The organism is Mesorhizobium sp. WSM4833 (assembly GCF_055811095.1).
Genome location: NZ_JBVVQG010000008.1, coordinates 222,598 through 277,026, shown reverse-complemented (window position 1 = coordinate 277,026; position 54,429 = coordinate 222,598). Strand labels below are relative to the sequence as shown.

57 protein-coding genes, 1 tRNA gene and 2 pseudogenes (1 of these 60 only partly in view) are annotated in these 54,429 nt (G+C 62.6%); 32 read left to right on the top strand and 28 right to left on the bottom strand.

Annotated features, from left to right (window positions below; translation table 11 throughout):
- Window positions 1-48: 48 nt before the first annotated feature.
- Window positions 49-651 (bottom strand): DUF2059 domain-containing protein, encoded by a 603-nt coding sequence (locus AC0L2D_RS18470; protein ID WP_013531665.1) that lies wholly within the window; start codon window positions 649-651, stop codon window positions 49-51.
- Complete coding sequence (gene rpiA / locus AC0L2D_RS18465; RefSeq protein WP_473541816.1) at window positions 638-1,369, bottom strand: ribose-5-phosphate isomerase RpiA; 732 nt, start codon at window positions 1,367-1,369, stop codon at window positions 638-640. The genes AC0L2D_RS18470 and rpiA overlap by 14 nt, the downstream gene beginning before the upstream one ends.
- 325 nt (window positions 1,370-1,694) lie before the next feature.
- On the opposite strand from rpiA, the gene AC0L2D_RS18460 reads away from it, so the two are divergent.
- The gene (locus AC0L2D_RS18460; RefSeq protein ID WP_473541814.1) at window positions 1,695-2,378 is read left to right on the top strand and encodes a phosphoglycolate phosphatase; all 684 of its coding nucleotides are present in this window, start codon (window positions 1,695-1,697) and stop codon (window positions 2,376-2,378) included.
- 139 nt (window positions 2,379-2,517) lie between these two features.
- Window positions 2,518-2,592, top strand: a tRNA-Val gene (locus AC0L2D_RS18455).
- Between the two features lie 401 nt (window positions 2,593-2,993).
- Here AC0L2D_RS18455 and AC0L2D_RS18450 read toward each other — a convergent pair.
- A complete protein-coding gene (locus tag AC0L2D_RS18450; protein WP_473541812.1) occupies window positions 2,994-3,347 on the bottom strand; it encodes a hypothetical protein in 354 nt (117 codons plus the stop codon).
- 669 nt (window positions 3,348-4,016) lie between these two features.
- On the opposite strand from AC0L2D_RS18450, the gene AC0L2D_RS18445 reads away from it, so the two are divergent.
- Window positions 4,017-4,274, top strand: a complete 258-nt coding sequence (locus tag AC0L2D_RS18445) for a PepSY domain-containing protein (RefSeq protein ID WP_473541810.1) — start codon at window positions 4,017-4,019, stop codon at window positions 4,272-4,274.
- 146 nt (window positions 4,275-4,420) lie between these two features.
- On the top strand, window positions 4,421-4,903 hold the full coding sequence (locus AC0L2D_RS18440) for a hypothetical protein (protein ID WP_063167997.1): 483 nt from the start codon (window positions 4,421-4,423) through the stop codon (window positions 4,901-4,903).
- Window position 4,904: 1 nt separating this feature from the next.
- Here AC0L2D_RS18440 and AC0L2D_RS18435 read toward each other — a convergent pair whose 3' ends face one another.
- Window positions 4,905-6,794 carry a L,D-transpeptidase family protein gene (locus AC0L2D_RS18435; RefSeq protein ID WP_473541808.1) on the bottom strand — a complete coding sequence of 630 codons (1,890 nt, stop codon included), beginning with the start codon at window positions 6,792-6,794 and terminating at the stop codon, window positions 4,905-4,907.
- A 210-nt stretch (window positions 6,795-7,004) separates the two neighbouring features.
- Window positions 7,005-7,751 carry a 3-oxoacyl-ACP reductase family protein gene (locus AC0L2D_RS18430; protein ID WP_013531692.1) on the bottom strand — a complete coding sequence of 249 codons (747 nt, stop codon included), beginning with the start codon at window positions 7,749-7,751 and terminating at the stop codon, window positions 7,005-7,007.
- Between the two features lie 99 nt (window positions 7,752-7,850).
- Between AC0L2D_RS18430 and AC0L2D_RS18425 the strand changes: the two genes are divergently transcribed.
- Together AC0L2D_RS18425 and AC0L2D_RS18420 are read left to right on the top strand one after the other, a co-directional pair.
- On the top strand, window positions 7,851-8,465 hold the full coding sequence (locus tag AC0L2D_RS18425) for a TetR/AcrR family transcriptional regulator (protein WP_473541806.1): 615 nt from the start codon (window positions 7,851-7,853) through the stop codon (window positions 8,463-8,465).
- Window positions 8,466-8,540: 75 nt separating this feature from the next.
- Window positions 8,541-8,936 (top strand): annotated as a pseudogene (locus AC0L2D_RS18420) (rhodanese-like domain-containing protein).
- Window positions 8,937-8,949: 13 nt separating this feature from the next.
- Here the strand turns inward: AC0L2D_RS18420 and AC0L2D_RS18415 are convergent.
- The gene (locus AC0L2D_RS18415) at window positions 8,950-9,858 is read right to left on the bottom strand and encodes an alpha/beta hydrolase (protein WP_027161593.1); all 909 of its coding nucleotides are present in this window, start codon (window positions 9,856-9,858) and stop codon (window positions 8,950-8,952) included.
- Window positions 9,859-9,905: 47 nt separating this feature from the next.
- Between AC0L2D_RS18415 and AC0L2D_RS18410 the strand changes: the two genes are divergently transcribed.
- Window positions 9,906-10,358 carry a MarR family winged helix-turn-helix transcriptional regulator gene (locus AC0L2D_RS18410; protein ID WP_013531696.1) on the top strand — a complete coding sequence of 151 codons (453 nt, stop codon included), beginning with the start codon at window positions 9,906-9,908 and terminating at the stop codon, window positions 10,356-10,358.
- A gap of 18 nt (window positions 10,359-10,376) precedes the next feature.
- Here AC0L2D_RS18410 and AC0L2D_RS18405 read toward each other — a convergent pair whose 3' ends face one another.
- Window positions 10,377-10,988: a pyridoxamine 5'-phosphate oxidase family protein gene (locus tag AC0L2D_RS18405; protein ID WP_473541804.1), complete on the bottom strand. Its 612-nt coding sequence runs from the start codon at window positions 10,986-10,988 to the stop codon at window positions 10,377-10,379.
- 72 nt (window positions 10,989-11,060) lie between these two features.
- The gene (locus AC0L2D_RS18400) at window positions 11,061-11,414 is read right to left on the bottom strand and encodes a gamma-butyrobetaine hydroxylase family protein (RefSeq protein ID WP_013531698.1); all 354 of its coding nucleotides are present in this window, start codon (window positions 11,412-11,414) and stop codon (window positions 11,061-11,063) included.
- 199 nt (window positions 11,415-11,613) lie between these two features.
- On the opposite strand from AC0L2D_RS18400, the gene moaA reads away from it, so the two are divergent.
- The 12 genes and pseudogenes from moaA to AC0L2D_RS18340 all read left to right on the top strand — a co-directional run bounded on the left by moaA (window position 11,614) and on the right by AC0L2D_RS18340 (window position 20,886).
- A complete protein-coding gene (gene moaA / locus AC0L2D_RS18395; RefSeq protein WP_473541802.1) occupies window positions 11,614-12,609 on the top strand; it encodes a GTP 3',8-cyclase MoaA in 996 nt (331 codons plus the stop codon).
- Window positions 12,610-12,699: 90 nt separating this feature from the next.
- Window positions 12,700-13,134, top strand: a complete 435-nt coding sequence (locus tag AC0L2D_RS18390) for a hypothetical protein (RefSeq protein WP_224620939.1) — start codon at window positions 12,700-12,702, stop codon at window positions 13,132-13,134.
- Between the two features lie 119 nt (window positions 13,135-13,253).
- Window positions 13,254-13,613 (top strand): hypothetical protein, encoded by a 360-nt coding sequence (locus AC0L2D_RS18385; protein WP_013531701.1) that lies wholly within the window; start codon window positions 13,254-13,256, stop codon window positions 13,611-13,613.
- Window positions 13,614-13,834: 221 nt separating this feature from the next.
- Window positions 13,835-14,755, top strand: a complete 921-nt coding sequence (locus AC0L2D_RS18380) for a DMT family transporter (RefSeq protein ID WP_013531702.1) — start codon at window positions 13,835-13,837, stop codon at window positions 14,753-14,755.
- Window positions 14,756-14,803: 48 nt separating this feature from the next.
- The gene (mobA, locus tag AC0L2D_RS18375; protein WP_473541799.1) at window positions 14,804-15,430 is read left to right on the top strand and encodes a molybdenum cofactor guanylyltransferase MobA; all 627 of its coding nucleotides are present in this window, start codon (window positions 14,804-14,806) and stop codon (window positions 15,428-15,430) included.
- Entirely contained in the window at window positions 15,427-15,936 is a 510-nt protein-coding gene (gene mobB, locus AC0L2D_RS18370; RefSeq protein ID WP_064993183.1) for a molybdopterin-guanine dinucleotide biosynthesis protein B, read from the top strand. The genes mobA and mobB overlap by 4 nt, the downstream gene beginning before the upstream one ends.
- A gap of 157 nt (window positions 15,937-16,093) precedes the next feature.
- Entirely contained in the window at window positions 16,094-16,879 is a 786-nt protein-coding gene (locus AC0L2D_RS18365; RefSeq protein ID WP_013531705.1) for an ABC transporter substrate-binding protein, read from the top strand.
- Window positions 16,880-16,959: 80 nt separating this feature from the next.
- Window positions 16,960-17,679, top strand: coding sequence for an ABC transporter permease (locus AC0L2D_RS18360; protein ID WP_024503306.1), 720 nt, complete (start codon window positions 16,960-16,962; stop codon window positions 17,677-17,679).
- Entirely contained in the window at window positions 17,676-18,497 is an 822-nt protein-coding gene (locus tag AC0L2D_RS18355; RefSeq protein ID WP_024503307.1) for an ABC transporter permease, read from the top strand. The genes AC0L2D_RS18360 and AC0L2D_RS18355 overlap by 4 nt, the downstream gene beginning before the upstream one ends.
- A gap of 112 nt (window positions 18,498-18,609) precedes the next feature.
- Entirely contained in the window at window positions 18,610-19,479 is an 870-nt protein-coding gene (locus AC0L2D_RS18350; protein WP_013531708.1) for an NAD(P)-dependent oxidoreductase, read from the top strand.
- Between the two features lie 9 nt (window positions 19,480-19,488).
- Window positions 19,489-20,192, top strand: a pseudogene (locus AC0L2D_RS18345) (DNA alkylation repair protein).
- A 124-nt stretch (window positions 20,193-20,316) separates the two neighbouring features.
- Entirely contained in the window at window positions 20,317-20,886 is a 570-nt protein-coding gene (locus tag AC0L2D_RS18340) for a DUF3299 domain-containing protein (RefSeq protein WP_013531710.1), read from the top strand.
- 27 nt (window positions 20,887-20,913) lie between these two features.
- On the opposite strand, the gene AC0L2D_RS18335 is transcribed toward AC0L2D_RS18340, so the two are convergent.
- From AC0L2D_RS18335 to AC0L2D_RS18320, 4 genes are all read right to left on the bottom strand, one after another.
- Window positions 20,914-21,405, bottom strand: a complete 492-nt coding sequence (locus AC0L2D_RS18335; protein ID WP_006205209.1) for an Lrp/AsnC family transcriptional regulator — start codon at window positions 21,403-21,405, stop codon at window positions 20,914-20,916.
- 108 nt (window positions 21,406-21,513) lie between these two features.
- Window positions 21,514-22,194: a uracil-DNA glycosylase family protein gene (locus tag AC0L2D_RS18330; protein ID WP_473541796.1), complete on the bottom strand. Its 681-nt coding sequence runs from the start codon at window positions 22,192-22,194 to the stop codon at window positions 21,514-21,516.
- Complete coding sequence (locus AC0L2D_RS18325) at window positions 22,134-22,745, bottom strand: glutathione S-transferase (RefSeq protein WP_013531712.1); 612 nt, start codon at window positions 22,743-22,745, stop codon at window positions 22,134-22,136. The genes AC0L2D_RS18330 and AC0L2D_RS18325 overlap by 61 nt, the downstream gene beginning before the upstream one ends.
- A 43-nt stretch (window positions 22,746-22,788) precedes the next feature.
- Window positions 22,789-23,409 (bottom strand): thermonuclease family protein, encoded by a 621-nt coding sequence (locus AC0L2D_RS18320; RefSeq protein ID WP_063167987.1) that lies wholly within the window; start codon window positions 23,407-23,409, stop codon window positions 22,789-22,791.
- 75 nt (window positions 23,410-23,484) lie between these two features.
- Here AC0L2D_RS18320 and AC0L2D_RS18315 point away from each other — a divergent pair, with 75 nt between their 5' ends.
- The gene (locus AC0L2D_RS18315) at window positions 23,485-25,005 is read left to right on the top strand and encodes a sensor histidine kinase (RefSeq protein ID WP_473541793.1); all 1,521 of its coding nucleotides are present in this window, start codon (window positions 23,485-23,487) and stop codon (window positions 25,003-25,005) included.
- Window positions 25,006-25,016: 11 nt separating this feature from the next.
- Here AC0L2D_RS18315 and AC0L2D_RS18310 read toward each other — a convergent pair whose 3' ends face one another.
- A complete protein-coding gene (locus AC0L2D_RS18310; RefSeq protein ID WP_013531715.1) occupies window positions 25,017-26,015 on the bottom strand; it encodes a nicotinate-nucleotide--dimethylbenzimidazole phosphoribosyltransferase in 999 nt (332 codons plus the stop codon).
- 197 nt (window positions 26,016-26,212) lie between these two features.
- On the opposite strand from AC0L2D_RS18310, the gene AC0L2D_RS18305 reads away from it, so the two are divergent.
- The gene (locus AC0L2D_RS18305; RefSeq protein ID WP_024503316.1) at window positions 26,213-26,446 is read left to right on the top strand and encodes a DUF1289 domain-containing protein; all 234 of its coding nucleotides are present in this window, start codon (window positions 26,213-26,215) and stop codon (window positions 26,444-26,446) included.
- Between the two features lie 7 nt (window positions 26,447-26,453).
- The gene (locus tag AC0L2D_RS18300) at window positions 26,454-27,158 is read left to right on the top strand and encodes a TIGR02281 family clan AA aspartic protease (protein WP_473541790.1); all 705 of its coding nucleotides are present in this window, start codon (window positions 26,454-26,456) and stop codon (window positions 27,156-27,158) included.
- Window positions 27,159-27,168: 10 nt separating this feature from the next.
- Here the strand turns inward: AC0L2D_RS18300 and dusA are convergent, their stop codons facing one another.
- Both dusA and AC0L2D_RS18290 read right to left on the bottom strand, forming a co-directional pair.
- The gene (dusA, locus tag AC0L2D_RS18295) at window positions 27,169-28,167 is read right to left on the bottom strand and encodes a tRNA dihydrouridine(20/20a) synthase DusA (RefSeq protein ID WP_473541788.1); all 999 of its coding nucleotides are present in this window, start codon (window positions 28,165-28,167) and stop codon (window positions 27,169-27,171) included.
- Between the two features lie 242 nt (window positions 28,168-28,409).
- Window positions 28,410-30,392, bottom strand: a complete 1,983-nt coding sequence (locus tag AC0L2D_RS18290; RefSeq protein ID WP_473541786.1) for a BTAD domain-containing putative transcriptional regulator — start codon at window positions 30,390-30,392, stop codon at window positions 28,410-28,412.
- Window positions 30,393-30,543: 151 nt separating this feature from the next.
- Between AC0L2D_RS18290 and AC0L2D_RS18285 the strand changes: the two genes are divergently transcribed.
- From AC0L2D_RS18285 to AC0L2D_RS18275, 3 genes are read left to right on the top strand one after another with little or no spacing between them, the layout of a single operon-like run.
- Window positions 30,544-31,542, top strand: a complete 999-nt coding sequence (locus tag AC0L2D_RS18285) for a DMT family transporter (protein ID WP_013531720.1) — start codon at window positions 30,544-30,546, stop codon at window positions 31,540-31,542.
- Window positions 31,543-31,590: 48 nt separating this feature from the next.
- On the top strand, window positions 31,591-32,292 hold the full coding sequence (locus AC0L2D_RS18280) for a hypothetical protein (protein WP_473541784.1): 702 nt from the start codon (window positions 31,591-31,593) through the stop codon (window positions 32,290-32,292).
- 42 nt (window positions 32,293-32,334) lie between these two features.
- Entirely contained in the window at window positions 32,335-33,141 is an 807-nt protein-coding gene (locus AC0L2D_RS18275; RefSeq protein ID WP_473541782.1) for a DUF1194 domain-containing protein, read from the top strand.
- Window positions 33,142-33,251: 110 nt separating this feature from the next.
- On the opposite strand, the gene AC0L2D_RS18270 is transcribed toward AC0L2D_RS18275, so the two are convergent.
- From AC0L2D_RS18270 to AC0L2D_RS18235, 8 genes are all read right to left on the bottom strand, one after another.
- Entirely contained in the window at window positions 33,252-33,554 is a 303-nt protein-coding gene (locus AC0L2D_RS18270) for a DUF982 domain-containing protein (protein ID WP_013531722.1), read from the bottom strand.
- Between the two features lie 139 nt (window positions 33,555-33,693).
- Window positions 33,694-34,680: an ABC transporter ATP-binding protein gene (locus tag AC0L2D_RS18265; protein WP_473541780.1), complete on the bottom strand. Its 987-nt coding sequence runs from the start codon at window positions 34,678-34,680 to the stop codon at window positions 33,694-33,696.
- Window positions 34,681-34,688: 8 nt separating this feature from the next.
- Entirely contained in the window at window positions 34,689-35,648 is a 960-nt protein-coding gene (locus AC0L2D_RS18260) for an ABC transporter ATP-binding protein (RefSeq protein WP_473541778.1), read from the bottom strand.
- Entirely contained in the window at window positions 35,645-36,616 is a 972-nt protein-coding gene (locus AC0L2D_RS18255; protein WP_013531725.1) for an ABC transporter permease, read from the bottom strand. The genes AC0L2D_RS18260 and AC0L2D_RS18255 overlap by 4 nt, the downstream gene beginning before the upstream one ends.
- On the bottom strand, window positions 36,616-37,632 hold the full coding sequence (locus AC0L2D_RS18250; RefSeq protein WP_063167981.1) for an ABC transporter permease: 1,017 nt from the start codon (window positions 37,630-37,632) through the stop codon (window positions 36,616-36,618). Before AC0L2D_RS18250 ends, AC0L2D_RS18255 begins: the two co-directional genes overlap by 1 nt.
- A 39-nt stretch (window positions 37,633-37,671) precedes the next feature.
- Entirely contained in the window at window positions 37,672-39,333 is a 1,662-nt protein-coding gene (locus AC0L2D_RS18245) for an ABC transporter substrate-binding protein (RefSeq protein WP_473541775.1), read from the bottom strand.
- A gap of 18 nt (window positions 39,334-39,351) precedes the next feature.
- Complete coding sequence (locus AC0L2D_RS18240; RefSeq protein ID WP_473541773.1) at window positions 39,352-40,257, bottom strand: proline iminopeptidase-family hydrolase; 906 nt, start codon at window positions 40,255-40,257, stop codon at window positions 39,352-39,354.
- Between the two features lie 52 nt (window positions 40,258-40,309).
- On the bottom strand, window positions 40,310-41,821 hold the full coding sequence (locus AC0L2D_RS18235; RefSeq protein ID WP_473541771.1) for a leucyl aminopeptidase: 1,512 nt from the start codon (window positions 41,819-41,821) through the stop codon (window positions 40,310-40,312).
- Between the two features lie 247 nt (window positions 41,822-42,068).
- Here AC0L2D_RS18235 and AC0L2D_RS18230 point away from each other — a divergent pair, with 247 nt between their 5' ends.
- Complete coding sequence (locus tag AC0L2D_RS18230; protein ID WP_024503328.1) at window positions 42,069-42,971, top strand: LysR substrate-binding domain-containing protein; 903 nt, start codon at window positions 42,069-42,071, stop codon at window positions 42,969-42,971.
- 239 nt (window positions 42,972-43,210) lie between these two features.
- Window positions 43,211-44,668 carry an NCS1 family nucleobase:cation symporter-1 gene (locus tag AC0L2D_RS18225; protein WP_024503329.1) on the top strand — a complete coding sequence of 486 codons (1,458 nt, stop codon included), beginning with the start codon at window positions 43,211-43,213 and terminating at the stop codon, window positions 44,666-44,668.
- Between the two features lie 38 nt (window positions 44,669-44,706).
- Here the strand turns inward: AC0L2D_RS18225 and AC0L2D_RS18220 are convergent, their stop codons facing one another.
- The 5 genes from AC0L2D_RS18220 to tpiA form a co-directional block, all read right to left on the bottom strand.
- Complete coding sequence (locus AC0L2D_RS18220; RefSeq protein ID WP_473541768.1) at window positions 44,707-45,243, bottom strand: DUF1697 domain-containing protein; 537 nt, start codon at window positions 45,241-45,243, stop codon at window positions 44,707-44,709.
- Between the two features lie 10 nt (window positions 45,244-45,253).
- Window positions 45,254-46,891 carry a CTP synthase gene (locus AC0L2D_RS18215; protein ID WP_013531733.1) on the bottom strand — a complete coding sequence of 546 codons (1,638 nt, stop codon included), beginning with the start codon at window positions 46,889-46,891 and terminating at the stop codon, window positions 45,254-45,256.
- Between the two features lie 138 nt (window positions 46,892-47,029).
- The gene (locus AC0L2D_RS18210) at window positions 47,030-48,157 is read right to left on the bottom strand and encodes a L,D-transpeptidase (protein WP_473541767.1); all 1,128 of its coding nucleotides are present in this window, start codon (window positions 48,155-48,157) and stop codon (window positions 47,030-47,032) included.
- 209 nt (window positions 48,158-48,366) lie between these two features.
- Window positions 48,367-48,837, bottom strand: a complete 471-nt coding sequence (gene secG, locus AC0L2D_RS18205) for a preprotein translocase subunit SecG (RefSeq protein ID WP_013531735.1) — start codon at window positions 48,835-48,837, stop codon at window positions 48,367-48,369.
- A gap of 170 nt (window positions 48,838-49,007) precedes the next feature.
- Window positions 49,008-49,775, bottom strand: a complete 768-nt coding sequence (gene tpiA, locus AC0L2D_RS18200) for a triose-phosphate isomerase (protein WP_473541764.1) — start codon at window positions 49,773-49,775, stop codon at window positions 49,008-49,010.
- Between the two features lie 145 nt (window positions 49,776-49,920).
- Between tpiA and AC0L2D_RS18195 the strand changes: the two genes are divergently transcribed.
- The 5 genes in view from AC0L2D_RS18195 to AC0L2D_RS18175 are tightly spaced (at most 3 nt apart) and all read left to right on the top strand, a layout consistent with a single transcriptional unit that may run on beyond the window.
- Window positions 49,921-51,813, top strand: coding sequence for a SurA N-terminal domain-containing protein (locus AC0L2D_RS18195; protein WP_473541762.1), 1,893 nt, complete (start codon window positions 49,921-49,923; stop codon window positions 51,811-51,813).
- On the top strand, window positions 51,810-52,820 hold the full coding sequence (gene trpD / locus AC0L2D_RS18190) for an anthranilate phosphoribosyltransferase (RefSeq protein ID WP_013531738.1): 1,011 nt from the start codon (window positions 51,810-51,812) through the stop codon (window positions 52,818-52,820). Before AC0L2D_RS18195 ends, trpD begins: the two co-directional genes overlap by 4 nt.
- Before the next feature lie 3 nt (window positions 52,821-52,823).
- Window positions 52,824-53,636 (top strand): indole-3-glycerol phosphate synthase TrpC, encoded by an 813-nt coding sequence (trpC, locus tag AC0L2D_RS18185; RefSeq protein ID WP_473541760.1) that lies wholly within the window; start codon window positions 52,824-52,826, stop codon window positions 53,634-53,636.
- A 2-nt stretch (window positions 53,637-53,638) separates the two neighbouring features.
- Window positions 53,639-54,121 carry a cyclic pyranopterin monophosphate synthase MoaC gene (gene moaC, locus AC0L2D_RS18180; protein ID WP_013531740.1) on the top strand — a complete coding sequence of 161 codons (483 nt, stop codon included), beginning with the start codon at window positions 53,639-53,641 and terminating at the stop codon, window positions 54,119-54,121.
- Window positions 54,121-54,429 carry the start of a molybdopterin molybdotransferase MoeA gene (locus tag AC0L2D_RS18175; protein ID WP_473541758.1) on the top strand. The gene runs 897 nt beyond the window's last position, so 309 of the gene's 1,206 nt are visible here — the first part of the coding sequence; it begins with the start codon at window positions 54,121-54,123; its stop codon lies beyond the right edge, outside the window. The genes moaC and AC0L2D_RS18175 overlap by 1 nt, the downstream gene beginning before the upstream one ends.

Sequence of the window (54,429 nt, the reverse complement as noted above, 5' to 3'; positions counted from 1 at the left end):
ACAGGCCGGGCTTTCGCAGTAGGCCGCAAGGCCATTTGAAAATGCGCGTCAGTTGTTGTCCGCGGGGGCCGCGCCATCGGCGGGCGCTGCGCCATCCGCCGGAGCGGCGGCTCCGTCGGCGGGCGCGGCGGGTGCTGCCTGCGCCTTTGCCTTGGCGGCAGCGGCCAGCGTTTCGCCGACCTGCTGGGCGAGATCGCGGCCGAGGCCGTTCTGCCAGATGTCGGCTGCCTTGACCAATTCGCGGGTCACCGTCGGGCCGCTATCGAGCAGCTTCTTGCCCGAATCGGAATTGTAGAAGGCGGCGATGTCGGTCAGTTCCTTTTCGGAGAACACTTTCGCGTAGGCGAGTGCGGCTTCCTTCTCGAGGTCGGCACGGCGCGAGGCCAGCGCCAGAGCCTTCTCGTTGATGGTCTTGCCGATCAGTTCCTGCATGTCCGGGTTCTTCTGGATCAGCTGCGATTCGAGCGCCGCGGCTGCCTGCGGCAGGATGTTGTCGAACGGGTCGGTCGCGTGGATCGCAGCGACCGCCGCGCGGGCGGCCTTCAGGTGCGCTTCCGTGACATCCTGCGAAAACGCCGGCGACGAGAAGGCGAAAACGGCCGAGGCCGCCAGAAGGACGGAAAGGCTGCGAACCCGGTTATGCAACGTCATGATCGGTAGAACTCCCTGGTTTTCGGGCGGCATGGACGGTTTGGATACCGTCGCCGCCGGCGATGATGGCCGCTGAAGCCAGCCCGATGAAAAGACCATGCTCGACCACGCCCGGAATGGCGTGGAGAGCATTCGAAAGCGCTCTTGTATCCGGAATGCGGCCAAAAGATGCATCGAGGATAAAATGGCCGCCGTCTGTAACAAAAGCCTGCCCGCCCGTCATCCTCAATGTGACCGGTCCGGAAAGACCGAGCTTTTCAGCCGCCGCGGCAACCGCCATTTCAGTGGCGCGCAGGCCGAACGGATTGACTTCGATCGGCAGGGGAAAACGGCCGAGCGTCTCGACCATCTTGGAGCGGTCGGCGATGACGATCATGCGCTGGGACGCCGCGGCGACGATCTTCTCGCGCAGCAGCGCGCCGCCGCCGCCCTTGACCAGGGTCAGTTCCGGGTCGACTTCGTCGGCGCCGTCGACGGTGAGATCCAGCTCTGGCGTTTCCTCCAGCGTCGACAGCGGCACGCCAAGCTCGCGGCAGAGCAACGCGGTGCGCTCCGAAGTCGGTACGCCGATGACGGTCATGCCGGTTGCAACCTTTTCGGCAAGCAGCCGCACGAACTCCTCGGCCGTGGTGCCGGTGCCGATGCCAAGCCGCATGCCGTCGCTTACATGGGCGAGTGCTGCCCGCGCGGCTTCGACCTTCAACTGCCTTGCATCCATGTCGGTTATTGCCCCGGAAATTCGCTGCCGGGCTCGTAGCATTTTTGCCGGTCCGGTCAAAGCCCTGGACGGCGCTTCTCCAGGTGATGCTCAGTGTAGGAATTATTTCCTTGACGGGTGAGTGCAGCTATGCTACATTTTTGCCTATAGTGCTGATTTGCGCCAACAACCCGCCGTCGAAGCGGGTTTTTTCATATCGGACGGGCCCGCTGCGAATGCCCGGCCTGATAAGCAGGCCCCGCCTGAACGAGCTGGCCCAGCGCTTGCCTTGACGCGCCGCAGCCTTTATCGCCTGCCCCTGTAGAAACTTGCCCCAGGACAGACCATGACCCGACCGATCATCGTGTTCGACCTCGACGGTACGCTGATCGACACAGCGCCGGACCTGCTCGACAGCCTCAACCACAGCCTGGCCGCCAGCGAGATCGCGGCGGTCGACGAAGCCGGCTTCAGGCGCTTTGTCGGTCACGGCGGCCGGGTGATGATCGAGCGGGCGCACGCCGCCCATCAGCGATCGCTTGCCGTCGAGGAGCACGACCGGCTGCTGAAACTTTTCCTCGACCACTACACGCTCAACATCCCCGGCAAGTCACGCCCCTACCCCGGTGTCGTCGAGGCGATCGCGCGCTTCGAGGAGGCCGGCTATACCCTCGCCATCTGCACCAACAAATACGAAGCCAACTCGCTGGCGCTGATCGAGGCGCTCGGCCTGACCAAACATTTCGCGGCGATCGCCGGCCAGGACACGTTCGCCTTCCGCAAACCCGACCCGCGCCATCTGATCGAGACCATCAAGCTGGCCGGCGGCGACCCGCACTGCGCGCTGATGGTCGGCGATTCGCAAACCGACATCGACACGGCGAAAGCCGCCGGCATTCCGGTGGTGGCGGTCGATTTCGGCTACACCGACCGCCATGTGCGGGAGTTCGAGCCTTCTGCGGTGATCTCGCATTTCGACGCCCTGACGCTCGATCTGGCGCAAAGGCTGATTGCCGCTGCCGGAAACTGACCGGAAGGCGGCCGGCGTCGGTCGGAGACAGGGCGCAAAGCACAGCAAAACCGATCCCTGTCAGAACGCCGGACACCGCCTTGACTTCCCGCACCCGCCTCCCTTATATCGCGGCTCGCTTGGCCTTCGGGCAACGAGCGGGCGATTAGCTCAGCGGGAGAGCACACCCTTCACACGGGTGGGGTCGCAGGTTCAATCCCTGCATCGCCCACCATCGGCCTTCCTGAACGCCGCGCCCCAAAATGCCCAGCAACTACACCCCGCCCCTTGCCCGCCAAAATTCTTCTGGGCGAATTCCACGCGCTGCTGTAGCTCGCATATCTCTGGAACGGGCAGACGTCGGAGCCGTTTCGGACCTTCATCTGTTCGCGATCCCAAAACGACACCTCGATGCGGTCGTCGGCGCAAAAGACCGTATAGCGTTGTTCCGGTTCAGCGCTCGGGCTTGCTCCATGGGCCGGGCTTCATCGAGCGCCACTTGCCCGACAGGTCGCTGACCGCTTCGTCCATTAGCCAAAGATGCGTAGTCGCAGCAATGGAAGGCGGCGAGATAGTCGCCGCGCATGAACTCCTGTCGATGGGGCCAAACTCTGCCCTACGCCGGTCGAGCCGCGATCAGCGCTTCATCGAGTGCAGGATGGCCTGCATGTGCTCTTCCAGGTCGAGTTCGCCCCGAGCCTCGGCGGTCAGCAGGTAATCGGCCTTGGCCCGGCGGTCGCCTCGGCTGATCGCGGGATAGGAGCAGATGGCCAGCAAGGCTTCCTGTTCGATCCGGTCTGCCCTCTTGCGTTCGTGGCTGCTGCTGCCCGCTTGATGAACAACCCTGTGAAGCTCGACATAGCTGGCTTCATGGGCTCCGATCAGCGCCCGCAATTCGGGTGAGGCCCCTTCCGCTTCGGCAAATGTCGGTTCAATGACCGAGGCCACGGCGGTAAACGCAAGAAGTGTACGGCGTGTGATTTCGGGCATGCCTCATATCCCTGCTGTCTGATCATGCAGGCACACCATAGCACCGGCGCAACGGTTCGAAGAGATGCTCCGGGACGCGACCGCACTGTCTGCTGACAAAATGTACTCGCTCCCGCAGCCCGCCCTCCCAGCAGCCAGTGTGGCCTTAAGTCGCAATGATTGGCTTGCGAAAGCAGGGTTTCGGGCTTCATTGACGCTGCGATCGACACCATATGGTGATCCACAGCCCTCCAAAACGAGAGAAGCTCGCTTTGACGCGGTCGCATAGCGGCCGTCAGCCGGCAATGGCTATGAACCAGGAAGCTAAAAAACCATGCCTGAAAATGTCAGACCAATTTCGAAAGACGTCCCCCTCATTCAGCTAGGCGTCTATCAGTGCCGCTTCCCGGTAAGCGAAGACCGGTCGGTACCCGGCGGTTATCGTTTTTGTGCCGGGCCGACTTCGGCGGATCGCGTCTATTGCGATCACCACCACAGCATCGTGACCGCCGTCGACCCTCGCCGAACCCGTTCAGGTCTCCACCCCGCTCAACGACGCGCCGCTTAAGTCAAGCGGGCGGCCGCCCCTCGGGCAGCTGCAAATCGGCAGACCAAATCGTCATCTGTTCCAGCTGCGGAACAAACCGGCGCGCCAGCGAGTTTCTGTCCGACGAAACTTGAGGGAAAGCCATGTCCAGATTTCTGCTGGCGACCAGCGTCGCCGTTCTCCTCGCCGGCGGGCCGGCCTTGGCTGGGGACGACAAGCCGCTGCCGCCGCCCAATGCCAAGAAGCTGTCGGAGATCATTGCCAAGGTCGAGCAGCGCGACGGCTTTCGCTATGTGGACGAGGTCGACTGGGACAGCGGCGCCTACACCGTCACCTATTACACGGCGGACAAGGCGAAGGTCGAAATCACCTATGATCCCGTAACGGCGGAGCCGAAATAGGGACGTTCCGACACGAATTCGTTCTCGGCTGCGTCACGGGCTCCCGGCGCCAACTTCGGCGGACGCCCTGGCGCGGGCCTTGCGTCAGTCGTGCTTTGATGGCTGACTGTCGTTCCCTGGAATAGCTCCGGGCGCCGCATTGGGGGATGGGGATGGCGACGGCAAAGCACGTGATGAAGCGCATATTGATGATGTTGGCCGGCTACTTCGTATCGGTGCTGGTCGGCCTGATCGCCGTGGCGGTGATCTATGGCGTGCTCAGTTCCTTGCCCAATGCGCCCAACTATTTCGACGTCATGGGCGTTTCGCCGATCGCGGTGCTGCTGGTGCCGCCGCTCGGCATGTTCGTCTATTTCCTGACGATCGTGGTGACCGCGTTGCAGACGCTGATCTTCGCGCTGATCGCCGAGTTCTTCTCGTTGCGCAATGTCCTGCTGCACATGGTTTTCGGCGCTGGCGCCGCAGTCGGCGGCTTCGCCCTGATCTGGCCGAGCGCACCGGAGGACATGGACCCGGAGCGTTGGGTCGACATCGGCATCATTGCCGCTGCCGGCCTTGTCGCCGGGTTGCTCTATTGGCTGATCGCTGGGCGCGACGCCGGCTTCCGACGGCCACTGTTCGAGCGCTAAATCAACTCGAAGGCGAGCGAACCGCCTCCGTGGCATCCAGGGCCTGCTTCAGCCGCGAGTCGCGGTCGTAGACGTCGCCGAAATATTCGACCTTGCCGGACAAATCGGGCCAGGCGGTGAAATAGGCGACATAGACCGGGATCGTGCGGGTCACGTTCTCGGTCGCGTGGCCGTGCTTCAGCTTCTCGGCGATATAGTCCACGGAGGTGCCAAGCACCGCCGCCGCCATGCCGCGCGGGTCCTGCAGCCGCACGCAGCCATGGCTGAGCGCGCGCATATCGCGCTGGAAGAACGATTTCTGCGGCGTGTCGTGCATGTAGATCGCATGCTTGTTGGGGAACAGGATCTTCAACTCGCCCAGCGCGTTGGCCTCGCTCGGCTGCTGGCGCACGCTGTAGGGGATGTTCGAGCCATAGGCGCCCCAGTTGACCGCCGACGAAGGAATGCGCTTGCCGCGCGAATCCGTCACCTCATAGCCGGCCCGGTCGAGATAGCCCGGATCGTTGCGCAATCTCGGCAGCATCTCGTTGACGATGATCGACTGGGGCACGCCCCAATAGGGATGGAAATCGACCTGCTTGATCTGGTCGTAGAAGAAGGAGGTCTGGTTGGTGGTCCGGCCAATGACGGCACGCGTCTTGAGCTTTTCCTCGCCATTGTCGATGTAGCTCGCGGTGAAGGCCGGCTGGTTGATGAAGACGCGCGGGCTGCCGAGATCGGAGGGCAGCCAGCGCAGTTCCTCCAGCGCCACTTCCACCTTCAGCAGCTTGTCGGCCTTGGATGTTCCGGCCAGCGTCGCGACGGTGCGCGGGCCGATGACGCCGTCGCCCTTCATGCCTGCCTTCTGCTGCACGGCCTTGATGACCGGGACCAGTTCCGGATCATAGACGTCGCTGGTGGCCAGCCTGGACAGGACCTCGCCATAGGCGCCGCCCATCTCGTCATCGAGATTGCGCGCGATCAGGGTCAGCAGCTTCGGCAGTTCGGGGCTGGTTTCGCCCGGCTTCAGCAGCAGTTTGGGGTCGACGACGATTTCGTTTTCCGCACTGGCCTGCAGCGCTTCCAGTTCGACGCGCAGCGCCTGGTATTCCGCATTCTGCGGGTGCCGCGATTCGAGATAGGTGCGCACCTGCTGGGTATGAGCCAGCGTTTTCAGCACGCCTTGCAGATCGAGCGGCTTGGCCGGGAAATCATAATAGCCGGTCATGCGGTTGGGATCGACGCGGCCGTTCTGGGCGTCGTGGGCATAGCGCAGCACACGCGCCGAAAGCGCCATCTCGAAACGGACGAGTTCTTTCAGTTGCGCATTGGCATCGGTCGACGATGCGCCGGCAGCGGGCACTTCGACCGTATAGTCGGCGGGCGTGAGGCCATAGCTTGAAGCCTCGCCAAGCACCCGCACCGCATCCTGCGCACGGCTGTTGAGGCTGGTTCCGCTTATCCAGATGAAATCCGGATTGGCCGAGTAGTACGCGATCAGCGCCTTGGCGATGTCGGGCTCGGCTAAGAGTTCGTAGTCGCCCAAGCTGGCAACCGCATCACGAAACGCGGCACCCGTAGCCGACGGGACGAAGGCGGCGTCCTGCGGTGTCGCCGGCGCCGGCGTCGCGGCCAATGCCGAGAAGTCGACGCGAACCAGCCGGTCGGCCTTGTAGGTGTAGTAGGACGGGCTGCTGATCTTCACATTGCCGCCGCCGCCACCGGACACTTTCGGCTTTGGCTTGTTCTTCGGTGGCGGGGGCGGAAACTCGCCTTTCGGCGCATGCCTGACGCCGCCGCCGAAAAGCATGTCGAAGAGCCCCTGCGCGCCTGCCTGGGGTACACCGAAAGCCAGCGTCGCCGTGATTGCCATCAGCGGCATCACGGTTGCTTTGTTTCCGAGGAATTTCATGAATCACCCGCTCCGGCCGCAACCGGTTCCCGTTCCGCACGCTCGATCGTCCCGCTCACCGCATGGCGGATGTAAGGCGCGACTATACTGATTCATACCGATTTCGTTAAGCTTTCATAAATTTTGGAAAGCCTGTTGCAGAACGGTTTCACAAGATCGTGACGGCTGGAGCGGAGGGTGGTTCCGCCCCAGCCGGAAATCCCCGCGGGATCAGGCGTTGGCGCCGCCATCGATGGTCAGGGCAGCGCCGGTGACGAAGCGGCCTTCCGGGCCTGCGAGCCAGGCGACCATGCCGGCAATGTCGTCGGCCTTGCCGAAGCGCGGCGTTGCCATCTTCCGGCGCTGATGCTCGGCATGCGGGCCGTCGGCCGGGTTCATGTCGGTGTCGGTCGAACCGGGGTGGACGACATTGGCGGTGATGCCGCGCGGGCCGAGGTCACGCGCCAGCGCCTTGGTCAGGCCGACCAGCGCCGCCTTGCTGGCTGAATAGGCCGTGAGGCTGCCGTCGGTCGCCCGCTCGGCAAGGTTGCTGCCGATCGAGATGATGCTGCCGCCCTCACCCATATGGGCGGCCGCGGCCTTGGAAGCGATGAACGGGGCCCGGAGATTGACCTCCATGGTCTCGTCGAAATCGGCGAGCGACAGCGTGTCGATTGGGGCGGCGCGCCAGATGCCTGCGCTGTTGACCAGGATGTCGAGCCGGCCAAAGGCGGTTACGGCGTCATCGACTGCCTTGTCTAGGGCGACCGCATCGCGGTTGTCGGCCTTGATCGCGATGGCGCGGCCGCCCTTGGCCTCGATCTCGGCGACGACAGCGCGGGCCTGTTCCTCGCCATGCACATAGGTCAGCGCGACGCTGGCGCCATCGGCCGCCAGCCTCCGCGCAATCGCCGCGCCGATGCCGCGACTGCCGCCGGTGACGAGCGCGGCCTTGCCGTTCAATCTGCTGGAAGACATCGAATTCTCCTTTTATGTAATGATCGATACATAAATATCTGTCAGCCTTGCCCGCTGGCGTCAACTGAATTATGTATCGATCAACACAGAAAGAGCGTCATGTCGGAACGAGGCCGTCCCCGCACCTTCGATCGAACCGCGGCCCTGCGCCGCGCGATGCAGGTGTTTTGGGCGCGTGGTTACGAAGGTGCATCGATGAGCGAGCTGACCGCCGCCATGGGCATCAACTCGCCCAGCCTCTACGCTGCCTTCGGCAGCAAGGAGGCGCTGTTCCTGGAGGCGACGGATTTTTACTCGCACACCGAGGGTGCCGACATCTGGCTGGCATTGGACGAGGCTCCGACCGCGCGGCAGGCGATCGAACAATTTCTGCGCCTGACGGCGAAAGCCTATGCGCAGAGCGATCGCCCGCAGGGCTGCCTGATCACGCTGGGTGCACTGCATCAGGATTCGAGCCGCGGCGCCATCTGCGACGATCTGCGCCGTCGTCGTGCCGAAAACCACACCGCCCTGCAGAAGCGTCTGGAGCGCGGCGTTGCCGAAGGCGAATTGCCGGCGGATTTCGATTCGAATGCCGCTGCGACCTTTTTCGCCACGGTCCAGCACGGCATGTCGATCCAGGCACGCGACGGCGCCTCGCACGCTGCCCTGCTGGCGACGGTTGCCGGGGCCATGGCAGCCTGGAAGACGATGGCCGGCGGCAGCGCGGCGTGACAAACGCCGGCTGATGTGCTCGAAATTCTGACTTGCCAGCAATACTAGGGCCGGCAGGCCGGGAGGGATGAGAGCGTGAAAAAGGGTTATCGCGAGCTGCTGGACGAGGCGAACGCCGTGATCGAGGTGGTTTCGCCGGAGGAGGCGGCCGGGCTGATCGACGATGAAGACACCATCTTCGTCGATCTGCGCGATCCGCGCGAAGTGGAACGCGACTGCAGGATTCCCGGCGCCAAGCATGTCACGCGCGGCATGCTGGAATTCTGAATCGACCCCGAAAGCCCTTACCACAAGCCGTTCTTTGCCTCGGGAAAGAGCTTCGTGTTCTTCTGCGCAGGCGGCTGGCGCTCGGCCCTGGCCACAAAGACGGCGCAGGATATGGGGCTTTCGCCGGTCAAGCACATCCTTGGCGGCTACACCGCATGGAAGGCCGCCGGACTGCCGGTCGAACCCGGCGAGAAGAAGAAATAATCTCGACCGCCGCTCAATGCAGCAGCAATGGCTCGCGATGAGTCACGAAGCCGACCGCGCGTTCGACCACGCCCTTGTCGGCAAGAATGCGGCGATGGCCAAGCCCGTCGGCCCAGTAGAGCCGCACATGGCCGCCGGCGCCGGCATAGCGCCTTGCGTGATCGGCCGAGACTTCGCGGTCGTCCGGCGCGTGGATGACCAGGGTCGGCACCGGTGCCTGGGCGAGCTGGCGGTCGCCGGTGAATTCGTGCAGCGGCCGGCCGGAAAGATGCTCGACCCGGTCCGCCATGGCGGCTTGCGAGCGCGGGCCGACATTCAACATATGACTGAAGTCGGCAAAGATCGCCGGCAGGGAACTTGGCGCCGCGATCAGCACCAGGCGTCCCGCCGCCAGCGGCGGGATGTTCTTGACCGAACCGGCGATGGCATTGGCGGCGACGGCGCCGCCGAAGGAATGGCCAACCGCCGCCGCGAACGGGCCGAACCATTCGCCGGCAACCCGCACCGCATCCACCGCATTGACCATGTTCAGGCGCCGGCCCTGCGACTGGCCGTGGCCAGGCAGGTCGAGCGAAACGACCCTGTAGCCGGCGGCGCGATAGCCTTCGATCAAGGCGCGCATATATTCGGTGCGCGAGCGCCAGCCATGGACGACGAGCACCGTGCCGACGGCCGCCCTGCCCGGCTCGGGCCGGAACTCGTGCACCATGACGCAGCCGGTCGCGGTCTTCAGCCGGTGATGACGCGCCTCGGTCATGAACCCCGTCGCACGCTCGACAGCGCGGCGCTCGCCATCGCTGAGCGCCTTGACATTCGGGGTGCGGCAGAACAATTCGAACGCCGCGCGTCCGCTGAGCCGCGGCGCGACACGCTCTGCCGCACCGAACACGCCCCGGATGACCTTCAGCCCGAATGATGCCATAGTGAGAATCCATCCATACGTTCAAGCATGAACATAATAGTTCAAAGATGAACAATAAACAAGAGCTGCCTTGGGACAACCCGCGTTTCCGCAACTGGGTCGCGGTGGCGCGCGCCTGCCATGTGCTTGAGCGCACGCTGGCGGTGAAACTTGCGCCGCTCGATTTGAAGCCGGCGCAGCTCGACGTGCTGATGAACCTCTATCGCCACCCCGGAATGTCGCAGCACGATCTTGCCCGCAAGCTGCTCGTCGGCCGCTCCAACATCACCATGCTGTTGCCGCAGCTGGAAGCGCGTGGCCTGCTGCGCCGCGAAGGCGACGAGAAGGACAAGCGCATCCTGCGGCTCGCGCTCACCGAGGCCGGCGAGGCGCTGCTGATGCAGGCGCTGAAAGTGCATATGGCGCTGATCGAGAAGGCGATGAGCCAGTCGACGCCGGAGCAATGCGACATGATCGGCGAGCAGATGCGCAAGATCTATGATGTGCTGAATGAGGCGTGACGGCCTTTCAGCCCGGATCTACCACATCGTCTTCTTCGCCCGTTCCGGCCATTCCTTGTCGTAGGTTTCGCCGTCGATGTTCTTGCGGCTGGTGATTTCCAGGATCTGTCCGGGCGTCGGCAGCGACTTCGGCTCGACATGCCTTGCCGGGTTCCAGAGCTCGGAGCGGACGATGGCCCGGGCGCATTGGAAATAGACCGCATCGATGTCGACGACGGTTACCGATCGCGCCGCCTTGCCGTCCACCGTGAATGACGCGCACAGCACTGTATCCGTGGTGATGTGAGCGCGGCCATTGACGCGCAGCGTCGTACCGGAGCCCGGCACCAGGAACAGCAGGCCGACGCGTGGGTCGCGGATGATGTTTTTCAGCGAATCGGCGCGGTTGTTGCCGCGTCGGTCCGGCATCATCAGCGTTTTCGGATCATGGATGCGCACGAAGCCGGCGAGATCGCCGCGCGGCGAACAGTCCAGCCCCTCCGGTCCGCTGGTCGCCAGCGCGACAAAGGGCGAGGCTTCGATGAAAGCGGCATATTCGGGAATGACGTGGTCGAGTTCCTTGACCAGCGAGGCCTCGCCTGGAACGCCGTAGAGTGCCTCGAGCTGCTCGACCGTGGTGATGACCGACATGTTTTCGCCTCCAAACCTTTGCCGGCGCTACCCCAGATCGATGACGTTTTGACGACAGCGAGAGGAATCAATCTAGCGGTCCCGGCTCAATCCCTTTTCCGCAAGCTCCGCGAGATAGGCTTCCCAGCGCGCATCCTTCTCGTGGCCGAGCGTATGCAGGTAATTCCAGGTGAAGATGCCGGTGTCGTGGAAATCGTCGAAGGTGATGCGCACGGCGTAGTTGCCGACCGGCTCGATCTTCAGGATCGCCACATTGCGCTTGCCGGGGACCGTCACCCGCTGATCCGGCGAATGGCCCTGCACTTCGGCCGATGGCGAGGCGACGCGCAGCAGTTCCGCCGGCAGTTCGAACGGATGGTGGTCGGGAAAGGTGACGGACAGAAGTTTGCGGTCCTTGGAAACCCTGAGTTCTTTCGGTGCGGTCATGCTGTTCGATCCCGTGTCATCCGCCCTTCCCTACGCCGCTTCGCCAAACGGGAAAAGGTCTGATGAGACCGACCGACATGCGATGTCGGCTGAGAGATGTTACCAAAGATCGAGAGGCGCTATCTTGAACAGCAGGCCGGATCGTATCACATAGCGGTATATAACGAAGCCGTTCACGGCCACGGGAAGCGCTTGAAGCATGGACATGATTGATCCTTTCGGCCGCACGATCAGCTATCTCCGCGTGTCGGTTACCGACCGCTGCGATTTCCGCTGCACCTATTGCATGGCCGAGGACATGGCCTTCCTGCCGAAGAAGGACCTGCTGTCGCTGGAAGAGCTCGACCGGCTGTGCACGGTTTTCATCGAAAAGGGCGTCAGGCGATTGCGGCTGACCGGCGGTGAGCCGCTGGTGCGCAAGAGCATCATGCATCTGGTGCGCCAGCTGTCGCGGCATCTCGAAAGCGGCGCGCTGGAAGAACTGACGCTGACCACCAACGGCTCGCAGCTGTCGCGCTTTGCCGCCGAACTCGCCGATTGCGGCGTCAGGCGCATCAACGTGTCGCTCGATACGCTCGATGCCGACAAATTCCACAAGATCACCCGCTGGGGCCATCTCGACAAGGTCATGCAAGGCATCGATGCCGCGCAGGCGGCCGGGCTCAAGGTCAAGCTCAACGCAGTGGCGTTGAAGGATTTCAACGACGCCGAGCTGCCCGAGATGATGCGCTGGGCGCATGGCCGCGGCATGGACCTGACGGTCATCGAAACCATGCCGATGGGCGAGATCGATGCCGACCGCACCGACCAGTATTTGCCGCTGTCGCTGCTGCGCGCGTCGCTCGAACGCCAGTTCACGCTGACCGACATTCCCTTCAAGACCGGCGGCCCGGCGCGCTACGTCCAGGTCGCCGAGACCGGCGGACGGCTCGGCTTCATCACGCCGATGACGCATAATTTCTGTGAGAGCTGCAACCGCGTCCGGCTGACCTGCACCGGCACCCTCTATATGTGTCTCGGCCAGGAAGATGCCGCCGATCTGCGCGCGCCCTTGCGCGCCTCGGAAGGCAACGAGCTGGTCGCCGAAGCAATAGACGAAGCCATCGGCCGCAAGCCCAAGGGCCATGACTTCATCATCGACCGCCGCACCAGCCGCCCATCGGTGTCGCGCCACATGAGCGTCACTGGCGGCTGATCTTTCCGTGAAATTCATGCAATATCGCTTCGGGATCATGACTTCGAGGCGAGCATGCGGCTGCACTCTTCATTCCTGGTCATTGCGACAATGGCAGCAACCAGTGCGGTCGCCGCGCCATTCACCTATGTGAACGATCGCTTCGGCACTGTCTGCACCTTTCCCGACGACGTCTTCACCGATCGCCAGCCGGAGCCCGACAATGGCGACGGACAGCAATGGCTGAGCGCCGATGGCGCCAGCCTGATCTGCTCGGGCATCCTCAACGTCGACGACGACACACCGAAAGGCTTTGTCGCGGCGGAGAAGGCGAGCAAGGAGCCGGGCTACAAGATCACCTACAGCAAGGCCGGAAAGGACTGGGCCGTGCTGTCGGGCCTGAGGGATGGAAAGATATTCTACGAGCGACGTCTGTTTGGGAAAGACGGTATCATCCGTACGGTCTGGGTCGACTACCCGCCGGCGCTGAAGTCGAAATACGATCCGCTGGTCGGCGCCATCGCCGGCAGTCTCAAGGGGCCATGACGGTTTCGGACCACACCCCAGAAAAAGTCTTGTTCGCGAACCGCAGCCGGATTTACGGCCAGTCTGTTCCAGCCTAGCCTTCCCCTGGAAGCTGCTCTTCGCTCACAGGGGGATACACCATGCGCAAACTCGTTCTTTCTCTGGCACTGCTTGGCCTCGCGGCCGTGCCCGCGGCGGCGCAGTCGATCGGCGGCACCTATACGGTCGCCGGCACCAACTTCGACGGCTCGGCCTATGGCGGCGAAGCCACCATCACGCTGACCAGCGGGACGACCTGCGCGATCCATTGGGAAACTGGTGGCTCATCTTCCGACGGCATCTGCATGCGCAACGATGATGCCTTCTCCGCCGGCTATGTCATGGACAAGGACATTGGCCTGGTCGTCTACAAGGTGGCGGCGGACGGTTCGCTGCACGGTCTTTGGACGATCGCCGGCAAGGAAGGCAATGGCACCGAGGTGCTTACGCCGAAGAAGTAAGTTCGCCATCGCAGGCGATATTCCGGGCCACAAACAAGGCTGTGGCCCAGTCCTTTGCTGTTGCTGTTTCATGCCCGACTGTTACAGGCTTGCTGCCTAAAGCGCGTCGCGTTTGAACGGATTCAGGCCACGCGCTTCAGGTCTTTGTTTCTTATGCATGTCGTTTCCCCAAAACCGAGGTCACTTTTGGGCGATATGTATTAGCAGAACCGGTAGCCGTCTTGCCCCTGTCTCCAAATCTTCGCGGCGCGTTGTTCATGATGGTGGCGATGGCCGGCTTCACCCTCAACGACGCCATAACCAAATACTCGTCGCAATCGATGAACATGGCGCAGGTCATGTTGATCCGTGGGGCTTTCGCTTCGCTTTTCGTCGGCCTGCTGGCCTGGCAGCGCGGCGCTCTCGCCCGCCCGGGCTCGATGCTGCAGCCTCTGGTCGCCTTGCGCGTGATCAGCGAGGCCGGCGCAACGGTGAGTTTCCTCGTCGCCCTCGCCCATCTGCCGATCGCCAATGTTTCGGCGGTGCTGCAGGCGCTGCCGCTGGCGGTGACGATGGGAGCGGCACTTGTCTTTGGCGAGACTGTCGGCTGGCGGCGTTGGCTGGCCATCGCCATCGGATTTGCCGGCGTGCTGATCATCGTGCGGCCGGGCTTCGAAGGGTTCAGCGTCTACTCGCTGTCGGCGCTGGCCAGCGTCGCCTGCTGCGCGGTGCGCGATCTCGCCACCAAGCGGATTCCCAAGGCCATTCCGACATTGCTGGTGTCGACGGCAACCGCGCTTGCCATGACCATCGTCGGCGCGGCGCTGTTGCCGGCAATGGGCGGCTGGACGCCGATGACGGGCAACAGCACGGCCCTGCTGGCCCTGGCGGCTGTGCTGGTGATTATCGGCTACCAGTTCATCATCATGGCGATGCGGGCGGGCGATATCTCCTTCATCGCGCCGTTCCGCTACACGGCCCTGATCTGGTCGATCCTGCTTGGCCTGTTCATCTTCGCGGACATTCCCGATCTGCCGATGATCGTCGGCGCCACCATCATCATCGGCTCCGGCCTCTATGCGCTCTACCGCGAGCGGGTCGTCGGCCGGCGCAAGATCGTCGCCGAAAGCACGGGGCCAAGCATGGTTCCGGACGGAATCTAGCCAGATCATTCTTGTGATTTCCGACGGCTGGCGTACAGGCTTCGTGGCATGAAGCGAGACATTGCGGGGATTGTTCTGGCCGGTGGCCAGTCGAGGCGGATGGGCGGCGGCGACAAGAGCCTGTTGCCGCTTGGCGATGGCTGCCTGCTTGACCAGGTCGTGTCGCGCTTCGCCCCGCAAATAGAATCGATGGCGCTCAGCGCCAATGGCGACCCTGCACGATTCCTGCGCTTTGGACTGCCGGTGCTTGCCGACAGCGTGCCCGGCTTTGCCGGTCCGCTCGCCGGAATCCTGACCGGCCTCGAATGGGCCGCGGCCAACAGGTCTTGCAAGGCGATCGTCAGCGCTGCCGGCGACACGCCTTTCCTGCCGTTGGACCTTGTCGAGCGTCTGGCAGGGGCCGCCGATCAAAGCCCCGGTTCTATTGCCGTTGCCCGCTCGGCCGGCAAGCGGCATCCGACCTTCGCGCTTTGGCCGATCGGCTGCCGCGATGCCTTGCAGCACTTTCTGGTCGATGAAGATATCAGGCGGGTTTCGGCTTTCATCGACCGGCAGGGTTTTGTCGAGGTAGAATTCCCGGTTCCGCCATCGGCGGGGGTCGACCCTTTCTTCAACATCAACGAGCCGGACGATCTTGTGTCTGCCGAGCGTCTGTTGCAGAGCATCAAGCCATGAACAGACGCGTCTTCGGCATCACCGGCTGGAAGAATTCCGGCAAGACGACTTTGACCGAGAGGTTGGTCAGCGAATTGGTTCGGCGCGGCTGGAAGGTGTCGACGGTGAAACATGCCCACCATGACTTCGACATCGACAAACCTGGCGCGGACAGCTTTCGCCACCGGCAGGCCGGCGCCACCGAAGTCGCGATCGTCTCCGGCGTTCGCTGGGCACTGATGCACGAGCTGCGCGGCGAGGATGAGCCGACATTGGAGACTGTCCTGTCGCGGCTTGCCCCTTGCGACCTCGTGCTGGTCGAGGGCTACAAGCGCGAAGCCCACAGCAAGATCGAAACCCGCCGGCTGGATGCGAAGGACCGTACGCCGCTTTCGGCGGGGGATCCCAACATCGTCGCTGTTGCCGCCGATTTTGCCATTGAAGGCGAGCTGCTGCCGGTATTCGATCTCGACGATGCAAAATCGATAGCCGACTTCATCGAGCGCACCACCGGGCTCGTTGCTTGAGTGCTGACGCAACGGCAGAATAGCCTTGCCCATTTTTGCGGTTTTGCAGTTGCTTTTTTCTTGGAAAGAGTGGGAGTATCGCGCCAGCGGGCGGTCAAAAGCACCGCCCCACAGAGCCGTTCGGAACGACGGCCGGGACCATAAAGAGAGGACCATCATGCGTATTTCACTGCGTATCGCGCTTGCCGCATCGGCCGCGCTGCTGACGCTCGGCGTCGCCCAGGCCCAGGAAAAGACCCTGAGGATCGGCACCGAAGGCGCCTACCCGCCCTTCAACAACCTTACCGCCGATGGCCAGCTCGTGGGCTTCGATATCGACATCGCCAAGGCGCTTTGTGATGAGATGAAGGTCAAGTGCACCTTCGTCGCCCAGGATTGGGACGGCATCATTCCAGCCCTCCAGGCCGGTAAATTCGACGCCATCGTCGCCTCGATGTCGATCACGCCGGAGCGCAAGGAGAAGGTCGACTTCTCGAACAAATACTACAACACGCCCTCGGCGATCGCCGTGCCGAAGGACAGCACGCTGAAAGGCGTGACCAAGGAAGATCTCGCCGGCAAGACCATCGGCGTCGCCACCACCACCACGCATTTCAACTATGCCTCGAAGACCTACACCGACAGCACCGTGAAGGGCTATCCGAGCAGCCCCGAGGAGCAGGCCGATCTTGCCAATGGTCGTCTCGACGCCATCGAGGACGATATCGTCGTGCTGCAGCAGTTTCTGGACTCGCCTGACGGCGCCTGCTGCAAGATCCTCGGCCAACCTTCGCCGCAGCCGGTCGAGATTTTCGGGCCTGGCGCCGGCATTGCCGTACGCAAGGGCGAAACCGACCTGGTCAACAAGCTCAACTCGGCCATCGCCGCCATTCGCGCCAATGGAAAATACAAGGAAATCAACGACAAGTATTTCAAGTTCGACGTCTACGGCGCCGAGTCCTGATAAGCCAGGTCAAGACGGCGGGGAATTTCCCCGCCGTCTTTCTATTCGTCTTGGGAATGCCGTGGGGATAAGACCGGTCGATGCCAGCCCAGAGCATATGGACACTTCTCAGTTGGGGACCTGAAGGCTGGCTTGACGATATTGCCTATGGCGCACTGATCACCATTGCGTTGGCGCTTGCCACGCTGCCCATCGGATTGACGATCGGCTTTTTCATTGCACTCGCCAAGCAGTCCGAAGAACCGTCGCTGCGCCTTGCCGCCAACATCTACACCACCGTCTTTCGCGGCCTGCCAGAACTGGTGACGCTGTTCCTGTTCTTTTTCGGCATGCCGATCCTGCTGCAGCATCTCGTCAGGTATTTCCGGCCTGACGTCACCATCGACGTCAACAGCTTTGTCGCCGGCATGATCGTGCTTGCACTGATCTTCTCCTCCTATGCCAGTGAGGTTTTCCTTTCCGCCTTCCGCGCCATTCCCAAAGGCCAGTATGAGGGCGGCTACGCCATCGGTCTTTCGAACTGGCTGACCATGCGCAAGGTGATCGTGCCGCAGCTGCTGCGCATCGCGTTTCCTGGACTGGAGAACTGCTGGCTCAGCCTGCTCAAGGACACGTCGCTGGTGTCGGTCGTCGGCCTGGCCGAGACGCTGCGCAATGCCAGCATTGCGGCCCGCGTCACCAAGCACGCTTTCCTGTTCTTCGGCGTCGCCTCGCTGGTCTTTCTTGGCCTGGCCGTCCTGTCGTCCTTCGCCACCAACGCGATCCTGCGCTCGCTTGGCCGGCGGGAGGCGCAGCGATGAGCGCCACGGCCACCATGGTCGAACGTCCGCCGCCACGGGCGCGCGGCTGGCCGCGCAGGCGTATCGCCGGTTACGCGCTGGTGGGCCTATGGATTTTGTTCGGTATCGGCATCGTCAGCTATCTCTTCCTTGCCTGGAATCCCGATTTCTTTGCCAAATATGCGCCGGCTTATCTGAGCGGGCTTGGGGTCACGCTGGCGCTGGTTTCCATATCGATGGTACTCGGCGCGATCCTGTCGGTGCCCGTCGCTTACGGGCGCATGTCCAGCAACCGGATCCTGTCCGGCCTCGCCTATTGCTACGTCTATTTCTTCCGCGGCACGCCGCTGCTGGTCCAGACCTATCTGGTCTACTACGGATTGGGCTCGTTCCGCGTCGAACTCCAGTCGGTCGGCCTCTGGGATTTTTTCAAGGACGCGTTCAATTGCGGCGTCTTTGCCTTTGCGCTCAACACGGCCGCCTACCAGGCGGAGATCCTGCGCGGCGCCATAGAGAGCGTGCCAAGAGGGCAATGGGAAGGGGCGGCCTCGCTTGGCCTGCATAAGCTGCAGACGTTGCGCAAGATCATCCTGCCGCAAGCCTTGATCGTCGCCTTGCGGCCCTATGGCAACGAACTGATCCTGATGGTCAAGGCGTCCGCCATCGTCGCCATCATCACGGTCTACGATCTGATGGGCAACGCCAAGCTCGCCTTCGCCAACTCGTTCGACATCCAGGCCTATATCTGGGTCGCCCTCGTCTATCTGGTGATGGTCGAGATCTTGCGGCATGGCGTCGAATGGATCGAGCGCCGGATCACCGTTCACCTGAAACGCTGACGATTTTCAATTCAGCTGCACCAGTCGATCAGGCTATACGCGTCTTGACGAATTGAGCGCAGAGCCTAGAGCTTTCGCAGCAAATTCCGTTTCCATTCTGAAGGGCAAGCTCATGGCATCTGTGGCATTTCTCGGTCTTGGCGTGATGGGCTATCCGATGGCCGGACACTTGAAGAACAAGGGCGGCCATGACGTCACCGTCTACAACCGCACCAAGGCCAAGGCCGAGCAATGGGTTGGCCAGCATGGCGGTAGCCTGGCGGCGACCCCCGCGCAGGCCGCCGAGGGCAAGGATTTTGTGTTCTCCTGCGTCGGCAATGACGACGATCTGCGTTCGGTGACGACCGGTCCGGAAGGCGCCTTCAAATCGATGAAGAAGGGTTCGGTCTTCATCGACAACACCACCGCCTCGGCCGAGGTCGCTCGCGAGCTGGCGGCGGCGGCGCAAGCCGGCGGGTTTTCGTTTCTCGATGCGCCGGTCTCGGGCGGCCAGGCCGGCGCCGAGAACGGCGTGCTGACCGTCATGGTCGGCGGCGAGCAGGATGCGTTCGACAAAGCGAAGCCTGTCATCGACGCTTTTGCGCGCATGGTCGGCTTGATGGGGTCGGCCGGTGCCGGCCAGCTCACCAAAATGATCAACCAGATCACCATCGCCGGCCTCGTCCAGGGCCTGGCCGAAGGCATCCATTTCGGCAAGAAGGCCGGGCTCGACATCGAGAAGGTGATCGAGGTGATTTCCAAGGGCGCCGCGGGCTCCTGGCAGATGGAGAACCGCCACAAGACGATGAACGCCGGCAAATATGATTTCGGCTTCGCCGTCGACTGGATGCGCAAGGATCTCGGCATCTGCCTGGCCGAGGCCGACCGCAATGGCGCCAGACTGCCGGTCACCGCACTCGTCGACCAGTTCTACAAGGATGTGCAGGCGATGGGCGGCAAGCGCTGGGACACGTCCTCGCTGCTCGCCCGTCTCGAAAAATAGGTCTCTGCCGTGGCAGAGCTCTCGCCTCAATCCAGTGCCGCGGAAATCGTCGCCCATCTTCGCGCCATCGGATCCGAGGAGAACCGCCTCGGCATGTTGCGCTACGGCATCAAGATCGACCGTGCACTTGGCATCTCGCACGGTATGCAGCGGCAGATCGCCAGGAAGATCAAACGCAACCACGAGCGCGCCTTCGAGCTGTGGGACACCGGCATCGTGGAGGCGCAGTTCATCGCTTCCGTCACGGCTGACCCGAAACGGTTTTCTGCTGAAGATGCAAGGAGATGGGCGGCGAGTTTCGACTCCTGGGACATCGTCGACGGTGTCTCGGATTTCTTTGTCGATACGGACGCCTGGAAAGAACTGATCGCCGAGTTCGCGGCCGACGAGCGGGAATTCGTTCGGCGCACGGCCTTTGCCATGATGGCCTGGTCTGTCGTCCACGGAAGCAGGAGCCGGAGACGACCTTCCTCGCCTTCCTGCCGATCATCGAAGCGTATGCCGCCGACAGCCGCAATTTCGTGAAGAAAGCCGTTAACTGGGCGCTTCGGTCGATCGGCAAACGATCGATGGACATGCACGGTGCCGCACTGGCTGTCGCCGAACGGCTGGCGCAGTCGACCGACAAGACGGCGCGCTGGATCGGCAAGGACGCCGTAAGGGAGCTGACCAATGCCAAGACGTTCGCGCGGATCGCCGCCAGGAAAGGCTGACGGCGCGCGTTCCGGCCTGTCAGTATCTCGCCGACATGTGAAGTGGCTACCGACATGTGATGCGGCCCGAGCGTTGACGTCTTTGGCAGCGGCGTCTTTACTTGAGGCTCAAAGGAAGCGGCCGATGAGCAATCCTCTAAAATCAACCCTGGCGCTCGCTGCCGCTTTGTTTGTGTCCGCTGCCGCCGATGCCTCGGCCGAGACTGCGCACATATTCTGGAAGGATCTGCGTCCGGCTACGCAATCCGCCGCCGAAAACGTCGGGCTGCCGATGATCGCGGCAAAATTGCCCGACCATGGCGAAACGCTGTCCGTCAATCTTCAGGACAAAAGCATTCAGCTAGCCGGCTACGCATTGCCGGTCGATCGCGACGGTGATCTTGTCTACCAGTTCCTGCTGGTACCCTGGACGGGTGCCTGCAGTCACATGCCGACGCCGCCGCCCAACCAGATTGTCTTGGTTACGCCGGCCCGTCCCTACAAGATGTCCGAGGCCTATCAGCCTGTAGCGGTCACCGGCGCGCTGAAGCCGGACATGGAGAAGAGCCAGCTGTTCATCCTCGACGGCGTCAGCATCATCCAGTCTGGCTACAGCGTGCGCAAGGCAGATGTGGTGAGCGTCGAGACCGTGCCGGATACGATCACGCTGCCGGTGAACTCACCCTGGAGTTTCCTCAACAAAAAGAAGAACTAAGCGGGATGACTTTATGTGACGTTCAGCTCAGGCAGCGTTGGCACCCGATTCCTTATCCAGAACCATGTAGTCGAGCGGGATTTCGGTCGTGTACTTGATCTGCTCCATGGCGAAGGACGACGACACATCACGGATTTCGATCTTGGCGATCAGCCGTTTGTAGAAGGCGTCATAGGCCGCGATGTCGGGCACCACGACGCGCAGGAGATAATCGACGTCGCCGCTCATGCGGTAGAACTCGACCACCTCGGGAAACTCCTGGATGACTTCCGAGAAACGCCGCAGCCATTCATGGCTATGCGAATTGGTGCGGATCGACACGAAGACGGTGACGCGCACATTGACCTTTTCATGGTCGAGAATGGCAACGCGCCGCTTGATGACGCCCTCTTCCTCGAGCTTCTGGATGCGTCTCCAGCAAGGCGTCGTCGACAGCCCGACTTTCTTGGCGACATCGGCGACCGCGAGTGTCGCGTCCTCCTGCAAGAGGCGGAGAATTTTTCTATCGAGGCGATCCATATCGTGCTCCCAAAGGAATAGAATGCCTATACTCTGCCTTATCCAGGCCTTTCACAAGAAAGAAATTCTGCTGATCGGGCAAAAAGCGAGTGATTTCTTGCTGAAAGGTCAGCCGAGGCGATAGCGGATTTCCGAACGCAGAAAAGGCAGCAAATCCATTTCAAACCACGGATTCTTCTTCAGCCAGCCCGTGTTGCGCCACGAGGGATGCGGCAGCGGCAGCACTTTCGGACCGACGGAATTCTCCCAGATGGAGCGCCAGTCCATGACCGTTTCCGTCAGTGAGGGCCGGCGCACCGCACCCATGTGCCAGGACTGCGCGTAGATACCGATCGTCAGCACCAGATCGATCCGTGGCATAGAGGCCATCAAAGGTGCGCGCCAGGCCGCCGCGCATTCGCGCCTCGGCGGCAGATCTCCCCCCTTGGCATCCTGGCCGGGAAAGCAGAAGCCCATCGGGACGATTGCGAATTTTTCGATGTCGTAGAATTCGTCGCTCGTCACGCCAAGCCAGCTGCGCAGGCGGTCGCCGGAAGCGTCGGTGAACGGCATGCCCGACAGATGCACCTTGGTGCCGGGCGCCTGGCTGGCGATCAGGATCCGGGCGGTGGATGATGGGCGCAGCACTGGTCGCGGCTCATGCGGCAACGGCTTGCCGGCCGGATTTTCCACGCAGATGCGGCAGGCGCGGACCCTGGCGACGAGGTTTTCGAGTTCGGCAGTCATTCTCAGGCTGATGCGCTCGGCCGGCTGGAAACGGCTTGATGCCAGCGCAACACATTCGCGCACTCATCCGGTACCTTGATGCGTGCCGGCTTCATGAAGTCGACAGCGATCAGGCCGGTGATGTCGGCGATCGAATAGCTGTCACCGGCGATGAACTCCCGGCTGCCCAGTTCGCCGTCCAGCAGCCTGAGGAACGCCACGGCCTTCGGCTTGTTGGCCTCACCCCAATCAGGGACCTGCGGGATTTCCCATTCCTTCATGGCAGGATGGATGTGCCGGAAGGCCTGCGTGACGCAGCTGAGCAAATTGAATTCCATCCGCCTCTGCCACATCTCGACCTGCGCCTTGCCGAGTGCGCCACGCCCGAACAAAGCGGGCTCCGGATGCAGTTCCTCGAAATAGCGGCAGATGGCGACGGATTCGGTGATGACGGTGCCGTCGTCGAGTTCCAGCACCGGCAGACGCTGCAAGGGGTTGCGCGAGCTGACCGCCTGTTGCCTGTGTTCCAACGCGCCCATATCGATGGGCACCTGCGCAACCTCGATGCCTTTCTCGGCCAGGAAAACGCGGACCCGCCTTGGATTGGGCGCCCGGCCACCGTCGAAGAGCTTCATTCCATCCTCCTGTTCGTCCTCGGTTCCAGTTCCAGGATGCGCATCACCAGAAGCGAAAAATCTCGCGCACGGCATCGCCGATCGACGCCAGTGTGCCGTGCTTCTTCTCGACGACTTCGCCGTGATGGCTGTCTCGCCAATTCTGCGGCTGATCGAACGTTCCCGCCCAGATGCCGGCCTTTGCCGCGCGGGCGATGGCTTCCTCGCTCTCGAAGTCGCCATAGGCAACCGCCCAGCCCGCCTCGACCTGCGCGCGGTTGAGATCCTTGCCGCCGGCGGTGCAGTCGCCGAGCAGCCGGCCATAACGATCACGCTGCCAGCCGGTACAAGAGACGGGCTTGCCGGCGATCAGGCGAACGAGCGACTGACGCGCAAGCGTGCCGCAGGAATAGTCCGCGCCGTTCTTGCGGCAGGTCTGCGTATATTCCGGAGCATCGATGCCGCGCATGCGGATACGCTCGGTGCCAAGCGTGATCGAATCGCCGTCGTTGATGATTGCCACGCCTTGCGTCTTGCGTGTCTCCACCCGGTCGAGGCGGGCCGCCAGCAGGATCAGCAGTCCGAGGATGATGACGGCAAGCCCGTAATCCACCAGCCGGCGCCACAGGCTTCTGGGGCGCGCAACGTATCGCCGGCGCGGCCTCGGCGACCATGAACGGCTCATATGGCAAACGGTTGGTTAATCATTCGAACGTAGCTTAACACTTGGAAACCGCTGCTCGCATAAATTGAAGTTTTGATGCCCTTGCAACGCTCGAACACAGCGGACAAGTTCATTGTGGACCGCAGGAAACGCCATCGCAACAGCGATGTCGCGCGCGCGGTGCGCAAGACGCGTGACCGTCTTTCGCAGCAGGCCGGCAATCCCGATTTCGATCGCGAACTGCTGAAGCTGCATGCCCGAGCGATGACAAGCGGCGCCATCGCCATCCCGCTTCTCGTGCTGGCGATTGCCGCGGGTGGCCGGCTGGCCGGAATCGGCAATGAGATCGGGCTTTGGGCGCTGTTCACGCTAACCTGCTACACTATCGTTGGCTTCATGGCGCGGCGCATCGAGCGCACTGAAGCTTCCGAGCTCAACCCTTTGCAAGCACGGCGGGAATTCCTGATCGGCCATTTCCTGTGCGGTCTCGGCTGGGCTTGGTTCGTGTGGCTTGGCTGCAGCGTCTGCGAGGTCGATCCGTTCCACATCGTCAAGGCCGTGGTGCTGTTGTTCGCCATGGCGGCGACCGCGGTGATGACCTCGTCTCTGCGCGGCGCGCTGCTGGCGACCTTTGCCGTTCCCGTGGCGCTCTACGCCTATGCCGGCGCCAAGCTATGGATGCCGGTCGAGGCGATCATGGCCGCGCTGCTGGTCGTGTCGCTGCCGTTTTTCGCCTATGTGGCCCGTCATCTCAACCACTCGTCCTTGATGATGCTGTCGTTCCGCTCCGAAAAGGATGCGCTGATCGCCGAACTGGAGACGGCGAAATCGATGTCGGACGAAGCGCGGCGGCGGGCCGAGGACGCCAATCTGGCGAAATCGCGGTTCCTCGCCTCGATGAGCCACGAATTGCGCACGCCGCTCAACGCCATTCTCGGTTTTTCCGAGGTGATGTCGAACGAGGTGCTGGGACCGATGAGCAATCCCACCTATCGTGACTACGCCCATGACGTGCACGAATCCGGCCAGCATCTGCTCGACCTGATCAACGAGATTCTCGACCTGTCACGCATCGAGGCCGGCCGCTACCAGCTCAATGAAGAACCGGTGATGCTGCTTGGTATCGTCGAGGACTGCTGTCACATGATGGAGTTGAGGGCGCGCAACAAGGATATCCGTGTCGTCCAGGATTTCGAGCACGAGCTGCCTCGGCTGTTCGCCGATGAACGGGCCGTGCGGCAGATCACGCTCAACCTTCTGTCGAACGCGATAAAATTCACCGCCACCGGCGGCGAAATCCGTGTCCGTGTCGGTTGGACGGCGGGCGGCGGACAATACATTTCGATCAAGGACAATGGCCCGGGCATACCGGAAGACGAGATCCCGATCGTGCTTTCCGCCTTCGGCCAGGGCTCCATTGCCATCAAGAGCGCCGAGCAAGGCACCGGGCTTGGCCTGCCGATCGTGCAAGGGCTGCTCGCCATGCATGGCGGCGAGTTCGAACTTCATTCCAAGCTGCGCGAAGGCACCGAGGCGATCGCCATCTTCCCGCTGAGCCGGGTGATGGAGGAATTGCCAGCACTGCCGACCGCGGCGGTGGCGGCTCGACGGCGGTAATACCTCAAGCCCTAACCGCGTACCGCCGCAGCCATGCCCGAACTGGTCAGGGCGGCGGCCTTGACCAGACCCGCGGCAAGGGCGGCCCCTGCCCCTTCGCCATGGCTGATGCCCAGATCAAGCAACGGGCGCAGGCCGAGCCGTTGGGCGGCGCGTGCATGCGCGGGTTCCGGCGACAGGCTGGCCAGCAGGCAATGATCGAGCGCGGCGGGATTGACGCCATGCAGTACCGCTGCGGCTGCCGTCGCGGCCACTCCGTCGAGCAGCACCGGGATCTTCTGCATCCGCGCGGCGAGGATGGCACCGGCGATCGCTGCGAACTCACGACCGCCGACCCGGCGCAGCGCCTCGAGCGGGTCGCCGAGATGGCCGCCATGAAAAGCCAGCGCCGCATCGACCACGCCGGCCTTGCGTGCCTGCATCGCCGCATCGGCACCTGACCCCGGGCCGACCCAGTCGGCGCCCCTACCCCCGAACAGCGCCGCAAACAGGGTGGCGGCGACGGTGGAGTTGCCGACGCCGAGATCGCCGAGACACAAGAGATCGGTGCCGCCGGCGATCGCTTCCATGCCGAAGGCCATGGTGGCGGCACAGCCACGCTCGTCCAGCGCGGCCTCTTCGGTGATGTCGGCGGTCGGGATGTGCAGGGCAAGATCGAAGACCTTAAGCCCGAGATCGTAGGCAATGCAGATCTGGTTGATTGCGGCACCTCCGGCGGCGCAAAGTTCGACCGCGTTGGCGGTCGCCGCCACCGGCCGTGGCGAAATGCCGTGGCGCGTGACGCCGTGATTGCCGGCAAAGACCGCCATCAGCGGTCTTGTCACCGCGGGCGGAGCCCGCCCGCTCCAGGTGGCCAGCCAGGCGGCGATGTCCTCGATGCGGCCAAGCGAATTGCCCGGTTTGTCGGCCTTGGCAAACAGCGTGCGCACGCGGGTCTCGGCTGCCGTGTCGGCCGCCGGCAGATTGGCCAACAGGTTGCGAAAATCGTCGAAAGGCAGTGCGCTGGTCATCTTGTTATCGATCATTCCCTGGATTTGGTAAGCGGCATAGCCGCCTTGCGGGGTTGGCACAACCTCTGGGATGATGGGCCTGCATTTGCCGCAAAGCCGGCCCCGAAGGGCGCAATCGCGAGGGCTTGCATTGGCTTTGCCGTTGCACCATGTGGAGGTGGAACAAGGGATTGCGGATGGAAGCCCAAGAGAAAGTCATGACGGCCATCGAATCCCCGTGCATCCTGGTCTGCTCGATCGACATGAAAACCGGCTTCTGTTTCGGGTGCGGCCGCACGCGCGAGGAAATCGGCGCCTGGATCGGGATGACGCCGGAAACGCGCCGCAGCGTCATGGCTGAATTGCCGGCCCGGCTGGAAACGGTCGAGCGCCGGCCGCGCCGGGAAACGCGCCGCACCCGCATGGCGCGCGAACGCGACGCGCTGTCGTGAGGTGCGGATGAGCCGGTTGTTCTGGATATTGATGGCCGCGATCGGGGTGGGAGCAGTCCTGCTCATGCTCAACGATTCCGCCGGCAGCACCCTCGGCGTGGAGAACAACGATTTCAGCCGGCTGATCTGGCTCGGCGCCTTTGGCGCCCTTATCGGCGCCGGCCTGCTTCGCTCGGGCCGACCCCTGGGCGCCATGGCCCGCAACCTCGGCGCCTGGGCGGCCATCGCGCTCGCGCTGATCGCCGGTTACCAGTATCGCTACGAACTGCAGGATGTCGCCAGCCGGGTGACCGCGGGCCTTGTTCCCGGCAGTCCGCTTGCGCTTGGCGTCGAGGACGGCCACGCCACGGTGACGCTCGACAAGGCGGACAATGGCCATTTCGAAGCGCGCATCCTGGTCAACGGCAACCCGGTCCGGGCCGTGGTGGATACCGGCGCGACCAGCACCGTGCTGACGTCCGAAGACGCACAAGCCGCCGGATTCAATCCAGCGGCGCTCAACTACACCATACCGGTTTCGACCGCCAACGGCATGACACGCGCCGCGGCCGTGAAAACCGATCAGATTGCGATCGGCGGCATCACGCGCAGGGATATGTCGGTGATGATCGCCGCACCCGGCATGCTCAGCCAGAGCCTGCTCGGCATGAACTTCATCGGTTCATTGTCGGGTTTTGACGTGCGCGGCGACCGCATGATCCTCAGGGACTGATCCCCGAATCTCAAGCCGCTTCGGCTGCCGCTCCGCCGAGCTCGACGGCCGCGAAAGCCGCCTTCAGCACGTCCGGGCCGGCGCCGGGTTTTGTCGCGTCGGTGGACAGGATCTGCCGGTAGCGGCGCGCGCCGGGCAAGCCATGGAACAGTCCGACCATGTGGCGGGTGACATGTCCAAGCCGCCCACCCTGCTCGATATGACGTGCCGCATAGTCCGCCGTCGTATCGATCAGCGCGGCGAAATCGAACGGCTCGGACTGGACGCCGTAGAAAGCGTCATCGACGCCAGCCAGAATGCCGGGCGTGTGGTAAGCGGCGCGGCCAAGCATGGCGCCGTCGACATGGCCGAGATGCGCCAACGCCTCTTCGATCGTCTGAATGCCGCCATTGATGCCAATGAATTCGTTAGGTTTTCTAGCCTTCAGCCGATAGACCCTGTTGTAGTCGAGCGGCGGGATGTCACGGTTTTCTTTGGGGCTCAGCCCTTCCAGCCACGCCTTGCGCGCATGCACCCACAATGCGTCGGCGCCGGCGTCGAAAACCCCATCCGCCAGCGCATCGAGGGCCGGCTCCGGATCCTGCTCGTCGACGCCGATGCGGCATTTGACGGTCACGGGAATTGTCACCGCCGCCTTCATCGCCGCGACACAGCCGGCAACGAGGTCCGGCACCTTCATCAGGCAGGCGCCGAATGTGCCCGACTGGACGCGGTCTGACGGACAGCCGACATTGAGGTTGATCTCGTCATAGCCAAAGGCTTCGCCGATGCGCGCCGCCTCGGCAAGTTTTTCGCGATCCGAGCCGCCGAGCTGCAGCGCGACCGGATGTTCTGACGCATCGAAGCCGAGCAGACGCTCGCGCGCGCCATGGATGACGGCGTCGGCCACCACCATCTCGGTGTAAAGCAGCGCATGGCTCGTCAACTGGCGGTGGAAGAACCGGCAATGCCGGTCCGTCCAGTCCATCATGGGCGCTATGGCTACCCTAAACCTTTGATAATCTTTCATGCTTCATAACTTCGACAGGTTGGATCGCGTCGTACGGGCTCTATCACGCGCCATGATAGGCCCAAGCCGCAAATCGGCGGATGACTGGCCGGCGCGACGGCGTGGGGCGTCGAATACCTCAATCGCAGGGTAGCGTATAGGTCGACCTGGCCGGAATTGCCAACGCGTCGTCTGCTTTCGATGCCTGGGCGGAGGACGGAACCCTCCAGCTTCGTATGACGGTGTCTGCGCCAACGATGTGGCTAGGAACTGGGAAGGCCAGCCCTCGACAGCATCTCAAGGAACCGGGAATGATGATGATCCTTTACATAGCGCGGCACAAAGCCAGGGCAGACGTTGCTCAGATTGAGATGCGGAAGTTGTGACAGGCAATGGTGGATGGCCCGGGACGCTTCTTCGTTGTTTCCGGTGGCCGACGCGGTCGCGGCCCAATAAAGGGCGCCGCGAACGAAGCCAGGCTTTGTCCTGACCACTTTGCGGGCGGCTTCGAGCGCCCGCTGGTTGTCTCCGCCAGCGAAGAGCGCCACAACCAGGCCGTGGTGGCGCCAGAAGTCAATGACATCGTGCGTTCCGAGCCGGATTGCTTCGTTGGCCTCACGCACCGCTTCGTCGACCTGTCCGCGCAACGCAAAGAGCATCGAAATATCGCCGTGGCCAGTCGGGTAGCTTGGGTTGAGGCTGATCGCGTGGCGGCATTCGGCGATCGCCTCGTCGATGCGACCGCAGCTTTCGAGAGCGAACGACAGAATACATCGGGCAATTTCATCGTCCGGTACCGCCCGCACTGCGGCTTCCGCAAGCTCGACCGCACGCTCGATCACCCCACGCTCCCGAGGCAGCGCACCAAACGCCACGCCCATGGATATTACGATCGAGAGCGTCCGCTTTGCACGGGCATTGTCGGGACCTATCGAGAAAGCCCTCTCGGCAAGCTCTATCCCGACCAAAAGTGAGTCCCGAGTCATCTCAAAATATTTCATGAGGGCTTCGTTCACCAGCCTGCGCACTTCAGGGATCCCTGGCGGGCTTTTGTCTCGAACCTTCCAGTTGGTCAGTTGAAGTTCGAGGATCACGGCAAGAACAACAGATTGTGCGATCCTGTCCTGGAATTCGAGCGCGTTCTCGGAGTGGCCGTCGAACTTCTGGGCCCAGACGTGGTGGCCGCCGGCAGCATCGACGAGCTGGACATTCACCCTCAACCCATTGCCGGATCTCTGGACGCTGCCGCTGAGCATATATCGCGCCCGGAGTATCCCTGGTGTCTTGGCTTCTTCGCCTGGGCCGCTCTTCTCGGACGGAAGCGCGGCGAGGACGACATAGTCGGCCACTCCGGAGAGGGCTGTCGTGATGTCCTGGACAAGTCCCTTGGCGAAAAAGTCGTCGCCTTGCTTTCCGGTCAGATTAACGAAGTCGGCAACGCTGATGGACGGATGCCCAAGGCGCTGGCTGGACGGAACACCATTTGTCGACTGCACATTTGAAGCGTCGTCGGCGGCGAGCAACAGAGATTGCCAAAGCGCCCGCGTTTCAGGGCCGGCTTCGACGCCGAACTCCTTCTTCAGCATGCTTCTGCAAGCTTCGTATGTCCTGATTGCCCTGTCGCGTTGGCCACATGCGAGCAGCAATTCCATCTTGAGCCGATAGGATTCCTCCCGTGTCGGTTCCATGGTCAGAATACGATCGGCCAGGATCAGCCCGGCATCGGGGTCGACGAGACGGGCCAGTTTTTCGAAGGACTCAAGCGCGCGGCCGAGCAGCCTGTCGCGTTCCGATGTGATCCAGTCATCGAACGTATTGCTTCCCAGATAAAGCCCGTCGAGGAAGGGCCCGGTGTAGTTCGCCAAAGCCTTCGCGAGGTCCTGGGCGGAACGGGCCGAGAGACCCGTTTCGAACTTCTCCACGTCGACTTGAACCAGCTCTGGCCTCAGGGCGATCAACTCACCGCTGGAATGGATGAGATCCACCCCCTCTCGCGCCAGATCCTGGCGCAGGACACTGAGGGCCTGCCGAAGGCTGTTGCGCGAATGTTCAGCGTCGCTGTCGCCCCATAGGAGGTCAGCCAACCTCTCCCGCGTCGCCGCCATGCCCGGACACCGGGCCAGATAGGCGATGATTGCCGGCCCTCGTTTCCCGGTCAGCCGAAGCGGACCGGCCGTTTCATTTTCAATCCGGAAACCGCCGAAGAGTGAGATTCTATTTGCAGCGCCGCTGTCCTCACTTTGCATTTGCTATCCCAGCCTGACGAAATCCTAACTCAAAACTAACGCTTCGCAACAGTCGGCCTTCGCGCTCAAGCGCTGCCGTAACGGCAGGCTGTTTAGGCTTTGCTAAATTAAGGCGACCAAGTCAACGAAAGGCTTGGTTCGAGGGGGGCGAGTGTCCAGGACAAGAGCCAATTTGCTGCTGCTGTTTGCAGCCGCTTTGTGGGGCTTCGGCAATGTCTCGCAAAAGATGGTGCTTGTGCATCTCGACGCGCTGAGTGCTGTGGGTCTGCGATGCCTGATCGGCGGGCTGCTTGTGCTGCCCTTTGTCTTCATGGAGAAGCGGCTTCCGCTCGGGCCGGACTATTTTTCCAGCTTGGCCAAGGTGGGCGCGCTGTTTGCCATCTCCATCACGCTCCAGCAGCTTTGCTATCTCGGGGCCTCCGTCACCAATGCGAGCTTCCTGGTAAGCACGGCAACGGTAATGACACCGCTGGCCGCCTGGTTTCTCGTAGGCGAACGTCCGACAGCGAGTCTTACAATCGCCGCCGGATTGACCCTTGTTGGAGCCCTGCTGTTGTCGGATGGGATAGCCGGGTTCAGCAGTGGCGATCTTACCGCTGTGCTCTCGGCTGCCTGCTATGCGCTCTGGGCAGTCGAGCTGGGCCGGCACATGCAGGTGCATGCGCGGCCGTTCACCGCTGCCGCGACACAGTTCTTCGGCGCCGCAGCCTTCGCCCTGCCGCTCGGTGCAATGCAAGGCAATCTGTCGCTGGCCGCCGCATTCGCAGCAGGCCCGGAACTGGCGATCCTCGGCGTGTTCTCCACTGCGATTGCCTTCGGCATACAGACGGTTGCCCTCCGCTTTACGCCGGCCAGCCACGCCGCCGTGATCGTCAGCGCAGAAAGCGTTTTCGGGGCGCTGGGCGCGGCAATCTTTCTCGGCGAGCGGAGCTCGTCCGCGAGCGTCTTGGGTGCCGGCATCATCCTGGGTGCGATCCTGTCCGTTGCAATGTCGAACCGAGCGCCGCAGGCACGCACGTCCTTGCGAACCGCTTCGGTTCAACCCTTCGACGCGGCCCCTGCCTTTGCAGCTGCCGCCGCAAATTGGGCGGGCGACCGTCATCCCAACAATTCAGGTCCAGTGGAGGAATGCGATGGCCCTTGCCGGTGATGCGAAACGTATTCCAGACCCGGCCGGACTTGTCGCGGGGGCGCAGTGATGGATGCGCGGACAATCCTTCTTCCGGTCGCACATTTGGTATCGGCGCTTCGCGCCCGCATGAAGGGACCGGGCGGCGGCTACAACAGCGGCAATGCGCTCGGCCTCATTGTCGGTCTGGCGATCCAGATTGCCACCGCGCCGGTCGGCTTGCATGAGGGAAGCAGCGTCACCATGGCGGTGATCGAATATTTCGCTGGCAGCCATGGCACTGTTGCGCTGACCTTGACCACCCTGGTCTTCTTCTGGGGCGGCGAGGCCTATCACCGGGCCTGGGCAAGGCCGGATGCTCCCGATCCCGCCCTCAACCGTCTGGGCGACTTCCTGTCGGGCCTGGGTGCGATCGGGCTCGGCATTGCCCTGTTGCTGCTCGGCGATCCATTGCTTGCGGCGACCTCCGGCCTGCTGCATGCGCTGGGCAAATTCGGCAGCACCTTCCACAGGCCCGGCACGCAAATTTCGATCTGGCCGGCCGCTTGGCCCGATCCGTTCCGCAGTGCGGTGCTCGCCAGCCGGTTGCCGGCAATGCTGGCGACGACAGTGGCCCTCGCCCGCGCTTTGCCTGAGGTCTGGTGGAGCGGCTCCTTCGCGGCCCTCGCCATGCCACTGACCTTGCTCGGCTGTTATCTCTTGTGGACCAAGGCCGATCTGCTGCTCTTCGGCGTGCGCACCAAGGCCACCCGCCAAATTTCCACATGTTGAACCCGCTTTTTGAAACGACCGGATGTCGAGATGGAGAATGACATGTTTGGCAGTGTGTATCATCAGGACGCCGGCCCCCCACCCTTTCGCGAACGGGTGCGGATGACAGGCTGGGGCAGTCTCCTGACGCCGGCCGGTTCAATCTCGAGAATGACAGGAATACTTGCAGCTTCGCTGTTTTGGGGGGTCTCTGCCCATGCCGCGAACGTTGACGTCGCCATCGTGTTCGCGGTCGACTTTTCGTCATCCATCGATCCGAAGATCGCCGATATGCAACGCGAGGGACATGCCGCGGCACTCACCTCGCCAGAGATCATCGCCGCCATCAGCCGGAATTATGTTGGTTGCATCGGCGTTGCCTATTTTGAGTGGTCGAGCCCCGGACACGCGCGCGTCGTGCTGCCGTGGACAAGCATCTGCGGACTGGAAGATGCCGAAGCGGCGGCTGCGGTGATCAGCAGCAAAGGCGATACCGGCTTCATCCGCAGAGGGCGTGGCGGAACATCCGTCTCCTCGGCTATCGACATCGGCAGTCTCCTGCTCGACCAGTTCCCGGGAAAGGCCGCAAAGAAAGTCATCGATATCTCCTCCAATGGCGAGAACAACGACGGGCTTCCCGTCCAGCCGAGCAGGTCGAACGCCATAGCCAAGGGATATACGATCAATGCCATCGCCATCCCGACGGAGGATGAGAATCCCGACCAACCTCTGGCATCCTATTTTGCCAAATCGGTCATTGGCGGTTCCCAGGCCTTCGTCATGACGCCGAAGGGGCCAGACGACTACACCATGGCGCTTCGCCGCAAGCTCGTGACTGAAGTAAGCATGAACGATGACCGTCCGCTGTGAAAGTGCGCCATGTAGGACGAACTTTCGAGGCCTCAGCCCGAAGCGCATTGCACAACGAGATCCCCGCGCCGCTGCAGCGCGAGACCTTGTAGGACCGTCAGGACAACAGCCTATCGCCGCAATGCGTGCACGCTTGCCTTGCCTTCGCCGCCTACCGGCAAAGCCATGTCATCGTCGAGAAGGCGCGTGATGCGGGCAAAGCCGGTGAACGCTTTCCTTGCTTCCTCGGCCGACATCTGGCCCGACAAAGCGGCCGAGCAACAGTTCAGCGCGCACTGATAAACCGGACCGCGCCGTCCCGCCGGCCATTTCCGCAAGAACATCATGGCTTCGGCAACACTATCGATTTCTTCCGCAGGGTGCCCTTGCCCGCGCGAAATCCGCACGGGCGAAAAGAAATGCAATTGATCCATCGTTTCCTCCCGGTCGACCGCAATGCGCTCGATCGAACCCCACCAAACGCGCCAACAGCCGGTTGGTTCCAGCCAAAAAATGGAATCTTTTAGAAATCTGTCAGGCGAAGGCGATCACCTGTGCGGTGGTGAGTGTCGCCTACATCGTCGGAAAGTGGCAGGCGACTTTGCGACCGGGTCGGTATTCCCGCAACTGCGGCCGTTCCGAACGGCAGCGCTCCGCCGCGATCGGGCATCGGGGATGGAAACGGCAGCCGGTTGGGGGGTTCAGAGGGCTCGGTACGTCGCCGGTGAGGATGATGCGCTTGCGCGTCCCGCTGGGCGTCGTCTCCACGACAGGAACCGCCGAAATCAGCGCCTGGCTATAAGGATGGGCTGGTGCTGCAAACACCTCTTCCGCCGGCCCTTCTTCGACGATCGAGCCGAGATACATGACCGCTATGCGGGTTGAAACCTGACGTACCACCGACAGGTCGTGGGCGATGAAGATGTAAGTGAGATTGAGCTTCTCCTGCAGATCGGCAAGCAGGTTGACGATTTGCGCCTGCACCGACACGTCGAGCGCGGAGACGGGTTCGTCCAGGACCACTAGGTCCGGGTTCAATGCAATAGCCCGCGCGATGCCGACGCGCTGGCGTTGCCCGCCGGAAAATTCGTGCGGAAACCGCATGACGTGATCCGGCAGCAGGCCGACAAGGTCGAACAGTTCCGCCACGCGTCTGGTGATCTCGCTCGACGAGAGCCTGCCATGGATGCGCAGCGGCTCGGCCACCAGGTCGCCGACGCGCCGGCGCGGATTGAGCGATGCCGACGGATCCTGGAAAACCATTTGCAAGCGGCGCCGGAGCGGCCTGAGTTCGGACAGCGACTTCGAGGTGATATCGTTGCCTTCGAACAGAAGCTCGCCGTCCGATACGTCGTAGAGCCTCACCAGGCAGCGCGCCAGCGTGGACTTGCCGCATCCGGATTCGCCGACAAGGCCGACCGTCTCGCCGCGCCACACGGTCAGGGAAACATTGTCGACCGCATGAACGGTTCGCTTGCCTTCGGCGGAAAAACGGCTGCCGATCGAAAAGCGCTTGCCCAGCGAATGCGTCTCGATAATGGGGCGATTCTTGTCGGTCATCGATCCGCTCATGCCTGTGCCACCCTGAAGCACGCCGCGGCATGAGTGCCGCTCCCGAGGTCGGGTTTGCCGGCCTCGCAGGGCTCATAGTGAACCGGGCACCGCGGACCGAACGCACAGCCCTGCGGCAATCGCAGCAATGACGGCGGCGAACCGGGAATGGCCGGCAGGCGGCGTGGTTTTTCGCCGGTCAGCGGCGGGATCGAACCGAGCAGAGCGCGCGTATAGGGGTGTCGCGGATCGGAAAACAGCTCCGCGCGACTGCCGCGCTCCACCACGCGGCCGGCATACATGACCATGACCCGGTCGGCGAGTTTGGAGACCACGCCCATGTCATGCGTGATGAAGACCACCGCCGACTTGTGCGTCGCGCGTAGCTTGCGCACCAGATCGAGAATGCCGGCCTGTACGGTGACGTCGAGCGCCGTGGTCGGTTCGTCAGCCACCAGCAACGCCGGATTGCAGGACAAAGCCATTGCGATCACCGCCCGTTGACGCATGCCGCCGGACAGTTGGTGCGGGTAGCGCGACATCGCCTCGTGCGGGTTCGGAAAGTTCACCTCGGCCAGCAATTCCTCCACGCGCTCCATCGCCTTGGACTTGCTGATGTTGCGATGCGCGCGGATCTGTTCGGCGATCTGCCAGCCGATCGTGTAGACAGGTGTCAAGGCGGTCATCGGATCCTGGAAGATCATCGCGATCTCGTTGCCGCGCAGTCGCCTCAGTTCGCGCGCGGGCAGTCCCACCAGTTCGCGGCCCTTGTAACGGATCGAGCCTTCGATGGTGGCGTTGGGGTCGGTGATCAGACCCATGACGGCCAGCAGCGACACCGTCTTGCCGGAACCGGACTCACCGACGACGCCGAGGATCTCGCTCTCCTCGAGGTCGAAGGAAACGCCATCGATGGCCCGCACCAGGCCATCATTTGTGCGGAAGGATACTTTGAGGTCGCGCACCGACAGTATCATGATGTCCTCAGGCGCGGATCGAGAAGGATGTAGACGAAATCGACGACCGCATTGGCAACAACCACGAACATCGAAGCGTACATCACCGTTGCCATGATCATCGGCAGATCGAGATTCTGCAGCGCGTCATAAGTAAGCTTGCCGATGCCGTGCAGCCCGAACACCACCTCCGTGAGCAGGGCCGAGCCTCCGACCAGCGCACCGAAATCCAGGCCGAACAGGGTGACGAAGGCGATGAGCGACGTGCGCAAGGCATGGCGCAGCAGGATGCGGGTCTCCGACAGGCCCTTGGCCCGGGCCGTACGGATATAGTCCTCCTGCAGGGATTCGATGATCGCCGCGCGCAGCACGCGCCCATAAATGCCGATGTAGAGAATGGACAGCGTGATCCACGGAATGACCAGGGTCAGGAACCAGCCCTTTGGATCGTCGGAGAAGTTCTTGTAGCCGAGCGGCGGCACCCAGGAGAACGCCCAGCTGTCGTGGTAGCGGCTCTGGGTGATCAGGTTCATCACCTCGCCCAGCCAGTACACCGGCATCGAAATACCGAGCAGCCCTAGCGCCATCAGCAGCTTATCCAGCCAGCTGCCGCGCGTGGCGGCGGCGGCGATGCCGATGATGATGGAGACGACCACCCACAGGATCGCCGCTCCGAACACCAGCGAGAGCGTGACCGGGATCGAATCCATGACCGCCGGCACCACCTTCCAGCCACGATTGACGAAGGAGGTCAGATCGCCGGTGACGAAGATCTTCTCCATCATCGTCACATATTGCACGTAGAGCGGCCGGTCGAAGCCGAAGCTGTGGCGTACCGCCTCCAGCACTTCGGGCGATGCATTGCGGCCGGCGATGCGCGCCGCCGGATCGGAGCCCGGCGTTGCGAAGAAAATCAGGAAGACGATGACCGAGATGCCGAACATCACGAACAGCATCTGGCCGAACCGGCGCAGGATTGCGTAGATCATCAGTCGCGCCCCAGCCGAACCTTGGAGCGCGGGTCGAGCGCGTCGCGCAGACCGTCGCCGAAGACATTGAGCGCCATGACGGAAACCGCGATCGCCAGGCCCGGCACCAGCGCCACCAGTGGCCTGGTGTAGAGCAGCGCCTGTCCGTCCTGGATAATGGTGCCCCAGCTCGCGGCCGGCGGCTGCACGCCGATCGAAAGGAAGGAAAGGGCTGATTCCGTGAGCATGTTCAGCGCCATCATCAGCGGCACGAAGACGATCAGCGTCGTGGTGACGTTGGGCAGGATGTCGCGCCACAGGATGCGCCATCCCGGCACGCCCAGATTGATCGCGGCGAGCACGAATTCGCTTTTGCGCAGTGCCAGAACCTGCCCGCGTATCGGACGAGCCACATAGGGCACGTAGACGATACCGATGATGATGACAGGCAGCCACAGACTGCCGGACTCGATCTGGATCGGTCCTATCGTGATGCCATGCGCGATGGTGACGATGGAGAGCGAAATCGCCAGCAGATAAATGGGGAACGCCCACAGTATGTCGAGGAAGCGCGACAGCACCGTGTCGGTGACGCCGCCGAAATAGCCGGCGATCAATCCCGCCGCCGTGCCCAGGATTAGGGTGAAGATGGTGGCTGCTCCGGAGATCAGCAACGAGCTCAGCCCGCCATAGAGCATCCTGGCCATGACATCGCGCCCCTGGCTGTCGGCGCCGAGGAAATAATTGCCCAGCCGCCAGGTCGGGCCGAGCGGTGTGTAGCCAAGCCCGAGCCCCTCCGTCGATTGTTCCATCACCGGAACGTCGGCACCGTCGATCTGGATGACGGCGTCGAGCGTCGAGGCGAAGGGGTCCACGCCTGCCCATTTCGCATAAAGAGGCGCACTGAGGCAGGCAAGGACGATGAGGAGGAACACGGCCAGCGACGCCATGGCAGCCCTGTCCCTTGCCAGCTTCGCAAACGCGACGGCCCAGGGCCCTCGCGTCTTGCGCGGCGCGGCGACAGCTACGTTCGACACGGACGTGCCCCTCCGCGGTTCGTTACTGCACCCAGGCCATTACTGTACCCAGGATTGGGTGATCATCCAGTTGAACTGCCTGTTGAACTTGAAATTGCCAAGACGTTTGCTGACGAAATCGAGCCGCTTCGGCGTGAAGAGGCCGACAGCAGGTGCCTTGTCGGTGACCTGCCTGTCGATTTCAGCCCACATTTTATCGGCGGCTTTCTGATCGGTGACGCCGAGGTCCAATGCCTTTTGCATCTTGGCGTCGATTTCCTTGTCGCAGAAGCCGGCGATGTTGATCGAGGCGTCCGAACCTTCGCGGAAGGAGGCGCAGCTGAACAGGATGTTCAGGAAGTCCGAAGCCGCCGGATAGTCCTTGTACCACTGGGTGACGGACATCTGCACCTTGTTGTTGGTGTTCTGGATGTAGGTGAACTGGATGTTCGACGAGATCGGCTTGACGTCGGCGACATAGCCGATGCTGGTCAGCACGCTCTGCAGATAGACGCCGATGGAGCGCGAAATGGCGGTGTCCTCGACGATGATGGTCACCTTCTGGCCCTTGGTGCCGGAGTCCTCAACGAGCTGCTTTGCCTTGTCGAGATCAGGAGCCGACCATTTGGCGCCCGGGTTCTTGGTGAAGGGACAATAGTCTTCATGCCCGGGGAAGTCCGGAGGCAGGACCTGGCAGACCGGCGAGGCCAGCACCTTGCCGCCGAACAGCTTGACCAGCGTGTTGCGATCGATCGCATAGGCAACGGCCTGGCGGGCTTTTTCGTTGTCGAAGGGTGCGAGACGGTTGTTCAGCGGCGCGTACCACCAAGCCGAAAGCGGCGAGATGTGCAGCTGGTCCATGGACTTGCTACCCAGTTCGCCCAAGCGGTCGCTCGGCAGAGCGTCGAACATCCAGTCCGCTTCGCCGTTCTGGATCGCGGTGACGGCTGCCTCTTCGGACAGGCCGAAATCATATTGGACGACATCCGGATAGCCGTCCGGCTGGGCTTCTTCGCTCCACTGCTTGAAATTGGGGTTGCGGGAAACCGTCATGCCCTTGTTCGGGTCGAAGGCGGAGATCATGTACGCGCCGGTGCTGGGAATGGGCTTGGAACCCATGTCTTCAGCGGGCGTGTCCGCCGGCAGGACCACGGCATGCGGCAAGGCAAGCTTGTAGAGCAGCTCGGCATCCGGCTTGGTGATGTTGATGGTGATGGTGCCGGCCGCTTCGTCGCCGACAACGCCGCCTTCCAGCGTGCAGCCCTTGGTGTCGGCCAGGCATTTGTCGGCCCCGACGATGCCGGCATAGAACGTGCCGGAGGTGGGTCCGGAAACCTTGAAGATGCGCTGGAAAGAAGCGACGACGTCCTTCACGCCAAGATCCTGGCCGCTGGAGAACTTGATGCCCTTGCGCAGCTTGAAGGTGAAGGTCTTGCCGTCATTGCTGACCAGCGGCAGGGCCTCGGCCAGATCGGGGACGATGGTGAAGCCGTCCATGCCCTCGGCCTTGCGGAAGGCCACCAGGCCGTCATAGATCGGCTGGTACATCTGCCAGCCCTGGTCCGTGTAATTGATGTGCGGATCGAGCGTTCCGGCCGCGGAGCGGGCCAGCAGGCGGATGGTGCCGCCTCGGTGCTCCTTGAGATATTCGGCCTGTGCCGGGGCCAGCCATGTACCGGCCAGCAATGCCGCGGCTGTTGCCGCCAGAAGCAGTTTCTTCATGTCTTGATTCCCCTTTTTTCAGTTATCGTTGTGGTCCAGGAAGTCTCCCACCACCCGCATGCACGCATCTTGCTCTTCGACATGCGGCATGTGGCTGGAATGCTCGAATATCTCCCAGCGAGACCCCTTGATGCCGTCCTTATAGGGCTGCACGGTCGCGGGCGTGGCCTCGTCGTGACGTCCGGAGATGATCAGTGTGGGAACATCGATGGCCGGCAGGCGCTCGACGATGCTCCAGTTCTTCAGCGTTCCGATGACATGGAACTCGTTTGGCCCATTCATCAGATTATAGACGGTCGGATTGCGCACGACCTGGGCGAAACTTTCCGTGACTTCGGGCGGGAAAGGCACGACCCGGCAGACATGCCGCTCGTAGAACACCATCGTCGCAGCCTGGTACGCCGCATCGTCGGTTGTGCCGGCCTGTTCGTGTCGGGTCAGTGTCTCCTGCACATCCGCGGGCAGATCCGCACGCAACCGGTTGGCCTCTTCGACCCACAGTTTCATGGACGCCGGTGAGTTGGCGATGGTCAGAGATTTCAGCCCCTTCGGCCGCGTCACGGCATATTCGGCGCCCAGCATGCCGCCCCAGCTCTGGCCGAGCACGTGGAAGCCTCTCCGAATGCCGAGGTGGTCGACGAGGTTTTCAAGCTCGTCGATGAACAGCCCAGGTGTCCAGAAATCGGCGCCTTTCTCAGGCAGCAAGGTGGAATTGCCGCAGCCCAACTGGTCGTAGTGGATGACGGCGCGATCTCTTCGCGCAAGAAGCTTGTAGGCATCGACATAGTTGTGAGCGACGCCCGGGCCGCCATGCAGGATCACCACAGGCGCCTTGTCGCCGCTGAGTTCGCCACTGACCCGATACCAGGTCTCGTAGGCGCCAAAAGCGGCCCGTCCTTCCATGCCGATGATCTCAGATGACATCCCAATTCCCAGTGCGATTGAAGGTACTTTTATCGTCCGCGGCGGCAGGCGCCTAACTCATGTTACGGGTGATCTGCACCCACTCTTCCAGCATCTGCACGCCAAATGCCGTGGCACCTTGCCTGCCGAGCGGCCGATCGGAGTCGGTCAGTTCCTTGCTGGCGATGTCGAGATGCACCCAGGGGCGATCTTCCGTGAAATGGCGCAGGAAGGCTGCGGCATAGGGAGCATCGCCATCTTCCATATCCTTGGCATGATGCCGCAGGTCCGCGAACGGCGATTGCAGGCCCTCGTCGTAGGCCCGATCGAGCGGCAGCCGCCAGAACCGCTCGCCGACCGTTTCTCCGGCCGCGATCATCTGTGACGCGATGGCATCGTCGGTGCTGAACAGGCCGGCGAATATCGACCCCAACCCACGCGTCACCGAATAGGTCAGCGTTGCCAGATCGACGATCACTAAAGGGTTGAAGCGCGTGGCTGCATAGTGGAGGCAGTCGGCCAGAAGCAGGCGTCCCTCCGCATCCGTGTCGAACACTTCCACTGTCTGTCCGGACGCCGTCGTGATGATGTCGCGCGGTTTGAGCGCCGTGCCGGATGGCATGTTCTCCGCGATGCCGAGAACACCGACAATGTGTACCGGGCTGCCTTGCCGGGCGAGTGCGATCAGCAGGCCGACCACAGCGGCCGCTCCGCCCATGTCGGCTTTCATGTCGAACATCTGCGCTCCGCCCTTGATGCAGAGGCCGCCCGAATCGAAGCAGACGCCCTTGCCGACGAAAGCGAGTGGTTGGGCGGGAGCACCCTTGCCCCGGTAGCGCAGGACAGCGACCCGCGGCGGGCGCGCCGAGCCCGATCCGACAGCAAGAAGCGCGTTCATGCCGAGCTCCTTCAGTTGCGCGGCATCAAGCATTTCGATGTCGATGCCGGCTTCACGCAGGGGCTCAAGATGATCGTGGAAATTGTCGGGATGGAGGTGGTTCGGCGGCAGGTTGACCAAGGTGCGTGCATATTCGACGCCGTCGGCGATGGCATTGATCCGCGCCAGCGCCGCTGTCAGATCCGGGCCGCGAGCCCCTACCAGTTTCACCCGCAAGGTTCTATCCGCTCCCGCCCCTTGCCGCCGGTTGCGCATGTCGAAACGATAGCGGCGCAGCCGCATGCCAAGCGCGACACGCGCCAGGATTTCGGCGCCGGGCAGGTCAACGCCGGCGATCGGGTCCAGGACCAGGGTGGCCGCGCATTCCCCCTTGCCCTCGAGATGCACGGCAAGCAGACCGCCGGCGCGCGCCAGTGACAGGGTGGTTACGGCTTCAGCTTTGCCCAGGGCTAGAATGACCACGCGCTTGGTCGATACGGACTGCGGGGCAATAAGATCGATGCAGGTGCCGGATTCGGCCAAGGCGGCCGGGTCGGAGCAGGCGCGCGAGAGAATCCCGCCCATCTCGGCATCCAGGGTGGACGCCCGCGGGCCGAAGCCTGTTTGGGCAGTTTGCAAGATCACGACGACGGAGGCGGCGGAAATCTCGTCCGCGGTCTCGAAAACCGGCGCTGGCGATTGAGGCATAGGCTGGCGCTCTCTCCGATTGCGGCAATACCAGCCGGGTAGCGAGCAACGCTTCGCTCACTCCGGTGGAGACTGGTCAAGCCGGTCTCCGCCGTTCGTGGTATAATGCCGGTCCCCAAATAGTCGCTTTCTTGAGACGACTTAATTGCTCTTGTCGTCTGGGTATCCCCTAACAGGGCAGGCGATCAAACGCGAATTCCGCCCATGTCGATTGACAAAAACTCAACTCACAATTCATGATCGGCCAATGGCCCTTCCCTCACTCAATGGCATGCGCGCTTTCGAGGCCGCCGCTCGCCTTGGCAGCGTCAAGGACGCGGCGGAAGAACTGCATCTGACACCCTCGGCTGTCAGCCGGCACATCCGCGCGCTTGAACGAAATCTTGGCCAAGACCTGTTCGAACGCGGTTTTCGCCAGATAACGCCAACCATAAGGGGCTCCTACTATGCGCGCAGCCTCTCGGAGGCGTTCGAAGCGATCTGGCGCGCCACCGATGACGTCAGCCTCTCCGAGGGGTCGCGCCACGGCAAGATCCAACGTGTCCGGGTCTTGTGCGTGCCCACCGTTCTGAACCTTTGGCTGGCGGACCGGTTGCCGAACTTTCGCCGGTTGCATCCGTCGGTGGATCTGGAGATCTCCACTTCAGGCAAGCGCGCCAACTTCGATTTGGCCATTGTCGACGAGTTCGTCTACAAGGCCGGCCCGGCTCTGACGCTGCTGATCCCGCTGCTTTTGACGCCGGTCTGTGCGCCTTCGCTTCTGGAGGGGCCTGTGCCGCTGCGATCGCCGGCCGATCTGGTCAATCATCATCTGATCCATGAATGCGAAACCATGAGATGGAAGCGTTGGCTGGAGCAGGAAGGCGTTCTGGAAACGACGCCAAAATCCAGCACAACACTGGATGATTGCACCTTGATCATGCGCGAAGCGATCAATGGCGCCGGAATAGCGCTTGCGGACACGATGATGGCGCAAGATTTTCTGCAGCAAGGCAAGCTGGTCGCGCCGTTCCGTGCCCGCCACACCTATCCGGCCGGCATTTACCTGCATCAGCGTCGCAGCATCGGCAACAAGCCAGGCACCGGTCTGTTTCAGGATTGGCTGCTCGCCGAAGTCGCGGACCACAAGCAGGTGATGGCAATCGCTTAGATGCCCCCAACCGAAGATGTCGGGAGCCACCGCTTCAGATTGGAATCCCCGCGTCGAACCTCGACTCATCCGTGGTTCAGCGATGACCCACCATCGCCGTGCATCGATAATCGCAGTTCTCATTGAATATCTTTAAGGCCAAAGCCGGCAAATAGGTTGCTTGTCGGTTCCCCTGCGGCAGGCTTAACCTGCACGCGGCCAACGCGTGAGGGCGCGTGCTGCAAAAGGGGAACATTGCCATGACGATACAGGGTGCTTCACCTGATCTGTACAACGAGGATTTGGCTCCGGCCAAAGTTCGAAACTGGGGACCATTCTCGATCTTCAACGTCTGGACGTCGGACGTCCACAGCCTTTGGGGCTACTATCTTGCCGCCAGTCTGTTCCTGTTCTGCGGCGGCTTCGTCAATTTCATCATCGCCATAGGCATCGGCTCGCTGATCATCTACGCGCTGATGAACATGGTCGGCTATGCCGGCGTGAAGACGGGCGTGCCCTACCCCGTGCTTGCCCGCGCCTCTTTCGGCATCTGGGGCGCCAACATACCGGCGCTGGTGCGCGCCGTCGTCGCCTGCTTCTGGTACGGCGCGCAGACTGCCGCCGCCTCGGGCGCGATCGTGGCGCTGCTGATCCGCACGCAATGGTTCGCCGATTTCAACGCCAGCACGCACTTCCTCGGTCATACCGGCCTGGAGGTGATCTGCTTCGTGGTCATCTGGGGGCTGCAATTGCTGATCATCCAGAACGGCATGGAAACGGTCCGCCGCTTCCAGGATTGGGCCGGCCCCGCGGTGTGGGTGATGATGCTGATCCTGGCGATCTATCTCTGTGTCAAATCCGGGAGATTTGCCTTCACCAGCGACATCCCCATGGACGTGCTGCTGGACAAGACGAAGGATGCGGGCGTGCCCGGCACGCCTGGCTCCTGGACCTCGCTGTTTGCGGTGGCGGCGATCTGGGTCACCTATTTCTCGGCGCTCTATCTCAACTTCTGCGATTTCGCCCGTTACGCGCCGGACAAGGCATCGCTGCGCAAGGGCAACATCTGGGGCCTGCCGATCAACCTGATCCTGTTTTCGCTGGTGGCCGGCGTCACCACCATTGCCGCCTTTGACGTCTATGGCGAGGTGCTGCTGCATCCCGACCAGATCTCGGCGAAATTCGACAGCTGGTTCCTGGCGGCGCTCGCAGCCCTGACCTTTGCGGTAGCAACGCTTGGCATCAACGTGGTGGCGAACTTCGTCTCGCCGGCCTTCGACTTCTCCAATGTCTTTCCCAGGCAGATCGACTTCAAGAAGGGCGGCTATATCGCGGCCGTGATCGCCCTGCTGCTCTATCCCTTCGCGCCATGGGAAGGCAGTGCGGCTTCCTTCGTCAACATCATCGGCGCGACGATGGGGCCGATCTTCGGGGTGATGATGGTCGACTACTACCTGATCCGGAAGGGTGAGGTCGACGTCGAGGCGCTTTATCGCGAAGATGGCGAATTCCGCTTCCAGGGCGGCTGGCACGTCAACGCCTTCATCGCCGCCGGCATCGGCGCCATCTTCTCGTCGATCCTGCCCAACTTCACCAACTGGCTGCCGTCCTGGTGGGGTGTCTATGGCTGGTTCTTCGGCGTGGCGATCGCCGGCATCATCTACTACGTGCTGCGCACCGCCGCTTTGGGCGCCGGCGCCAGGACCGCGAAGGCCTGACAAGGTGAATTTTGGGGCGGCGAGAGCCGCCCCAAAACCTACCCGAGCATCTCGGCCAATCTGCGCACCGTGTTCCAGTTGCGCGACGTGCCCGTGCCCATGCGCTTGTGATTCATCGCCGCTAGCAGCCGCGAGCTTGGCCCCTCGTGCGAAAAGACGACCCAGATGTCGCCGCCGACGGAAGTCACTTTTTCATCCTCGCCGGCATAGGCCTGGAGCCCCGTCACGGCCTCCACGGGCGCAGGCTTGCGCATCACCCGTACGGCTACCTGATCGCCTGCTTTGGCCGAATCGGCCGGGAACGGATTGCCGGCGGCAAGCTTCAGCCAGTCCTCGGCACCACGCACGATGATGTCGACATGGCGGCCGAAGGTTTTTTCGAAGGCTGCCTCCAGCCGCTGTTCAAGGTCGGCAATATCAGTTGCCGGCGCCTCGAAGACCAGATTTCCGGTCGCCACCAGGGTGCGCGGGTTCTTCAGCCCGAGATCTTCCGCCATGGCCTTGAGGTCGGCCATGACGACCCGGCGGCCCTCGCCCAGAATGATGCTGTAAAGCAGCGCGACATAGGTCTGCATGGCCGACCGGCTACACCAGCCGGCTCTGCTCCACCGCCGCCTCGATGAAACTGGCGAACAGCGGATGCGGGTCGAGCGGCCGGCTTTTCAGTTCCGGATGATACTGCACGCCGATGAACCAGGGATGGTCCGGGTATTCGACCGTTTCCGGCAGCACGCCGTCAGGCGACATGCCGGCAAACACCAGGCCGCAATCCTCAAGCCGCTCCTTGTAGTCGACATTGACCTCGTAGCGGTGGCGATGGCGCTCGGAAATCTGCGTGTCGCCATAGATTTCGGCGATCTTGGAACCCTTGGCGAGCTCGGCCTGATAGGCGCCGAGCCGCATCGTGCCGCCGAGGTCGCCGGTTTCGCGGCGCTTCTCCAGCATGTTGCCTTTCAGCCATTCGGTCATCAGGCCGACGACCGGTTCCTCGGTCGGACCAAACTCGGTCGAAGACGCATGCTCGACGCCGGCCAGCGACCGCGCCGCCTCGATGCAGGCCATCTGCATGCCGAAGCAGATGCCGAAATACGGCACTTTTCGCTCACGCGCGAACTTCGCCGCCAGGATCTTGCCTTCCGAGCCGCGCTCCCCGAAGCCGCCGGGAACCAGGATGCCATGCACCTTTTCCAGCCACGGCGTCGGATCCTCCTTTTCGAAGATCTCCGATTCGATCCAGTCAAGCTTGACCTTGACGTGATTGGCCAGGCCGCCATGCGACAGCGCCTCGATCAGCGATTTGTAGGCGTCCTTGAGGCCGGTATATTTGCCGACAACGGCGATGGTCACCTCGCCTTCCGGATTGTGGATGCGGTTGGACACCGCCTGCCACGGCTCCATACGCGGCTTCGGCGCCGGATCGATGCCGAAGGCGGCCAGGACTTCCGAATCGAGCCCTTCCTTGTGATAAGCCATCGGCACGTCGTAGATATGCGGCACGTCGAGCGCCTGGATCACGGCGCTTTCGCGCACATTGCAGAACAGCGACAGTTTTCTGCGCTCTTCCTTGGGGATAGCGCGGTCGGCGCGGACCAGCAGGATGTCGGGCGCGATGCCGATGCCGCGCAGTTCCTTGACCGAATGCTGAGTCGGCTTGGTCTTCAGCTCACCGGCCGTCGGGATATAGGGCATCAGCGTCAGATGCACGTAGACGGCATTGTTGCGCGGCAAGTCGTTGCCGAGCTGGCGTATAGCCTCCAGGAACGGCATCGCCTCGATGTCGCCGACCGTGCCGCCGATCTCGCACAGCACGAAATCATAGTCGTCATTGCCGTTGAGGACGAAATTCTTGATCTCATCGGTGACGTGGGGGATGACCTGCACGGTGGCGCCGAGATAGTCGCCGCGCCGCTCGCGCTCGATGATGTTCTTGTAGATGCGGCCGGTGGTGATGTTGTCCTGCTGGTTGGCGGAGCGGCCTGTGAAGCGCTCGTAATGGCCAAGATCAAGATCGGTTTCCGCACCATCGTCGGTGACGAAAACCTCGCCATGCTGGTACGGCGACATCGTCCCCGGATCGACATTGAGATAGGGATCGAGTTTTTTGATGCGTGCGCGATAGCCTCGCGCCTGCAGGAGAGCCCCAAGGGCCGCTGCGGCAATGCCTTTTCCAAGTGAGGAAACCACGCCGCCTGTGATGAATACATATCGCGCCATGGGAGTCATCGCTTAACGCGGCCGGATTGATTCCGCCAGAGAAAAAACCACCGCGAAGGTTTTTTCCCAAGAAGGCGCTCGGATCGTGAACTGGGCAAAACAAAAGGGCCGGCTGAGCCGGCCCCTTTCGGCAGGATGACGAAAACGTCAGATGATGACGACCTTGGTGCCAACCCTGACGCGGCTGTAGAGGTCCATGACGTGCTCGTTGATCATGCGGAAGCAGCCATTAGAGGCGCTGGTTCCGATCGACTGCGGCGCGATGGTGCCGTGGATGCGCAGATGCGTGTCCTTCTTGCCGTCATAGAGATAGATGGCGCGGGCGCCGAGCGGATTCTGGCCACCGCCAGGCATGCCGTCCTTATACTGGCCGTAATGCTTCGGCTCGCGCTTCTGCATGTCCAGCGTCGGGATCCAGCGCGGCCATTCCTGCTTGTCGCCGACCGCGACCGTGCCCTTGAACTGCAGGCCCTCGCGACCGACCGCAATGGCGTAGCGCCGCGCGGTGGAAGATGATTCGACGAGGTAAAGGCGCCGCGCGCTGGTGTCGATGACGATGGTGCCGGCATCGTAACCAGTGAATTCCACGTCCTGCGGCACGAATTCCGGCTTCACCTTGAACTGCTTCTTGGCCTCCCTCTTGGCGAGAGCCTGATCGAGAGCCCGCGTCTCGGGAAGATAGCTTATCGAGGAGCCAGACGACGTCCCGCCGAAAAGGCCGGCGAACAGGCCGCCGCCGCTCGGCTTCTTCTGGCCGATGACTTCGCTGCGCAGTTCGCCATTGTTGCCGGTCAGGGCGACGTTCATGGCCTCCGCCGGAAGCGGCTCGGCCGACTGGATCGGCGCTATCGGTTCGATAGGCTCGATGATCTTGGCAGCCTGCTTCTTGGCCGGCTTGGCATCGGCCACCTCGGTTGCCGGCGCGCTCTTGCCCTTCTTGGCAAGGAACGCCTGCCGTTCCGCGTCGGCCTTGGCCTTTGCCGCCTCGCGCATTGCCAGCTTCCTGGCTTCGAGCGCCTTGGCTTTGGCGGCTTCCTTGTCGGCAACGATCTTGGCCTCGATCTTCTTGATCTGGGCGAGGTCGTCGGGCGTCGGGTTTTTCTTCTTCTTGAGAAGCTTCAATTGCGACGCATCACTCTTGACGGCGATGTTGATGGCAGAAGTTGTTTCAGCCGAAGGCTGTGCGGCCATATTGGCCGGAACGCCTGCGAAGGCGGGGGAACTCAAGCCGAGTGCGGCGCAAAGTCCCAGGAAAATGAAGCTGCGAAGCTGCATGGCGAAGATCCGATCGTTCTATGCTTGTTGCCACGGCGTCGCCCAGCGCCCCCCAAGGGCGCCGGAAATGCCGCGTGCAATCTATAGTCGAATAAGCGCGGCCGCCTCAAGCGTGGGGCCATGCCTCACCCCGTCGAATCTTCGTGATCTCGCTGCATTTGCCGCGACTGTGTTCAAACGACCACAGATCGCGGTTCAGGCACCGAGGACTACTGGTTTGGAACCTGCGGGGTCGCCGGTGCGGCGGGAGCCGTGCCGTTGGTCGCCGGCGGCGTCGAGCCGGCGGCAGGCGCAGTGGCCGGGGCAGTCGCAGGAGCCGAAGCATCGTTGCCGGAAGGCGGCGTCGGCGTGGTGGTGCCCGCGGGCGCCGGAGTTGTGGTTCCAGGCAACTGGTTGAGCACGCCTTTGCCGGCGCCGTCCGAGGTCGCCGGCACGCGGTCCAGGATATCGATCGGCTTTTCGCCGTAGCGAGCGACGATCGACAGGGTCAAGGAGGTGGCGAAGAAGGCAGCCGCCAGGATCGCCGTCGCACGCGTCAGCGCATTGGCCGCACCACGCGCGGTCATGAAGCCGGACCCGCCACCGATGCCGAGGCCACCGCCTTCGGAACGCTGCAGCAGCACCACGCCGACAAGGGCGAGCACGACCATGAGATGGATGACGATCAGTACGGTTTCCATAGTTTATCCTGGCAAGGCCTTGCCCGGCCGCGGACACGACCGGTGAATTGGAGGCGGCTCAATACAATGCTTTGACGGCATTTCCAAGCCCGTGGCCGGAATAAGGGAAGCAACCCGTCCTTTGCAACGATTTCGTGCACCGGAAGCCCTGTCCGGCGGGGAAAATGTCTTCAAGCAATATTGCGATAGGCCTCGGCGATGCCGAGAAAGTCCGCCGCTTTCAGGCTGGCGCCGCCAACCAGCGAGCCGTCGACATTCCTGACGCCGAGCAGTTCGACCGCGTTGGAGGGCTTGACCGAGCCGCCATAGAGAATGCGCACCTTCGCCGCGACGCCGCCGAGCTTTTCCGACAGCTTTTCGCGGATATGTGCGTGTGCCGCAGCGACGTCGGCCGCCGTCGGCGTCAGGCCGGTGCCGATCGCCCATACCGGCTCATAGGCAATGATGGTGTTGGATGGGGTGGCGCTTGGCGGGACCGAGCCCTCGACCTGCCGCGACAGCACGTCCAGCGTGGCGCCCGCTTCACGCTGCTCATGCGTTTCGCCGACGCAAATGATGGCAACAAGCCCGGCACGCCATGCGGCGGATGCCTTGGCCTGGACAGTGGCGTCATCCTCGCCGCGTTGCTCGCGGCATTCGGAATGGCCGACGATGACATGGCTCGCACCGGCATCCCTGAGCATTTCCGCCGAGATGCAGCCGGTGTAGGCTCCGCTCTCCTTGGTGTGGCAATCTTCGCCGCCGGCATGCACCGGCGTGCGCGACAGGATCTCGGCGGCGTGGGCAAGCAGGGTTGCGGGAACGCAAACCAGCGCTTCGGTCTCCGCGTCAAGCCCACTCATGAAGCCGTTGCCGATCATCCTGAGCTCGTTGAGGGAGGCGCTGGTGCCGTTCATTTTCCAGTTGCCGGCGACGAGCGGGCGAATTCCTGGCGTCATGGGTTTGCTTCTCCGGATGATATCGGGGCTCTGGCCCTCACTACCAAAATCAGGCCACAAAGCAATCGACAGTGGGCCGGAAGGGCGCTATTGCGCTTGTTTCAGACTCGGCGCATGCGAAAATGCGCATAAATCGGAAGTAAAAATGCTTGGTATGTTGAGAAGCGCGGCAGGCACCTGGGTCGCGAAGGGGCTGTTGGTGCTGCTGGTGCTCAGCTTTTTGGTCTGGGGCGTTTCCGGACGGCTGATGGGCGGTTTGGCCGGCCATGATTCGGTGATAACCGCTGGCGGCACCAAAGTGTCGATCAACGAATACCGTCTCGCCTATGATCGCCAGCTCGCCGTCATGTCGCAGCAGTTCGGCCAACGTCTCAGCCACGAACAGGCAAAGGCGCTCGGTGCCGATAACCAGGTGCTGGCGCAGCTCGTCTCGGGTGCCGTTCTCGATGAACAGGCCCGCAAGCTGGGCCTCGGACTTTCCAAGGACCGGCTGGCCGAACTGACACGCGAAGACCCGGCCTTCAAAGGCCCGGGCGGCCAGTTCGATCGCAGAACGTTCGAATATATGCTGCAGCAGATTGGCATGCGACCCGAGGACTATTTGAAGAACCGTGCTCAGGTGGCGGTGCGCCAGCAGATTGTCGAGGCGGTCTCGGACGGCCTCAAGGCTCCGGACACTTTCTTCAAGGCAGTTGCGCTCTATCGCGGCGAAGACCGCACCATCGACTATTTGACGCTGCCCAAGGCACTGGTGGAGCCGATCGCGGCGCCATCCGATAGCGTGCTTTCGGCCTATTTCGAAGCTAACAAGAAGACATATGCGGCACCCGAATACCGCAAATTCTCCTATGTCCGCCTCGAGCCGGTCGACATCATGGATCCGACCGCCGTCACCGACCAACAGGTCAGCGACGATTACAACAAGAACAAGGCGCGTTACACCACGCCGGAATTGCGCACCATCGAGCAGCTCGTGTTCAAGACGCCGGATGCGGCCAAGGCCGCGCTCGATTCGCTCAAGGCAGGCGCCACTTTCGACAAGCTGGTCACGGCGGAAGGCAAGACCCCGGCCGACACGTTGCTCGGCACGCTTGCCAAGGACAAGATCGCCGACAAGGCGGTCGCCGACGCCGCCTTCGCGCTTAACGCCAATGAAGTCAGCCAGGTCGTGCAGGGCGCCTTCGGTCCGGTGCTGCTGCGTGTCACCGAGATCAAGCCCGAGGTGGTGAAGCCGCTGGCCGAAGTGTCCGACCAGATCCGCAAGGATCTGGCGCTGGGCGAGGCAAGCCGCATCCTTCTGGACGTGCGCGACAATTACGATGACACCCGCGCCGCCGGCAGTTCGCTGGCCGACGCTGCGGCCAAGCTGAAGCTGAAGGTCGTCACCATCGACGCCATCGATCGCAGTGGACTGCGGCCAGATGCAAGCATCGTCAAGGACCTGCCGCAATCGCCGGAGCTGATCAAAGCCGTCTTCGACGCCGAACCCAACACGGAAAACGATGCCTTGACCACAGCCGACAACGGCTTCGTCTTCTATGAGGTGGCGTCCATCACGCCGGCTCGCGACCGCACGCTGGATGAGGTTCGTCAGAAAGTCGTGGCCGACTGGACGGCGGCGGAAACAAGCAAGCGGCTCGCCGCCAAGGCTGACGAGCTGGAAAAGCGGCTCAAGGCCGGCGCAACGCTCGATGTCATTGCCAGCGAACTGAAGCTGGAAAAGCAGACCAAGCGCGGTGTCAAGCGCGAGGCTGACGATGTCGATTTCGGCAAGGAAGGTGCCGCAGCGATGTTCGGAGTCGGCGAAGGCGGTACCGGCCTGATCCCCTCGCCTACCGGCGACGGGCAGATCCTGTACAAGGTCGCCGAAGTGTTCGAGCCCGCCGGGGCCGATGCCAGCTCGGTGCCGGATGACGCACAGAAATCCTTCACCTCCGGCATGTCGGACGACCTGCTCGACCAATTGGTGGCGCAGTTGCAGACGCAGTACGACGTTCGCGTCGACCAGGCCGCCGTCGCCCAAGCCTCGACAAGATGAGCGCGCTGAAAACCCATATCGCCAAGATCGCGACCGGTAGCGCGCTTTCCTTCGAGGAAGCGCGCGAGGCCTTCGACATCATCATGTCGGGTGATGCGACCCCCGGCCAGATCGGCGGTTTCCTGATGGCGCTGCGCGTGCGAGGCGAGACGGTGAGCGAGATTTCCGGCGCCGTCGCCACCATGCGGGCCAAGATGCTGCAAGTCGACGCGCCGGACGGCGCCATCGATATCGTCGGCACCGGCGGGGACAATTCCCACAGCGTCAATATTTCCACGGGATCGGCCTTTGTCATCGCCGGCAGTGGTGTGCCCGTTGCCAAGCACGGCAATCGTGGCCTGTCCTCGCTGACAGGAGCCGCCGACGTGCTGGTTGCGCTCGGCGTCAAGATCGACATCTCGCCCGAATTCATCGGCCGCTGCATCCACGAGGCTGGCGTTGGTTTCATGTTCGCGCCAGCGCACCATCCAGCGATGAAACATGTCGGCCCGACCCGCGTCGAACTCGGCACCCGCACCATCTTCAACCTGCTCGGGCCGCTCTCCAATCCAGCTGGCGTCAAGCGGCAGCTGGTCGGTGTGTTCCTGCCGGAATGGATCCTGCCGGTTGCCGAGACGCTGAAGGCACTGGGTGCGGAGCATGCCTGGGTTGCTCATGGCGACGGCTATGACGAGATCACCACCACCGGCGAGACGCAGGTCGCCGAACTGATCGGCGGCGAGATCCGCAGCTTCACCCTGACGCCTGAAGCGGTTGGGTTGCCGCGCCACAGCAAGGACGAACTGCGTGGCGGCGATGCGGACTACAATGCCAAAGCCTTGCGCGATATGCTGGGCGGCGCTGCCGGCGCCTATCGCGACACCGTGCTGATGAATGCCGGCGCCGGCCTGGTGGTGGCGGGCAAGGCGACGACGCTTGCCGACGGCATCGCGCTCGCCGCGCAAGCCATCGACAGCGGCCGGGCCCTGCAAGTGCTCGACAGGCTGGTCGAGATTTCGAACGGGTAAAACGTGTCTGACATCCTTCGCAAGATCGAGGCCTACAAGCGCGACGAGATCGCGGCGGCAAAGGCACGTGTGCCGCTGGCCGAAATCAAGGCGCGAGCCAAGGACGCGGACGCACCGCGCGGCTTTCTTGCCGCACTCGAAGCGAAGCGCAAATCCGGCGCCTTTGCGCTGATTGCCGAGATCAAGAAGGCAAGCCCGTCCAAGGGGCTGATCCGCGCCGATTTCGATCCGCCGGCGCTGGCGCAGGCCTATGCCAAGGGTGGCGCTGCCTGTCTTTCGGTGCTGACCGACGCACCGTCCTTCCAGGGCGCGCCGGAATTTCTCACCCGGGCGCGAGCCGCCGTCGCGCTGCCGGCGCTGCGCAAGGATTTCCTGTTCGATCCCTATCAGGTCTACGAAGCCCGCGCCTGGGGCGCGGATGCCATCCTGATCATCATGGCCAGCGTCGACGACGCCCTGGCGAGCGAGCTTGAGGCAACGGCATTCGAACTCGGCATGGATGCGCTGATCGAGGTGCATGATGAGTCCGAGACGTTGCGCGCGCTAAAACTGTCGTCGCGGCTGATCGGTATCAACAACCGTAATCTGCGCACATTCGAGACCAGCCTCGACACTTCAGTGCGGCTGGCGAAGATGGTTCCGGCCGACCGCTTGCTGGTCAGCGAGAGCGGTATTTTCTCGCATGACGACTGCCTCAGGCTGCAAAAGAGCGACATCGGCACTTTTCTTGTCGGCGAGAGCCTGATGCGGCAACAGGACGTCACCACCGCGACGCGCTTGCTTCTGACAGGCAAGGCTTTGGCCGAGGCTATCTGACGATGGTATCAGGCCTGACCCATCTCGGCGCGCAGGGCGAGGCCAACATGGTCGATGTCGGCGACAAGGAAGAAACAACGCGCACGGCGATCGCCGAAGGCTTTGTCGCGATGCAGCCCGAGACGCTGAAGATGATCCTCGCCGGCAACGCCAAGAAGGGCGACGTGCTCGGCACCGCGCGCATCGCCGGCATCATGGCGGCGAAAAAGACGCATGATCTGATCCCGCTCTGCCATCCGCTGCTGCTGACCAAAGTTTCCGTCGACATCGAGCCCGACCATGCATTGCCGGGCCTGAAGGTCACCGCGCTGGCGCGCGTCACCGGCAAGACGGGCGTCGAGATGGAAGCGCTGACGGCCGCTTCGGTAGCCTGCCTGACCATCTACGACATGGCCAAAGCAGTAGACCGCGCCATGGTCATCACCGGCATCCGCCTGGTCGAAAAGACCGGCGGCAAGTCGGGTGACTACAAGGCGAGCTCCTGATGGCGCTGGTTCCTATCGCGGAGGCGCTTGAACGCCTGCTCGATGGTGCGGCACCTCTAGCCGGCGAAAGCGTTCCTCTGTTCGAGGCGGTGGATCGTGTTCTGGCGGAACCGGTCGTGGCACTCCGTACCCAGCCACCTTTCAACGCTTCCGCCATGGATGGCTATGCCGCTCGAGCCGCCGACGTGGCGTCGGTACCATCCAGGCTGTCGGTGATCGGCATGGCGCCGGCCGGACGTGGTTTTGCCGGTAGGATCGGCAAGGCACAAGCGGTGCGCATCTTCACCGGCGCGCCGTTGCCCGAAGGC

Bases quoted from the DNA above. Each gene is read 5' to 3' on its own strand.
- AC0L2D_RS18470 (WP_013531665.1), bottom strand. From the start codon at position 651: ATGACGTTGCATAACCGGGTTCGCAGCCTTTCCGTCCTTCTGGCGGCC.
- rpiA (WP_473541816.1), bottom strand. From the start codon at position 1,369: ATGGATGCAAGGCAGTTGAAGGTCGAAGCCGCGCGGGCAGCACTCGCC.
- AC0L2D_RS18460 (WP_473541814.1), top strand. From the start codon at position 1,695: ATGACCCGACCGATCATCGTGTTCGACCTCGACGGTACGCTGATCGAC.
- AC0L2D_RS18450 (WP_473541812.1), bottom strand. From the start codon at position 3,347: ATGCCCGAAATCACACGCCGTACACTTCTTGCGTTTACCGCCGTGGCC.
- AC0L2D_RS18445 (WP_473541810.1), top strand. From the start codon at position 4,017: ATGTCCAGATTTCTGCTGGCGACCAGCGTCGCCGTTCTCCTCGCCGGC.
- AC0L2D_RS18440 (WP_063167997.1), top strand. From the start codon at position 4,421: ATGGGGATGGCGACGGCAAAGCACGTGATGAAGCGCATATTGATGATG.
- AC0L2D_RS18435 (WP_473541808.1), bottom strand. From the start codon at position 6,794: ATGAAATTCCTCGGAAACAAAGCAACCGTGATGCCGCTGATGGCAATC.
- AC0L2D_RS18430 (WP_013531692.1), bottom strand. From the start codon at position 7,751: ATGTCTTCCAGCAGATTGAACGGCAAGGCCGCGCTCGTCACCGGCGGC.
- AC0L2D_RS18425 (WP_473541806.1), top strand. From the start codon at position 7,851: ATGTCGGAACGAGGCCGTCCCCGCACCTTCGATCGAACCGCGGCCCTG.
- AC0L2D_RS18415 (WP_027161593.1), bottom strand. From the start codon at position 9,858: ATGGCATCATTCGGGCTGAAGGTCATCCGGGGCGTGTTCGGTGCGGCA.
- AC0L2D_RS18410 (WP_013531696.1), top strand. From the start codon at position 9,906: ATGAACAATAAACAAGAGCTGCCTTGGGACAACCCGCGTTTCCGCAAC.
- AC0L2D_RS18405 (WP_473541804.1), bottom strand. From the start codon at position 10,988: ATGTCGGTCATCACCACGGTCGAGCAGCTCGAGGCACTCTACGGCGTT.
- AC0L2D_RS18400 (WP_013531698.1), bottom strand. From the start codon at position 11,414: ATGACCGCACCGAAAGAACTCAGGGTTTCCAAGGACCGCAAACTTCTG.
- moaA (WP_473541802.1), top strand. From the start codon at position 11,614: ATGGACATGATTGATCCTTTCGGCCGCACGATCAGCTATCTCCGCGTG.
- AC0L2D_RS18390 (WP_224620939.1), top strand. From the start codon at position 12,700: ATGGCAGCAACCAGTGCGGTCGCCGCGCCATTCACCTATGTGAACGAT.
- AC0L2D_RS18385 (WP_013531701.1), top strand. From the start codon at position 13,254: ATGCGCAAACTCGTTCTTTCTCTGGCACTGCTTGGCCTCGCGGCCGTG.
- mobA (WP_473541799.1), top strand. From the start codon at position 14,804: ATGAAGCGAGACATTGCGGGGATTGTTCTGGCCGGTGGCCAGTCGAGG.
- mobB (WP_064993183.1), top strand. From the start codon at position 15,427: ATGAACAGACGCGTCTTCGGCATCACCGGCTGGAAGAATTCCGGCAAG.
- AC0L2D_RS18365 (WP_013531705.1), top strand. From the start codon at position 16,094: ATGCGTATTTCACTGCGTATCGCGCTTGCCGCATCGGCCGCGCTGCTG.
- AC0L2D_RS18360 (WP_024503306.1), top strand. From the start codon at position 16,960: ATGCCAGCCCAGAGCATATGGACACTTCTCAGTTGGGGACCTGAAGGC.
- AC0L2D_RS18355 (WP_024503307.1), top strand. From the start codon at position 17,676: ATGAGCGCCACGGCCACCATGGTCGAACGTCCGCCGCCACGGGCGCGC.
- AC0L2D_RS18350 (WP_013531708.1), top strand. From the start codon at position 18,610: ATGGCATCTGTGGCATTTCTCGGTCTTGGCGTGATGGGCTATCCGATG.
- AC0L2D_RS18340 (WP_013531710.1), top strand. From the start codon at position 20,317: ATGAGCAATCCTCTAAAATCAACCCTGGCGCTCGCTGCCGCTTTGTTT.
- AC0L2D_RS18335 (WP_006205209.1), bottom strand. From the start codon at position 21,405: ATGGATCGCCTCGATAGAAAAATTCTCCGCCTCTTGCAGGAGGACGCG.
- AC0L2D_RS18325 (WP_013531712.1), bottom strand. From the start codon at position 22,745: ATGAAGCTCTTCGACGGTGGCCGGGCGCCCAATCCAAGGCGGGTCCGC.
- AC0L2D_RS18320 (WP_063167987.1), bottom strand. From the start codon at position 23,409: ATGAGCCGTTCATGGTCGCCGAGGCCGCGCCGGCGATACGTTGCGCGC.
- AC0L2D_RS18315 (WP_473541793.1), top strand. From the start codon at position 23,485: ATGCCCTTGCAACGCTCGAACACAGCGGACAAGTTCATTGTGGACCGC.
- AC0L2D_RS18310 (WP_013531715.1), bottom strand. From the start codon at position 26,015: ATGACCAGCGCACTGCCTTTCGACGATTTTCGCAACCTGTTGGCCAAT.
- AC0L2D_RS18305 (WP_024503316.1), top strand. From the start codon at position 26,213: ATGACGGCCATCGAATCCCCGTGCATCCTGGTCTGCTCGATCGACATG.
- AC0L2D_RS18300 (WP_473541790.1), top strand. From the start codon at position 26,454: ATGAGCCGGTTGTTCTGGATATTGATGGCCGCGATCGGGGTGGGAGCA.
- dusA (WP_473541788.1), bottom strand. From the start codon at position 28,167: ATGAAAGATTATCAAAGGTTTAGGGTAGCCATAGCGCCCATGATGGAC.
- AC0L2D_RS18290 (WP_473541786.1), bottom strand. From the start codon at position 30,392: ATGCAAAGTGAGGACAGCGGCGCTGCAAATAGAATCTCACTCTTCGGC.
- AC0L2D_RS18280 (WP_473541784.1), top strand. From the start codon at position 31,591: ATGGATGCGCGGACAATCCTTCTTCCGGTCGCACATTTGGTATCGGCG.
- AC0L2D_RS18275 (WP_473541782.1), top strand. From the start codon at position 32,335: ATGTTTGGCAGTGTGTATCATCAGGACGCCGGCCCCCCACCCTTTCGC.
- AC0L2D_RS18270 (WP_013531722.1), bottom strand. From the start codon at position 33,554: ATGGATCAATTGCATTTCTTTTCGCCCGTGCGGATTTCGCGCGGGCAA.
- AC0L2D_RS18265 (WP_473541780.1), bottom strand. From the start codon at position 34,680: ATGACCGACAAGAATCGCCCCATTATCGAGACGCATTCGCTGGGCAAG.
- AC0L2D_RS18260 (WP_473541778.1), bottom strand. From the start codon at position 35,648: ATGATACTGTCGGTGCGCGACCTCAAAGTATCCTTCCGCACAAATGAT.
- AC0L2D_RS18255 (WP_013531725.1), bottom strand. From the start codon at position 36,616: ATGATCTACGCAATCCTGCGCCGGTTCGGCCAGATGCTGTTCGTGATG.
- AC0L2D_RS18245 (WP_473541775.1), bottom strand. From the start codon at position 39,333: ATGAAGAAACTGCTTCTGGCGGCAACAGCCGCGGCATTGCTGGCCGGT.
- AC0L2D_RS18240 (WP_473541773.1), bottom strand. From the start codon at position 40,257: ATGTCATCTGAGATCATCGGCATGGAAGGACGGGCCGCTTTTGGCGCC.
- AC0L2D_RS18235 (WP_473541771.1), bottom strand. From the start codon at position 41,821: ATGCCTCAATCGCCAGCGCCGGTTTTCGAGACCGCGGACGAGATTTCC.
- AC0L2D_RS18230 (WP_024503328.1), top strand. From the start codon at position 42,069: ATGGCCCTTCCCTCACTCAATGGCATGCGCGCTTTCGAGGCCGCCGCT.
- AC0L2D_RS18225 (WP_024503329.1), top strand. From the start codon at position 43,211: ATGACGATACAGGGTGCTTCACCTGATCTGTACAACGAGGATTTGGCT.
- AC0L2D_RS18220 (WP_473541768.1), bottom strand. From the start codon at position 45,243: ATGCAGACCTATGTCGCGCTGCTTTACAGCATCATTCTGGGCGAGGGC.
- AC0L2D_RS18215 (WP_013531733.1), bottom strand. From the start codon at position 46,891: ATGACTCCCATGGCGCGATATGTATTCATCACAGGCGGCGTGGTTTCC.
- AC0L2D_RS18210 (WP_473541767.1), bottom strand. From the start codon at position 48,157: ATGCAGCTTCGCAGCTTCATTTTCCTGGGACTTTGCGCCGCACTCGGC.
- secG (WP_013531735.1), bottom strand. From the start codon at position 48,837: ATGGAAACCGTACTGATCGTCATCCATCTCATGGTCGTGCTCGCCCTT.
- tpiA (WP_473541764.1), bottom strand. From the start codon at position 49,775: ATGACGCCAGGAATTCGCCCGCTCGTCGCCGGCAACTGGAAAATGAAC.
- AC0L2D_RS18195 (WP_473541762.1), top strand. From the start codon at position 49,921: ATGCTTGGTATGTTGAGAAGCGCGGCAGGCACCTGGGTCGCGAAGGGG.
- trpD (WP_013531738.1), top strand. From the start codon at position 51,810: ATGAGCGCGCTGAAAACCCATATCGCCAAGATCGCGACCGGTAGCGCG.
- moaC (WP_013531740.1), top strand. From the start codon at position 53,639: ATGGTATCAGGCCTGACCCATCTCGGCGCGCAGGGCGAGGCCAACATG.